This window comes from Gordonia sp. NPDC003376, assembly GCF_053589235.1.
The window spans coordinates 57,546-102,549 of record NZ_JBSFRM010000005.1; the positions used below are offsets into that span (position 1 = coordinate 57,546).

At 69.0% G+C, this 45,004-nt stretch carries 35 protein-coding genes (1 of these 35 running past the window's edge); 16 read left to right on the forward strand and 19 right to left on the reverse strand.

All coding sequences use genetic code 11. From position 1 onward, the window contains the following. Positions 1–333 carry the 3' end of a THUMP-like domain-containing protein gene (locus ACWDUA_RS07525; RefSeq protein WP_449750392.1) on the forward strand. The gene continues 936 nt to the left of window position 1, outside the view, so only the last 333 of its 1,269 coding nucleotides appear in the window; its start codon lies beyond the left edge, outside the window; it ends in the stop codon at positions 331–333. Here ACWDUA_RS07525 and ACWDUA_RS07530 read toward each other — a convergent pair. Beyond that, entirely contained in the window at positions 220–1,590 is a 1,371-nt protein-coding gene (locus ACWDUA_RS07530; protein WP_449750393.1) for an MFS transporter, read from the reverse strand. The two genes, ACWDUA_RS07525 and ACWDUA_RS07530, sit on opposite strands and share 114 nt — an antisense overlap. A gap of 107 nt (positions 1,591–1,697) precedes the next feature. Between ACWDUA_RS07530 and ACWDUA_RS07535 the strand changes: the two genes are divergently transcribed. Beyond that, positions 1,698–2,705: a GlxA family transcriptional regulator gene (locus ACWDUA_RS07535; RefSeq protein WP_449750535.1), complete on the forward strand. Its 1,008-nt coding sequence runs from the start codon at positions 1,698–1,700 to the stop codon at positions 2,703–2,705. A 10-nt stretch (positions 2,706–2,715) separates the two neighbouring features. Here the strand turns inward: ACWDUA_RS07535 and ACWDUA_RS07540 are convergent, their stop codons facing one another. Continuing rightward, positions 2,716–4,050 carry an outer membrane protein assembly factor BamB family protein gene (locus ACWDUA_RS07540; RefSeq protein WP_449750394.1) on the reverse strand — a complete coding sequence of 445 codons (1,335 nt, stop codon included), beginning with the start codon at positions 4,048–4,050 and terminating at the stop codon, positions 2,716–2,718. A gap of 109 nt (positions 4,051–4,159) precedes the next feature. Here ACWDUA_RS07540 and ACWDUA_RS07545 point away from each other — a divergent pair, with 109 nt between their 5' ends. Continuing rightward, positions 4,160–4,915, forward strand: a complete 756-nt coding sequence (locus ACWDUA_RS07545) for an acyltransferase (RefSeq protein WP_449750395.1) — start codon at positions 4,160–4,162, stop codon at positions 4,913–4,915. A 571-nt stretch (positions 4,916–5,486) separates the two neighbouring features. Here the strand turns inward: ACWDUA_RS07545 and ACWDUA_RS07550 are convergent. The 3 genes from ACWDUA_RS07550 to ACWDUA_RS07560 are packed head-to-tail and all read right to left on the reverse strand — an operon-like array spanning position 5,487 to position 9,129. Continuing rightward, the gene (locus ACWDUA_RS07550) at positions 5,487–6,752 is read right to left on the reverse strand and encodes a glycosyltransferase family 4 protein (protein WP_449750396.1); all 1,266 of its coding nucleotides are present in this window, start codon (positions 6,750–6,752) and stop codon (positions 5,487–5,489) included. Further along, positions 6,749–8,317, reverse strand: a complete 1,569-nt coding sequence (locus tag ACWDUA_RS07555) for a 1,4-alpha-glucan branching protein domain-containing protein (protein ID WP_449750397.1) — start codon at positions 8,315–8,317, stop codon at positions 6,749–6,751. The genes ACWDUA_RS07550 and ACWDUA_RS07555 overlap by 4 nt, the downstream gene beginning before the upstream one ends. Beyond that, entirely contained in the window at positions 8,314–9,129 is an 816-nt protein-coding gene (locus ACWDUA_RS07560; protein WP_449750398.1) for a class I SAM-dependent methyltransferase, read from the reverse strand. Before ACWDUA_RS07560 ends, ACWDUA_RS07555 begins: the two co-directional genes overlap by 4 nt. A gap of 138 nt (positions 9,130–9,267) precedes the next feature. Between ACWDUA_RS07560 and ACWDUA_RS07565 the strand changes: the two genes are divergently transcribed. Together ACWDUA_RS07565 and ACWDUA_RS07570 are read left to right on the forward strand one after the other, a co-directional pair. Next, the gene (locus tag ACWDUA_RS07565; protein ID WP_449750399.1) at positions 9,268–10,053 is read left to right on the forward strand and encodes an electron transfer flavoprotein subunit beta/FixA family protein; all 786 of its coding nucleotides are present in this window, start codon (positions 9,268–9,270) and stop codon (positions 10,051–10,053) included. 92 nt (positions 10,054–10,145) lie between these two features. Beyond that, a complete protein-coding gene (locus ACWDUA_RS07570) occupies positions 10,146–11,102 on the forward strand; it encodes an electron transfer flavoprotein subunit alpha/FixB family protein (protein ID WP_449750400.1) in 957 nt (318 codons plus the stop codon). A gap of 95 nt (positions 11,103–11,197) precedes the next feature. Here ACWDUA_RS07570 and ACWDUA_RS07575 read toward each other — a convergent pair whose 3' ends face one another. The 12 genes from ACWDUA_RS07575 to ACWDUA_RS07630 all read right to left on the reverse strand — a co-directional run bounded on the left by ACWDUA_RS07575 (position 11,198) and on the right by ACWDUA_RS07630 (position 26,029). Next, positions 11,198–12,544: an NtaA/DmoA family FMN-dependent monooxygenase gene (locus ACWDUA_RS07575; protein ID WP_449750401.1), complete on the reverse strand. Its 1,347-nt coding sequence runs from the start codon at positions 12,542–12,544 to the stop codon at positions 11,198–11,200. Beyond that, the gene (locus ACWDUA_RS07580) at positions 12,541–13,581 is read right to left on the reverse strand and encodes an LLM class flavin-dependent oxidoreductase (RefSeq protein WP_449750402.1); all 1,041 of its coding nucleotides are present in this window, start codon (positions 13,579–13,581) and stop codon (positions 12,541–12,543) included. Before ACWDUA_RS07580 ends, ACWDUA_RS07575 begins: the two co-directional genes overlap by 4 nt. A 1-nt stretch (position 13,582) precedes the next feature. Next, entirely contained in the window at positions 13,583–14,617 is a 1,035-nt protein-coding gene (locus ACWDUA_RS07585) for an aldo/keto reductase (RefSeq protein WP_449750403.1), read from the reverse strand. Between the two features lie 95 nt (positions 14,618–14,712). Next, positions 14,713–15,750, reverse strand: coding sequence for an aldo/keto reductase (locus ACWDUA_RS07590; protein ID WP_449750404.1), 1,038 nt, complete (start codon positions 15,748–15,750; stop codon positions 14,713–14,715). An 84-nt stretch (positions 15,751–15,834) separates the two neighbouring features. Beyond that, positions 15,835–17,085, reverse strand: a complete 1,251-nt coding sequence (locus ACWDUA_RS07595; RefSeq protein WP_449750405.1) for an acyl-CoA dehydrogenase family protein — start codon at positions 17,083–17,085, stop codon at positions 15,835–15,837. Further along, a complete protein-coding gene (locus ACWDUA_RS07600; RefSeq protein WP_449750406.1) occupies positions 17,082–18,023 on the reverse strand; it encodes an LLM class flavin-dependent oxidoreductase in 942 nt (313 codons plus the stop codon). Before ACWDUA_RS07600 ends, ACWDUA_RS07595 begins: the two co-directional genes overlap by 4 nt. Before the next feature lie 23 nt (positions 18,024–18,046). Next, on the reverse strand, positions 18,047–19,285 hold the full coding sequence (locus ACWDUA_RS07605) for an LLM class flavin-dependent oxidoreductase (RefSeq protein WP_449750407.1): 1,239 nt from the start codon (positions 19,283–19,285) through the stop codon (positions 18,047–18,049). Further along, entirely contained in the window at positions 19,282–20,619 is a 1,338-nt protein-coding gene (locus ACWDUA_RS07610) for an acyl-CoA dehydrogenase family protein (RefSeq protein WP_449750408.1), read from the reverse strand. The genes ACWDUA_RS07605 and ACWDUA_RS07610 overlap by 4 nt, the downstream gene beginning before the upstream one ends. After that, the gene (locus ACWDUA_RS07615) at positions 20,616–22,376 is read right to left on the reverse strand and encodes a dipeptide ABC transporter ATP-binding protein (RefSeq protein ID WP_449750409.1); all 1,761 of its coding nucleotides are present in this window, start codon (positions 22,374–22,376) and stop codon (positions 20,616–20,618) included. The genes ACWDUA_RS07610 and ACWDUA_RS07615 overlap by 4 nt, the downstream gene beginning before the upstream one ends. Then, the gene (locus ACWDUA_RS07620) at positions 22,373–23,326 is read right to left on the reverse strand and encodes an ABC transporter permease (RefSeq protein WP_449750410.1); all 954 of its coding nucleotides are present in this window, start codon (positions 23,324–23,326) and stop codon (positions 22,373–22,375) included. The genes ACWDUA_RS07615 and ACWDUA_RS07620 overlap by 4 nt, the downstream gene beginning before the upstream one ends. Continuing rightward, complete coding sequence (locus ACWDUA_RS07625; RefSeq protein ID WP_449750411.1) at positions 23,323–24,378, reverse strand: ABC transporter permease; 1,056 nt, start codon at positions 24,376–24,378, stop codon at positions 23,323–23,325. Before ACWDUA_RS07625 ends, ACWDUA_RS07620 begins: the two co-directional genes overlap by 4 nt. 13 nt (positions 24,379–24,391) lie before the next feature. Then, positions 24,392–26,029 (reverse strand): ABC transporter substrate-binding protein, encoded by a 1,638-nt coding sequence (locus ACWDUA_RS07630; protein ID WP_449750412.1) that lies wholly within the window; start codon positions 26,027–26,029, stop codon positions 24,392–24,394. 175 nt (positions 26,030–26,204) lie between these two features. Between ACWDUA_RS07630 and ACWDUA_RS07635 the strand changes: the two genes are divergently transcribed. The 5 genes from ACWDUA_RS07635 to ACWDUA_RS07655 all read left to right on the forward strand — a co-directional run bounded on the left by ACWDUA_RS07635 (position 26,205) and on the right by ACWDUA_RS07655 (position 31,565). Next, positions 26,205–27,365 carry an acyl-CoA dehydrogenase family protein gene (locus tag ACWDUA_RS07635; protein ID WP_449750413.1) on the forward strand — a complete coding sequence of 387 codons (1,161 nt, stop codon included), beginning with the start codon at positions 26,205–26,207 and terminating at the stop codon, positions 27,363–27,365. Next, the gene (locus ACWDUA_RS07640) at positions 27,362–28,420 is read left to right on the forward strand and encodes an LLM class flavin-dependent oxidoreductase (RefSeq protein WP_449750414.1); all 1,059 of its coding nucleotides are present in this window, start codon (positions 27,362–27,364) and stop codon (positions 28,418–28,420) included. Before ACWDUA_RS07635 ends, ACWDUA_RS07640 begins: the two co-directional genes overlap by 4 nt. Then, positions 28,417–29,634: an MFS transporter gene (locus ACWDUA_RS07645; RefSeq protein ID WP_449750415.1), complete on the forward strand. Its 1,218-nt coding sequence runs from the start codon at positions 28,417–28,419 to the stop codon at positions 29,632–29,634. Before ACWDUA_RS07640 ends, ACWDUA_RS07645 begins: the two co-directional genes overlap by 4 nt. A gap of 165 nt (positions 29,635–29,799) precedes the next feature. After that, a complete protein-coding gene (locus tag ACWDUA_RS07650) occupies positions 29,800–30,624 on the forward strand; it encodes a GNAT family N-acetyltransferase (RefSeq protein WP_449750416.1) in 825 nt (274 codons plus the stop codon). Continuing rightward, positions 30,621–31,565: a lysophospholipid acyltransferase family protein gene (locus tag ACWDUA_RS07655; RefSeq protein ID WP_449750417.1), complete on the forward strand. Its 945-nt coding sequence runs from the start codon at positions 30,621–30,623 to the stop codon at positions 31,563–31,565. The genes ACWDUA_RS07650 and ACWDUA_RS07655 overlap by 4 nt, the downstream gene beginning before the upstream one ends. A 285-nt stretch (positions 31,566–31,850) precedes the next feature. Here ACWDUA_RS07655 and ACWDUA_RS07660 read toward each other — a convergent pair whose 3' ends face one another. Further along, positions 31,851–31,973, reverse strand: a complete 123-nt coding sequence (locus tag ACWDUA_RS07660) for a hypothetical protein (protein WP_449750418.1) — start codon at positions 31,971–31,973, stop codon at positions 31,851–31,853. Positions 31,974–32,043: 70 nt separating this feature from the next. Between ACWDUA_RS07660 and ACWDUA_RS07665 the strand changes: the two genes are divergently transcribed. From ACWDUA_RS07665 to ACWDUA_RS07690, 6 genes are all read left to right on the forward strand, one after another. Then, positions 32,044–33,546: an MFS transporter gene (locus tag ACWDUA_RS07665; protein ID WP_449750419.1), complete on the forward strand. Its 1,503-nt coding sequence runs from the start codon at positions 32,044–32,046 to the stop codon at positions 33,544–33,546. Between the two features lie 128 nt (positions 33,547–33,674). Beyond that, positions 33,675–37,181 (forward strand): BTAD domain-containing putative transcriptional regulator, encoded by a 3,507-nt coding sequence (locus tag ACWDUA_RS07670; protein ID WP_449750420.1) that lies wholly within the window; start codon positions 33,675–33,677, stop codon positions 37,179–37,181. Between the two features lie 152 nt (positions 37,182–37,333). Continuing rightward, positions 37,334–38,707: an FAD-binding oxidoreductase gene (locus ACWDUA_RS07675; RefSeq protein ID WP_449750421.1), complete on the forward strand. Its 1,374-nt coding sequence runs from the start codon at positions 37,334–37,336 to the stop codon at positions 38,705–38,707. 96 nt (positions 38,708–38,803) lie between these two features. After that, positions 38,804–39,997, forward strand: coding sequence for a cysteine desulfurase family protein (locus tag ACWDUA_RS07680; RefSeq protein WP_449750422.1), 1,194 nt, complete (start codon positions 38,804–38,806; stop codon positions 39,995–39,997). Next, entirely contained in the window at positions 39,997–41,121 is a 1,125-nt protein-coding gene (gene mnmA, locus ACWDUA_RS07685; protein ID WP_449750423.1) for a tRNA 2-thiouridine(34) synthase MnmA, read from the forward strand. Before ACWDUA_RS07680 ends, mnmA begins: the two co-directional genes overlap by 1 nt. A gap of 21 nt (positions 41,122–41,142) precedes the next feature. Then, positions 41,143–42,162, forward strand: a complete 1,020-nt coding sequence (locus ACWDUA_RS07690; protein WP_449750424.1) for a vitamin-B12 independent methionine synthase — start codon at positions 41,143–41,145, stop codon at positions 42,160–42,162. 954 nt (positions 42,163–43,116) lie between these two features. Here the strand turns inward: ACWDUA_RS07690 and ACWDUA_RS07695 are convergent. Next, positions 43,117–44,799 (reverse strand): HNH endonuclease, encoded by a 1,683-nt coding sequence (locus tag ACWDUA_RS07695; protein WP_449750425.1) that lies wholly within the window; start codon positions 44,797–44,799, stop codon positions 43,117–43,119. Between the last annotated feature and the right edge of the window lie 205 nt (positions 44,800–45,004).

Genomic DNA, 45,004 nt, shown 5'->3' on the forward strand with positions numbered 1-45,004 from the left:
CACCGTCTGTGGCAGCTCGACCCCCAGATCGCGTATCTCACCGGGGACGAGATCCCGCTCGGCGCACGGGGTTTCCACATCCTCGAACGGCTCGACTCGACCGGCGACAAGGTACTGCGCAAAGCGGTCGCAGCACATGACTGTGGCAGCCTCGAGATCCTGGTGCGCGGTGTCGACGTCGACCCGGATGCGCTGCGTAAGCGGCTCAAACCGCGGGGATCACGACCCCTCGCGCTGGTACTCACCCGGATCGGACGCAAGGGCGTCGCCTTCATCTGCGAGGCCGGGGTCCGGAACGTCGGATTCGATGATGCCGCGCCGCAAACGGATTGACGCGCAACACACTGCGGCGACACCGCACAGCCCGGCGGCGACGTGGAAGGTGATGTCGTAGGACCCCTGCGTGTCCCGCAGGTAGCCCGCGCCGAATGCCGCGATCGCCGCACCGATCTGATGGGAGGCGAACACCCAGCCGAACACCACCGGGGTGTCGGCGCCGAAGTAGTGCCGGCAGATCGCGATGGTCGGCGGCACCGTGGCCACCCAGTCCAGACCGTAGAAGACGATGAACACCCAGGTACTCGGTTCGGCATGTGGACTCAGCAGCACCGGCAATGCCATCAACGACGCCCCGCGCCCGAGGTAGTAGATCACCAGCAGCAGTCGCGGGTCGACACGGTCGGTGAGCCACCCCGACAGGACGGTCCCGGCGACGTCGAAGATACCGACCGTCGCCAGCAACGACGCGGCGACGGTGGTGGGCATACCGTGATCGTTGGCCGCAGGGATGAAGTGGGTACCGATCAGACCATTGGTGGTCATCCCGCAGATCGCGAAGCTCGCGGCCAGCAGCCAGAAGGCCGGTACGCGCACGCCTCGGATCAATCCCGATATCGCAGAACCGAATCCGCGGTCGGCGATCTCGGGGTCGGTGGTGTCCGGCGGTGCACCGTAGGCCGTGGTGCCCACGTCGCGCGGATGATCGCGGATGAACAGCAGCACCAGTGGGACCACGGCCAATGCCGACACGGTGACCACCACCGACGCCCATCGCCAGCCGTAGGTCTCGGTGAGATGGGCGACCACGGGCAGGAAGATCAACTGTCCGGTCGCCGACGCCGCCGTGAGCACGCCGGTGACCAGGCCACGCCGGGCGACAAACCAGCGCGTGGAGATGGTCGCGACGAAGCCCATCGAGATCGATCCGGTGCCCAGGCCGACCAGTACGCCCCAGAGGATCAGCAGTTGCCAGCTGGCGGTCATGAACACGCCCAGACCGGTGCCCGCGGCGATCAGCAGCAGTGCGATGGCGAGGATCGGGCGGACGCCGAAGCGATCCATGAGCGCGGCCGCGAACGGTGCGGTGACACCGAACAACACCATGTTGATCGACATCGCGGCGCCGACGGTGGCGTGTGACCACCCGAACTCCATGTGCAGCGGATCCATCATCACGCTCGGGACCGCACGGAAACCGGCGGCGCCCAGCAGTGCGATGAAGCTGACGCCTGCGACGATCCACGCCCAGTGCACACGGACGGGGCGAGGGCGGGGAACGAGGGCTGAGGAACTCACCGAATCATGGTCCATCTCCTGGTGCCACGGGGACCAGTGGCATGATTGACAATATGTCGGAAGATTCTGCCACTGCGCCGACCGGTCGTGTACCGGCGGGACCGGTCACGGTGGGTCCGGACATGGTCGCCGGCCACCGGGCGCTGGATACGGATGCGGAACGTACCGGCGGTAGGCATTCGGTCGTCGTCGTGCTCCTGCCGCCGATCGTCGGATTCGACGCCTCCATTCCCCCGTTGGTCTTCGGCGAGGCATGTGACGACATCGGCGAACCGCTCTATGACGTGACCACCGTCAGCCTCACCCCCGGACCGGTGCCCACCACCAGCGGCTACGCCTGGGTCGCCGAGGCCGGACTCGAGGCGATCGCCACCGCGGACACCGTGATCGTCCCCGGCACCCGATTCGAGCCGGCGCGGTACGAGGGCACCCTGCCCGACGACGTGGCCCGGGCACTCGCCACACGGCGACCCGACGCCCGCCTCGTGTCGATCTGCACCGGTGCCTTCGTCCTCGGGGCCGCGGGCGTGCTCGACGGACACCGGATCACCACCCACTGGCGTTACGCCGACGACTTCCGCCGGCTCTACCCCGACGTCGACCTCGACGAGTCGGTCCTGTTCGTCGACGACGGCGACCTGCTCACCTCGGCGGGGCTGGCCGCGGGAATCGATCTGTGCCTGCACATCATTCGCCGCGATCACGGCGCGGCGGTGGCCAACCGCGTGGCCCGGCACTGCGTGGTACCACCGTGGCGTGAGGGCGGGCAGGCACAGTTCATCGAACACCGCATGCCGGTGGAGGCCGATCGGAGCACCGCCGCGACCCAGCAGTGGGCGCTGTCGTGTCTGGACGAGCCGCTGACCGTCGACCGCCTCGCCGCCCACGCCCGGATGAGTTCCCGCACCTTCATCCGCCGGTTCCGGGCCGAGACCGGTCGCGCCCCGGGGGCGTGGCTGCGTGAACGCCGTCTCGACGTGGCCCGTCAGTTGCTGGAGACCACCGATCTGTCGGTGGAGGCGATCGCCGCGCGGTCGGGGCTCGGGTCCGCCGACAACCTGCGTCATCACCTGCGTATCGAGCTCGGGATGGCGCCGTCGGCGTACCGTCGCACCTTCCGCGGGGTCTGAGCGGGTCGGCTCAGGCGCCGGGGATGTTGCCCTTGGCGTCGAAGTAGTAGACCTCGCCGAGATTGGTGGCGGTGGCGATCTGCCCGGCCGCCGACACCGCGATACCGGTGGTGAAACCCGCCGACTCCGGCATCTCGATGCTGCGTAGGGTCTTGCCGTCGGTCGCCGACACCTCGGTCAGTGCCAGTGTGTCCTTGCCCGGTTCGCGGACCACCGTCCATGCGGTACCCGCGGCGGTCAGTGTGGACAGGCTCACGGCGGCGAGATCGGTGCGCTGCCACACCCGTTCGGCGCGGTCACCGCGGTCCCGGATCAGGGTCAGCGGGGCGCCGATCACCCCGGTGGGGATGATCAGGCCGTCGGGGGAGACGGTCATCGTGGCGAAGCCGTAGCCGCCGTTGTCGTAGGTCCACCGGGTCGATCCGGTGGCGGCGTCGAGGGCGACGATCTGCCCGAGTCGGCTGAACGCGTACACCGTCGTGCCGTCGGCGGAGACCGTCGTCGGGCCGACGACACCACCGGGAACCTGCGCCGTCCACAGCTCGCGTACCGTGCGGGCACCGGTGGTCTCGTCGTAGGCGAAGCCGCGCACCTCGGCGGCGATCGCGCCGCTCGGCCAGACGTTCAGGAAGAACCGCTCATGGGCGGCGTCGACGGCGGGCGGGGCGGGGACCACACACCGTGGACCGTTGGAGATACAGTCCCCGAATCCGTACAGCGGGTCTGCCGGATCGGCGTCCGGCCGCAACCGCACCTCGGGGGCCATGAACTCGTCGGACTGGGCGTTCAGCAACAGGATCTGGCCCTGCGTGGTGACCGTGAGCACCATCCCCGGGCCGGCGAATTTCGCCGACAAGGGCACCCCGATCATCGGCATCCGCCATCGGATCGCGCCACCGGCGTTGAATGCCAGGAACATTCCCTGTTCGCCGATGTAGGGCTGGTCGTACTGGTCGGTGAGCATCGCATTCGACGACACACCGTCTCGCATGTTCTTGCAGAAGTTCTTGCGGCCGCCGCGCGGGTCGAGGACCAGGAGATCGCAGCCGGCGGAGTTGGAGGTGACGCCCACGTTGCCACTGCCGGAGATCGTCACCGGAGCGGTCACGGTTCCGCCCGTCGGGCGGGTCCAGCTCACTGCGAGATCGTCGGGAACCGACGCATACGCGAAGTTGGAATTGGCGGCGTTGCCTCCGTAACTCGACCACCCGGCGCCGGCGATCGAGCGGACGTCGATGTGGCCGTCCGAGCAGGAACTCATGAGCAGGGCGGTCACCAGACCGAGCACCACGGCCACGGCTGCCGGAAGTCGACGCGCCCGGTGCGGTCGGAGGGCAGCCGCCATCGATGCTCCTTGTCCTCGAGCCGCCGGTCGGAACCCGGCAGCACCATCGGTAGAGCCTAGCGTGTGGGCTCGGCGGTGCCTGCGACCGCGACGCGTAGGGTTGCTGCCCATGACGACGATGTGGAATGCCAGCTACCGTTCCCGGTGGCGGGCCGGGCGGCGTCGCGACCCCGCGCAGGTGCGATTCCTGACGCGTGATTCGCTGCGCTGGGTGCTGCGCAACAAGGCCTACACCCCCTGGTACCTGGTGCGCTACTACCGCCTGGCGAAGTTCCGGATGGCCAACCCGCACATCGTGCTGCGCGGCATGGTGTTCCTGGGGCGCAACGTCGAGATCCATGCCACGCCCGAGATGGCACGCATGGAGATCGGGCGCTGGGTGCACATCGGCGACGGCAATTCCATCCGCTGCCATGAGGGTTCGTTGCGGATCGGCGACAAGACCGTGTTCGGTTGCAACAACGTGGTGAATGCGTACCTGGATATGGAGATCGGCGGGTCGACCCTGGTCGCCGACTGGTGCTACCTCGTCGACTTCGACCACAAGATGGAAGACATCACCATGCCGATCAAGGACCAGGGCATCGTGAAGGGCCCGGTGCGGATCGGTCCCGACACGTGGGTGGCCGCCAAGGTCACCGTCCTGCGCAACACCATCGTCGGCCGCGGTTGCGTCCTGGGTGCGCACTCGGTGGTCAAGGGCGAGATCCCGGACTACTCGATCGCCGTCGGCGCTCCGGCCCGTGTCGTCAAGAACCGGCAGGATGCCTGGGCTGCGGGTGCCGAACAGCGCGCCGAACTCGAACGCGCACTCGCCGACATCGAACGCAAGAAGGCAGCGGCCGCCGCCCGATCGGAGAAGTGACCGGTCTGTGAGGACCCGGTCGGTGGTGGTTGCGTCCCGAGCTCGGCGGCAGAGGTTTCGACTCGACTTGTCGCTTCGCTCCTCGTCGGCTCAACCATCAACGGCCAGTGGATGGTTGAGCCGGGACCGAGCCGTTAGGCGAGGACCCGTGTCGAAACCTGGTGAGGTGGTCGCTTCGGCGAGGTCGGCTGTCTGAGGTTTCGACTCGACTTGTCGCTTCGCTCCTCGTCGGCTCAACCATCAACGGCCAGTGGATGGTTGAGCCGGGACCGGTACGCTCGTTGTCGGCTGAGCCATCAATTGTCAACTGCGGCTTGGTGGTTGAGCCGGGACCGGTACGCTCGTTGTCGGCTGAGCCATCAATTGTCAACTGCGGCTTGGTGGTTGAGCCGGGACCGAGCCGCTAGGCGAGGACCCGTGTCGAAACCTGGTGAGGTGGTCGCTTCGGCGAGGTCGGGCGGTGGAGGTTTCGACTCGACTTGTCGCTTCGCTCCTCGTCGGCTCAACCATCGTTTGTAGCACGGTGATTGAGCCGGGACCGAGCCTGACGGGCGAGGGCCCGTGTGCGGTCCTAAGGGTTCCCCGGGTCGCGTTCCGGTAGGGGACGCTCGACGATGGTGGGCCGTCCCTGCGGCTGGCGTACCCGTCGCTTGACCGCGGTGTAGACCGAGACGGTGCGCTCGGCCACCTCGGTCCAGGAGAAGTCGGCGCCCAACCGTGCGCGGGCCCGGCGGGCACGAACCGCCGCGGCGTCCGGGTCCGACAGCGTGCGGCGGACCGCGGCGGTGAGTCCGGCAACGTCGGCGGGCGCGAAACACAGGCCCGTCTCCGGCTGACGTACGGCCTCGCCCAGCCCGCCTGCGGTGGACACCACCAGCGGGATGCCGGTGGCGGCGGCCTCCAGCGCGACGATCCCGAACGGCTCGTACCGGCTCGGCAGGACGATCGCATCGCAGCGGTGCATCAGCTCGACGAGCCGGCGATGGTCGACGGCCCCGACGAATGTCACGGCCCGGCTCAACCGGTACTTGGTGACCAACTCGGTCAGCCAGTCCAGCTGGGTGCCGGTCCCGGCGATCGTCAGGGTGGTGCCCGGGTGGGTGCGTCGGATCCGGGGGAGCGCGGCGAGGAGGTCCTGCAGACCCTTCTCGTATTCCAGGCGCCCGGCGAACAGCAGCTCGGGCGGCCCCGAGTGCTTCGTCCTCGGGGCGAAAGGCCATGCACCCGCATCGATTCCGTTGTGGATCACCTGCACCTCGCAGGGTGGGGAGAACAGGCGCGTGACCTCGTCGCGCATCGATTCCGAGCACGTGATCACCGCGTCGGACTCGGCGACCAGCCACCACTCGACGGAGTGCACCTGGCGGTTGATCGCGCCGCTGACCCAGCCGCTGTGCCGTCCGGCCTCGGTGGCGTGGATCGTCGAGACCAACGGCACGTCGAAGATCTCGGCGAGCGCGATCGCCGGATGCGCGACGATCCAGTCGTGGGCATGCACCACATCGGGGGTCCAACTGGTCGCGGTGGACCCGCGCTCACCGGCCAGGACGGTCAGCCCCGCTCGGATGAAACCGTGTCCCATCGCCAGTGTCCAGGCCATCATGTCGGTGCCGAAGTCGAACTCCGGTGGGTCCTCGGCCACCGCGATGATCCGTACGCCGTCGGTGCGGGTGTCGGTGGTCGGGTGGGTCACCGCGTCGGAGCCCGACGCCCGGCGGGTCAGTACCACGACGTCATGCCCGACGTCGGCGAGTTCGGTGGCCAGGTGATGGACATGCCGACCCAGCCCACCGACCACCACCGGCGGATACTCCCAGGACACCAGCAAGATCTTCATCGGTTCCCCCCACGCAGTGTGTGCGACCCGTCTCCCACGCGACGGGCATCGAGATCTGCGAACAGATTGTCCGCGGCAGACCAGTTCCCGGCCAATCGTCGCGCCTCGTCGTCCTGCCCGCGCAACGCGGCGTCGGCGATCTCGCGTGTGGCGTGCGCGTGGGTGTGCGCACGGTTGACCGCATAGGCGGCGGCGGTGTCCTTGGACACCATGAACGGCCAGTCCGACGACACGGTCATCAGCGCCTCACGCACGATCTGGTCGGCCACCCGGTTGCGGCCGGCTCCTGGTTCGAGGAGCTTGTCCACCGCGTCGAGGGCGGTCTGGGTGACCTCGGCGTTCAGCTGCACCAGATGCGACACCTGCGGGCCGTTCCACACCCGCCAGTCCTTGCCCGAGCCCCATGACGAGGCGGGCAGATCCATCGGTGCACCGACAAAGCCGGCGTCGGCGGCCCCGGCGAGAGTCCCGACGGTGACCCCCATCTCGGGCAGTCGGCGCAGCACCCGCTCCAGCCAGATCGGGCCCTCGTACCACCAGTGCCCGAACAGTTCGGTGTCGAAGGCGGCGACGACCAGTGCGGGTCGGCCGATCCGCGCCGACTCGTCGATCAGACGTCGGCGCACATGCTCCACGAAGTCCTCGACATGGCGGTCGATGACCGCGTCCACACGGGCGGGGTCGTACGGCTTCTTGTCCGGACCCGCCACCGACTTCCCGGTCACCCGGGCCGGTTTCAGCCCGGTCTCGTGGTCGTAGGTGTGGAAGTCGCGGTAGGCCGCATGGCCGGGATACCCGGACTTGGGCGACCACACCCGGTAACTGACGGTGAGGTCGCGCCCGAAGGCGAGTACCCCGGTGTCGCCGACCGGACGGCCCAGCGTCGTGTCACCGCGCAACGTCGGACCGTCGACCATGAAGTGCTCGACGCCGGCCGCGGCGTACTCGTCCTGCATTCCCGGCGCGAACGCGCACTCCGGTGCCCAGATCCCGCGCGGGGTGTGTCCCCAGCGGCCCTGTGCGTCGGCGAGACCCTCACCGAGCGAGAGCTGCCGCAATCGCGGGTCGAGCAGCGGGGCGAACGGATGTGCGAGTGGGCCGCCGAGGATCTCGGCCACGCCGGTCTCGGCGATCGCCCGGATCGTCGGCGCCCCACCGTGACGCCAATGGCGCTCGAACTCGGTGATCGCGTCGGCGGCCGTTCGGTACTCGCGATGACCCAGGGTGCGGCGGTCGGCGTCGTCGGAGACCGCGGCCTCGGTGGCGCGCAGCTGCCAGTCGGCCAGCCACTCGTACATCGACCTCGTGCAGTGCGGGTCGTCGAGCTGGGCGGCCAGTACCGGGGTGATACCCAGCGACATCAGATCCCGGTATCCGTCGGCGGCGAGCCGGCGCAGCATCGCGAACACGGGGAGATACGAGGCGGCCCACGATTGATACAGCCACTCCTCGCCGACCGGCCACCGTCCATGGTTGGCCAGCCACGGCAGATGGGAGTGCAGGACCAGCGTGAACTGTCCCGGTACGGGTTCGACGCCGGGAGTCGTCTGTGGAGGAGTCGTCACGATGGGCGACGCACCGCGATCGCGAGCAGGTCCAGGCTGTCGTCGATCGCGACACCGGCCGCGGCCGGATCGAGCACCGCGAAATCGGCGGCCTGCACCCCGGCGACGTCGTCGACGAGCTCGGTCGGCCAGTCCTCACCGGCCAGCGCCCGCTCGATCTGGGCGTCGATCAGCGAACCACCCCACTTGCGGTCGAGGGTCGCGAGCGGTGCGCCGTGGTAGACACCGAGCATCGTCGTCACGTCGAAGCCACCGTCGACGAGCAGCTCACGGAGTTCGCCGGCGTTCAGCTCCCGCGTGTGGAACGGGTTGAGCGGGGTGTCGCGGCCGGGAGAGAAGGTGATGCGGTTGGGGGTGGCGATCAGCAGCTCGCCGCCCGGACGCAGTACCCGGGCGCATTCGGTGATGAACGCGGGCTGATCCCACAGGTGTTCGATCACCTGGAAGTTGACCACGATGTCCACCGAGGCGTCCGCCAGGGGGAGGTCGACCAGATTGCCCTGCTGGATCGTCACCTGCGGGTACCGGCGGCGGGTGTGGGCGACGGCGGACTCGTCGTAGTCGACGCAGCTCACTCGGGCTCCGGCGTCGGCGAGCATCGCCGCACCATATCCCTCCCCGGACCCGGCCTCGAGGACCTGCCGACCGGCACACCGCTCGAGAATGTGCTGGTAGGCGATCTCGTGGCGGCGGAACCAATAGTTCTCCGCGGGGATACCGGGAACGGTTCGCTCTCCGGTCAGGGCGAGCTGGTCATCTGCCGAAAGTGCCTGGTATGCGCCGGGCGAGGGCACCCGGTGTACGTCGGTCATCCCCACCACACTAGTCGCCCGGCGTACTGTGAGGTAGTCGATGTTCTACCGCTGGATATGACGGGTTAAAGTGGGGGGACCGATGGCCTTACCCGCCGGTAAGTTGCCGAACCCGACGCAGGAGGTCGACGCAGACCCATGACCAACATTGTCGTTCTGATCAAGCAGGTCCCGGACACCTGGTCTGAGCGCAAGCTCTCCGACGACGACTTCACTCTCGACCGTGAGGCCGCCGACGCCGTGCTCGACGAGATCAATGAGCGCGCGGTGGAAGAAGCACTGCAGATCAAGGAAGCCAACGGCGGCGAGGTGACCGTGCTGACCGCGGGCCCGGAGCGGGCGACCGAGGCGATCCGTAAGGCCCTGTCGATGGGTGCCGACAAGGCGATCCACATCAAGGACGATCTGCTCGCCGGTTCGGATGCGGTGCAGACCGCGTATGTGCTGGCCCGCGCGCTGGGCACCGTCGAGGGTGTGGAGCTGGTCATCGCCGGTAACGAGGCCACCGACGGACGTGTCGGTGCGATCCCGGCCATGATCGCCGAGTACCTCGAACTGCCGCACCTGACGCACCTGCGCAAGCTGACCCTCGAGGGTGAGACGCTGACCGGTGAGCGGGAGACCGACGATGGCATCTACCACATCACCGCGGAACTGCCGGCGATCGTGTCGGTGAACGAGAAGATCAACGAGCCGCGCTTCCCCTCCTTCAAGGGCATCATGGCCGCGAAGAAGAAGGAAGTCGCCGTCGTCACGCTCGCCGAGATCGACGTCGAGCCGACCGACGTGGGCCTCGCCAACGCCGGGTCGACGGTCACCAGCTCCACCCCGAAGCCCCCGAAGACCGCCGGTGAGCGCGTTGCCGATGAGGGTGACGGTGGCGTGAAGGTCGCCGAGTACCTGGTCTCGCAGAAGATCATCTAGGTAGACCGGCAGATCCCACCATCACAGCCCGCGCCGACCGGTTTCGACGGTGTGGCGCAGGGCATCTCAGAAGACATTCAGGAGTAGAGGAAATGGCAGAAGTTCTCGTTCTGGTCGAGCAGGACGCCGAGGGCGCCCTGAAGAAGGTGACCAGTGAGCTGATCACCGCCGCACGTGCGCTGGGCACCCCGTCGGCGGTGGTCGTCGGCAAGCCCGGTTCGGCCGACGGCGTGATCGACGGTCTCAAGGAGGCCGGTGCGGAGAAGATCTACGTCGCGGAGTCCGACGACGCCGCAACCTATCTGATCAGCCCGCAGGTCGACGTGCTGTCGTCGATCGCGGAGTCGGCCGCCCCGGCCGGCATCCTGGTCGCGGCGACCGCCGACGGCAAAGAGATCGCGGGCCGGTTGGCCGTCCGCCTGGGCTCGGGTGTGCTCGCCGACGTCATCGACGTCAAGGAAGGTGCGGTGGGTGTGCACTCGATCTTCGGTGGCGCGTTCACCGTCGAGGCGCAGGCCAAGGGCGACACCCCGGTGTTCTCGGTGCGTCCGGGTGGTGTGGAGGCGGCTCCGCAGGCCGGTGCCGGTGAGCGTGTCGACGTCGAGGTTCCCGCCGCTGCGGAGAACGCCGTCAAGATCACCAAGGTCGAGGCTAACGTGGGCGGTGACCGTCCGGAGCTGACCGAGGCCTCGATCGTGGTGTCGGGTGGTCGTGGCGTCGGTTCGGCCGACAAGTTCTCGGTGGTCGAGGCACTGGCCGACTCGTTGGGTGCGGCCGTGGGAGCGTCGCGTGCAGCGGTCGACTCGGGCTACTACCCGGGTCAGTTCCAGGTCGGTCAGACCGGCAAGACTGTGTCGCCGCAGCTGTACATCGCCCTGGGTATCTCGGGCGCCATCCAGCACCGTGCGGGTATGCAGACCTCGAAGACCATCGTCGCGGTCAACAAGGACGAAGAGGCCCCGATCTTCGAGATCGCCGATTTCGGCATCGTGGGCGACCTGTTCAACGTCGCACCGCAGCTGACCGAAGAGGTCACCAAGCGCAAGTGATGTGACACCGCAGAAGCCCCGCCACACGTGATGTGGCGGGGCTTCTGCGGTGTCCGGGCGCCCATCACGCGTGGGATGGTCTGCCGTGCAATAACCTATGCCGATGCGGCCGAGGCATTCTCGCCCGTTCCCCGAACATGCGGAAACGGAAGGCCGAACCGCTCACGCAGCGTCCTGGCCGGGTAGTCGCGATGAAACAGCCCGCGCTCCTGCAGGATCGGGACCACCAGCCTGGCGAAGTTCTCCAGGTCCACCGAGGTATCGGCGGGCATGATGGTGAACCCGTCGGCGGTGCCCGCCTCGAACCACGACTGCAGGTCGTCGGCGACCTGCACGGCCGAGCCGACCACCAGGCGGTGGCCGGATCCGCCCGCCCCGGCTTGGACGAGTTCGCGTGGTGTACGCGGTGATTGCGCGATCAGCGCGCGCGTCGACACGCTGAAGCCGGTGGAGAACGCGGCACCCGGAATGGCATCGGGGAGATCGTCGACGGTGATCAGATCGTCGAGACCGAACGAACCGGGCGGCAGACCGAGATTCGCGAGGAGGTCGGCACCGAGCCGATCGATGGGCAGCGTGGCATACAGTGCCTGCGCGCGGGCGGCCGCATCCTCCGGGGAGGTCCCGACCAGGACGACGACGCCGAGCGACACCTTGACCGCGTCCGGGTGACGACCCGCGGCCGCAGCGCGCGAACGGATCTCGTCGCGGAACGCGATCGCCTTGGCCTGCGTCTGGGCAACGGTGAAGACGACGTCGGCGTGGTCACCGGCGAGCTTCAGCCCACCCTCCGAACCACCGGCCTGCACGACGACGGGTCGGCCCTGGGGTCCGGGGGCGACGGGCAATGGGCCCGCCACGGAGAAGAACTCACCCTCGTGGTCGATCGCCCCGATCCGCGACGGATCGGCGTAGCGACCCGATTCCTTGTCGGCGACAAGCCAATCCGGCTGCCAGCTGTCCCACAGGCCGGTGACCACCTCGAGGAACTCCCATGCCCGCCGATACCGCGACTCCTTGTCGGGGTGCGCCGGAAGCCCGAAGTTGGCTGCGGCCGCAGGAGTTCCGGTGGTCACGATGTTGACCGCCGCCCGTCCCCTGGTCACGTGATCGAGTGCCTGGAAGCGGCGGGCAAGGTTGTACGGCGAGTTGTAGGTGGTGGAGGCGGTCACCACGATGCCGAGGTTCTCGGTGATCGCGGCCAGATGCCCCAGCAGCACAGCCGGATCCAGGCCGGTGCCGGGAGCCTCCTCGATCTCACCGCGCAGCGCCGGCCCGTCGCCGAGGAACACCGCGTCGATCGTCGCCTCCTCGGCGATCAGGGCGAGTCGCCGGAAGTGGTCGATGTCGAGGTAGGCGAGCGGATCGACGTGCGGCAGCCGCCACGCCTGCCGGAAGTGACCCGGCGTCATCAGAGAGATGGTGAGGTGGAATCCGGTCATGGACGGCCTCTTTCGGACGGAGCCCACCCCAGCCGTGGCGCCAGGTCACGGGCGGTGGACTCGAGTAGACGGATGTGTTCGTCACGGTCGGGCACCCCGGGGACGAAGCTGACGAGCAGGTCGGTGGCCAACGCCACCGCCGGGTCGGCCGCGAGCTCGTCGGCGAGTGTCGCGGCCGGACCCAACAGCGCGTGGTCGGCGGCGAGATACTCGTCGACGCCCTGGGCGTGCTTCGGTCCGCCGGAGGTGCTCCAGCTGCGCCATCGGTGCACACCGGGGGTCACCAGCCGTACCGCTTCGGCATGGTCCGGGTGGGGGTAGACCGCCCGCGAGACCTGTACCCGCGGTGGGTGATCGGGGTCTGCCCACGCGGACAGATAGGACCGGATCCACGAGGCCTGCGCGGCCTGCGCCTCGGCCACCGTCCCACCGCTCCATGTGTTGGCCCGCGACAGTTGCAGGCCGTCGCCGGCGAGAGCGGCGGCCGCGGCCGAGGCGTGCGCGTAGTCGGGATGGCTGGTGGTGGCCTGCCAGAGCCGGTGACGCACTCCGGCACCCGGCGGATACAGGGATTCTCCGGCGGCGTTCACCGGTGAGCCCTCGAGTACCTCGTGCAGGCGGGTCACCGACTCCCCGAAGATCCGTTGCCGGTCGGCCAGATCCCTGCCGAACGCTTCCCATGCCCCCGGGAACGGTCCGGACCCGACCCCCAGCTCCAGTCGGCCGTCGCTGAACGCATCGACCGTCGCGGCGTCCTCGGCGACCCGGAGCGGGTCCTCCAGGGGGAGCACGAGGACTCCGGTGCCCAGGCCGATCCGGGTGGTGTGCTGGGCGATCGCGCCGAGCGCCACCAGCGGCGAGGAGATCTGTTCCCTGCCCTGCCGGAAGTGACGCTGGATCACCCACCCGGAGTCGTATCCCAGTTCCTCTGCCGCGACGAAGATCTCGATCGCCTCGCGATAGGCCTGCGCCACCGGGAGGTCGTTGTCGAGGTGGAGCAGGAAGGCGAGCCGCAACGGCCGGTCCGGACCGCTCATGTCAGAGGTTCAGTCCGGTGCCATGCACACCGTGCTCGTCGATGATCGCCAGTTCCTCGTCGGTGAGATCCGGGAACTCCAGGGCCTTCAAGTTGTGGTCGAGCTGCCAGGTGGAGCTCGCACCCACCAGTGCCGAGGCCACCGCGGGCCGACGCAGCACCCACTGCAAGGCCAACTGCGCCAACGACTGTCCGCGTGCCTCGGCCAGTTTGTTGAGCTCGTTGACGCGGCGGCGGTAGGTCTCGTCGATCACGTCCGGACTCAGGAAGGTGCTGTTGAGGGCACGAGCACCCTCGGGGATCGACTCGAGGTACTTGTCGGTGAGCAGCCCCTGGGCCAGCGGCGAGTACACGATGAGTCCGAAGCCGTCCTGCTCGGCCAACTCGAGCAGCCCGTTCTGCTCGATGCGTCGATCGAAGATCGAGTACCGCGGCTGGTGGATCAGCAGGTCGATGCCGGCTTCCCGGAGCAGTACGGCGATCTGGTGTGCGCGGTCGGGCTGATAGTTCGAGACCCCGACGTAGAGCGCCTTGCCCTGCTGGACGGCCGAGACCAGTCCACTGACGGTCTCCTCCAGCGGTGTCGACTCGTCGGGGCTGTGGTGATAGAAGATGTCGACGTAGTCGGTGCCGAGGTCCCGCAGACTGTGGTCCAGGGAGGCCAACAGCGACTTCCGTGAGCCGCCCCGCTGGTAGGGACTCGGTCCGATGGCATTGCCCGCCTTGGTCGACAGGATGATCTCGTCGCGGTACGGCGCGAGATCCTTGGCCAGGACCCGACCGAAGTTCTGCTGTGCGGCGCGGTGCGGTGGGCCGTACCGGTCGGCGTTGTCGAAGTGGGTCACGCCCAGATCGAAGGCGTGCAGGATGATCTCGCGCTGGGTCTCGAAGGGGTAGTCGGTACCGAACTTCTGCCACAGACCGAACGAGAACGACGGCAGGTCGAGCCCGGAACGTCCGGTCCGACGGTAGGGGATCTTCTCGTATCGGGTCGGATCGGCGGTGTAGGTGAGTTCGGTCGGTCCAAAGGTGGCCATGTGTGGCAGAGCCTTTCGATTGTGGCGAGACGGGTGTGGTGGAGGGCGCGCCGGCCGCGGAGATGCCGGCGGCAGGGTTGTCGGTGGCGGAGCCGTCAGCGGCCCGGTTGTGATCGGCGCAGGGCGGCCGGTTGCAACGACGGGGTGTCCCGGCCGGTGTCGCGGTCGTGGAATTGGGTTCCGGGCTCGACGATCTCGTCGATCCGATCCAGCGTGTCGTCGGTCAGTCGGACGTTCACGGCCTTGAGGTAGGCCTCGAGATGATCCTGGGTACGTGGTCCGATGATCACGCTGCTGACCGCGGGGTGGTTGAGCGCGAAGGCGATCGACAGTTCCACCGACGAGAGCCCGTTCTCCTCGGCGAGAGCCGCGAGGGCGTCGGCGGCCTCGAGCTTGCGCCGATTCTGCGGCAACGCGACGTCGAACCGCCCGGGGATGAGATCGGCACGAGCCGATTCCGGCTGTGCGACACCGAGTCGGTACTTCCCCGACAGCCATCCCGCGGCGAGCGGCCCATACGACAGCACGCCGACCCCGTACTTGCGGACCACGGGGAAGACCTCACGTTCGGCACCGCGCACCAGCAGCGAGTAGGGGAGCTGCTCGGTGTGTGGGGCGATCAGCCCGTGCTTCTCGGCCAGCCAGTGCGCCTCGACCTGGAGGTGTGCCGGGAACACCGATGTGCCGTAGTAGAGGATCTTGCCCTGACGGATCAGCCCGTCGAGGGTCTGGATCGTCTCGAGCAGGGAGGTGGCGGGATCGGGGCGATGCGCCTGGTACAGGTCGATCCGGTCGGTGCCGAGCCGGCGCAGACTGTCCTCGACGGCCTGGGTGATCCAGCGTCGGGAGTTGCCCGACCGGCGCGGGTCGTCGCCGATCTGGCCGTGGAACTTGGTGGCCACGAACAGGGAGTCGCGTCGGCCGGCGATGGCCTTGCCGACGATCTCCTCCGAGACGCCCTGGGCGTAGACGTCGGCGGTGTCGACCGACGTGATCCCCGCATCGAGGGCGGCGTGGATGATCCGGATGCTCTCGTCCTCCTCCTGCCAGCGTCCGAAGGCCATGGTGCCGAGCGTGAGTGGGGAGACCGGGACACCGGTGCGTCCCAGCGGTCGGGTGACCTCGATGGTCATGTGTTTCCTTTCGATGGGAAAGAGGTGTGTGGATCAGAGCGCTGCGTCGATCAGAGCGCTGTGTGGATCAGAGCGCTGTGTGGATCAGAACAGGCCGGTGGTGGGCGGTTCCTCGCCGGTCAGATGCCAGGCACCGGCCACCGCCGCCTTCCATTGCCGCGGATTGTGATTGGCGGCGGTACGGGAATTGCGCCAGTGCCGGTCGAGGCCGAGGCCCCGGTCGGTGATCGAGGCGCCACCGACATCGAAGAGCAGTTCCGTTGCACGCAAGGTGGATTCGATGGCCACCACACCGGTCTGGGCCACCACGACCGAGGCCTGCGCCCCGGCCCGGCGGGCGTCGTCGCCGGTCCGGCCGCGGGTGTCGTCGATGGCATCGGCGCCGAGCAGGACGACGGCGCGGGCGGCCTGCGCGCGGGCGGCGATCTCACCGACCGTCTGACGCACGTACGGGTCGTCGACGCTGGCGTCGGCGCTGCTGTGTTTGATCGGTCGGGCCTTCTCGCGGACGAACCAAGTGGCGTCGTCGAGGGCACGAGCGGCGATACCCGCCTGCACCGCAGCGAGGTACAGCTGGGCGAATGCGCCCTGCCATGGGTTGTCGGGGGTGTGCTCGGCGGTCAGCACGACCTCGTCGTCGGTGACGCGGACGTCGTCGAGCCGGGTGGTCCCGCTCTGGGTGAGTCGCTGACCGACGGCATCGAAGTCGTCGACGCGTTCCACGCCGGCCCGGTCGGTCGGCACCGTGAACCGCACGACGGTGCCATCGGAGGTGACGGCCTGCGCGGAGAAGTACGACGCGTAGAGTCCGCCGGTCGAGTAGTACTTGCGGCCGTTGATCACATAGCCGCCGTCGGTGCGCGTGGCGGTGGTGGCGATGCTTCCGCCGGCGCCGCCGTTGCGCTCGTTGCCGGTTCCGGCGAAGAGTGCACCGGCACGGAGCCGGGCCAGGTTGATCTCCCGCAACGGCAGATCCTCGCGGCCCGCGACCTGATTCGCCAGCAGGAACGTGGCCCGGAGTGCCTGGGCCACATTGGAGTCGGCGCGGGCGATGTCGATGATCACCTCGGCGACGTCGCGGACCGTGCCACCGGCGCCGCCGTCCTCCCGGGCGATCCCGGTGAGCGCGACCCCGTGTTCGCCCAGGGCACGGACATCGTCGAACGGGTAGTCGCGGGTCTCCTCACGAGCCCGGGCGGACTCCGCGAGGCGGGCCAGGGTCGGCGTGATGGTGGAACGGATACTGTTGGGGCTCAGCGGTTGTCGTGCGTCGAGAGCGTGGGTGTCGGGGGTTCGCGCGTCGGGGGTTCTGGGTCCGGCGTCGAGAGTGGTCATCGGAGGGTGTCCTGTCGGTGGGGGAGACCGAGTGCATCTCGCAGGTGCCGGGGTTCGGAAGACGTGGATCGCCGGGTGATCGAGCCGATCACGTCGATGGTCGCGTCGATGTCGTCGCGATGGATCACCACCACGCCGTCGACCGCGGCGGACGCCGACACCCGGCGGACGAGATCGGCAGTGGCGATATCGGCCCTCGCGAGGTCCACGCGGGCCAGGAGGGCGACATCACGCCGGGATCGGTCGATCCGCTCGAGTGCGGTGGTGAGGGCGAGCTCGGCGGCATCGACCTCGGTGTGATCGACGATCACCGCGTCGGCGACGTCGACGACCCGGTCCCAGCCCAGCCGGCCGGTGTCGGCGGCGACCAGCACGGGACGACCCTGCGGCGACGACGGTCCGTCGAGTGGCCCGGCAACCCGGTAGAAGGCACCGTCATGGTCGATGGGTCTGATCAGCGAGTCATCGGCCACGATCCCGGCGGCCTGGTCACCGAGCAGGGCGGTGGCGGGAAACGACTCCCACAGCGCGGTCACGATCTGTGCGTACTCCGCCCACCGCGCTGCCCGATCGGCGGCAGGGCCGGACGTGTGCGGCTCGGGTGCGGCGGCATCGCTGACCTCGTCACCGTCGCCGGGGTGCAGGACCAGACCGACCCGGCCGCCGGTCGCGCGGTCGACCGACAGCACACGGCGGGCGAGGTTGTACGGGGCATTGTGCGTGGTGGCCGCGTCGATGAGGTAGCCGATCCGCGGGTACTCGCCGGCGAGATAGGCCCCGATCACCGACGGATCCAGGGCCGCTATGCCGTCGGCCTCACCGACCAGCCGGATCGCGGTGGTCGCGGCGTCCTGTGCGGCCGCGACGAGCTTCTCGGCGTCTGCGGGAGAGGTCTGACCCGCGGCATCGCCGACCGCCAGTTCCAGGATGACACTCACGTCGTTCTCCTTGTCGGGCCTGCTCACAGCGCGCTCACCAGCGTCCGGGGTGGTTGACGAAGAATCGCCGGTGCGGGGAGACCGAGATGGCCGCGCAGGGTGTCGGATTCGTAGTCGGTGCGGAAGAGCCCCCGGCGCTGCAGCTCCGGGACCAGTTGCTCGGCGAAGTCGTCGAAGCCGGAGGGGAGGACGTCGGGCATGACGTTGAAACCGTCGGCCGCGCCCGCACGGAACCAGCGTTCGATGTCGTCGGCCACCTGCTCGGGGGTACCCACGACGATGCGGTGACCACCGCCGCCGGACAGCTTCTTGAGAAGTTCCCCCAGGGTGGGGTTCTCGCGGTCGATGATCTCGCGCACCACCCGGTAGAAGGTTTGTGACCCACCGGCCGCGTCCGGATCGACCAGCAGGTCCCGAGGAATGGGCCGATCGTCGTCGAGCCCCTCGATGCTGAACCCGAGCTGGCCGGAGAGTCGTTGCCGCGCATAGGCGTCGGGGAGAAGAGCGTCGAGGGTCTCGCGTCGCTCCCACGCCGTCGCCTCGGTATCGCCCAGCACGGTCGACAGACCGGGCAAGACCACGATCTCGTCCGGATCGCGGCCGAACGACGCTGCGCCTTCGCGCAACTCGGTGCGGAAGGCGCGGGCGGAGTCGAGGTCTTGATCGGCGGAGAAGATCACCTCACCCACCCGGGCGGCGAGCCGCTTTCCGTCGCTGGAGCCACCGGCCTGGACCACCACGGGCCGACCCTGCGGGCTCACCAGGCGCGTACGGGTCGACCAGGTGTCGACCACCCGGTCGACGAAGTCGGCCGCACGCCGGTAGCGCAGACCGTGCTCGGGCTCGGCGTCGCGTCCGAAGTTGCGGGCCGCGATCGGCCCGGCGGTGGTGACCACGTTCCAGCCGAGCCGCCCGCCACTGAGGTAGTCGAGATCGCCCAGGCGACGGGCCAATTCGTCGGGATCGTTGTACGACGACGACAGCGTACCGATCAGTCCGACGTGCTCGGTCTGGGCCGCGATCCGGGCCAGGACCGACGACGGCTCGAGATTGTTGCCGGTGCGATGCCGGATGGCGGGATCGAGCAGGGGGCCGTCGGCGAGGAACACCGCGTCGAGACGCGCCTGTTCGGCCTTGCGGGCGATCGAGGTGTAGTGCTCGATGCGATAGGCGGAGAGCCCGTCGGTGTCGGGGAATCGCCACGATCCGCCGAACACGCCCGCATTGAGGATGTTGACGTTGAGGTGCAGTTGCCGGGTCATCGGGCGATCCTCTCCGTGTCGGTCTTCGTGGCGGTGCGCGCTGTGCCGGATGCCGCCGGTTCCGGGGGCGACCCGGGGTGCGCGTCGCGACCCGCGTAGTAGCCCGAGACCGGTGCGATCCCGTTGACGCGGTAGTCGCCCACCACGCGTGGCTTGTAGATCACCGGGTTGTGCGAGGCCAGGGTGCGTGCGTTACGCCAGTGCCGGTCGAGATGGACGCCGTTGCGGGCCGTCGACGAGCCACCGGCGTCGAATGCGCGGGTGGCGGCGTCGAGAACGGCCTCGATCACCGCGACCTGCGCGGTGGAGGTGATGATGTAGGCATCGGCGAAGGCCTCCTCGGTACCCGCGACATGTGCCGACTCCAGGGCCTCTGCGGCGGTTCGCAACAGCGATGCCGACGTCAGCGCATGCGCGTCGAGCCGGCCGATCACGGCCAGGACATCGGGGTCGGTGGTCGCGTCCTGGGTCAGCGCATGACGACTCGTCCGGGTCCGGCGCGTGACCACGTCGGTGGTCTCGGCGACGATGCTGCGCGCGATCCCCGCCAGATTGGCCAGATGCACGATCTGGACGAACGAATCGAGTCCACGCAACGAATCCCGATAGCGGCCGATGTCGCCGTGTGGCTCCACCGGTACATCGGTGAGGACCGTCGTCCCGCTGCCGGTCTGGCGTTGCCCGATGCCATCCCAGTCGTCGACGTGCTCGACACCGGGGTGACGTGCGTCGACCACCACGAAACCGCGCGTGCCGTCGTCGTCGAGGACCGCGGTGCGGACGTAGTCGGCGAAGCGTGCTCCGGTGGAATAGAACTTGGTGCCCGAGACCAGTCGCTCGCCCGCGTCGGTCCGCCGCACCCGGCTGGTGATCACACCCCAGCCCTCGCCGTCTGCCACGCCGGCGACCTGCGCCGACGGCTCCGACTGGGCGTTGCCGAACACCGCCCCCTCGCCGACCCTGGTCAGCCAGTACCGCCGGACGTCCGGATCGGCTTCGGCGCGCAGGATCTCGGTCGTCGTGAAGTGACCACGCCAGATCTGCGGAACGTTCGAGTCGGCCTCGCCCGCCTCGGCGAGGAGCGTGAACAACGTGGGCAGGTCGACGTCGAAGCCACCGAACTCGCGGGGCACGCGCAGCCGCCCGAAGCCGGCGTCCGCCAGTTCCCGGATCAGCGTGTACGGATGCTCGTGCCGCAGGTCGCGATCGCCGGCGTCGACGGCGAGTTCGGCGAGGACGGTACGAATCCGGACGAGGGACTCCTCGAGCGAGCCGGGTGCCGGCGTGACCGTCGCCGCCGTGCCGCCCGGTGCGGTGTCGACATGGGATGTCATACGTGATGCCCTTCCGTGTGGGAGGCGAATCGTTGTGTCGTGCTGGTGAGGTCGCCCCCGGCGGGGCTGATGAGGTCGCCTCCGGCGGGGCTGGTGAGGTCGCCTCCGGCGGGGCTGGTGAGGTCGCCTCCGGCGGGGCGCGTCAGACCGCCACCGGCGATCGCTGCGAGCAGCCGCGCGGTGTAGTCGTCGGCGGGGAAGCGGAACACCTGATCGGTCGTTCCCTGCTCGACGATCTCGCCGTTGCGCATCACCACCACCCGGTCGGAGATGGCGGCGACGGCGGCCAGATCGTGCGAGATGAACACATAGGTGAGACCGCGTTCACGTTGCAGACGATCGAGCAACTCGAGGATCTGCGCGGCCACCGAGACGTCGAGCGCGGAGATCGGCTCGTCGAGCACCAGCACCCGCGGTTCGAGTACCAGGGCCCGGGCGATCGCCACCCGCTGACGTTGCCCACCCGAGAGCTCGCGGGGATGCCGGTCGATGAAATCGGCGGGGAGCGCTGCTGATTCGAGCGCGGCGGCCACCCGATCGCCGAACAGCCGACGTCTGCCGCGTGCGGTGTGGCGTGCCCACCGGGCGTCGGTGCCCGCGAAGGCCACCAGTGGCTCGGCCACCACGTCGAAGACGTCGAACCGTGGATCGAAGGAGGAGTACGGATTCTGGTAGACGATCTGGATGTCGCGTCGCAGGGGCCGGAAGTGGCGGCGTCCCACCCCGGTGATCTCGGTGCCGAGTACCGACACCCGGCCCGCGGTGGCGGAGGTGAGTCCGGTCAGGATTCGGGCGGTGGTGGTCTTTCCACTGCCGGATTCGCCGACGATCGAAACCGTCTCGCCGGCACGCACCGAGAACGAGATGCCGTTGATCGCCGGGAAGTCGCCGAACTCCTTGCGTAGGTCGCGGACGTCGATGACGGTCTCGGCGGTGGCCGGTGCCGGGGAACGCCGGTCGCGCAGGGTCGACCGTGAGGGGACACTGGCGAGCAGGCGACGGGTGTAGGCGTGCTGGGGATCGGCGATCACCTCGGCGGTGCGGCCGAACTCCACGATCCGGCCCTGCTGCATCACCCCGATGACGTCGGATCGGTCGGCTGCCACACCCAGGTCATGGGTGACCAGGACGATGCTCGTCGAGGAACGTTCGCGCAGTGTGTCGATCAGGTCGAGCACCTGCTTCTGCACCGTCACATCGAGACCGGATGTCGGTTCGTCAGCGATGATCAGGTCCGGATCGCTCGCCACCGCGGCCGCGATCAGCACACGCTGGCGCATGCCACCGGACAGCTCGTGGGGGTACTGCCCGTAGCGTCGCTCCACCTCGGTGAAGCCGACGAGTTCGAACAACTCGTGAACCCGCTCACGCCGGCCCTCGGCGTCGAGGTCGGTGTGTAGGCGCAGCACGTCCTCCACCTGATGGCCCACGCGTCGAACCGGATCCAGCGACACCGTGGGGTCCTGGGGAATCAGCGACACCGAACGGCCACGCAGGTCGCGCCACTGCCTGGCGGTGAACGTGGTGAGATCCTGGCCCCGGAACGTGATCGAGCCGCCGGTGATCTCGCCGTTGTCCGGCAGCAGTCCCAGGATGGCGTGGCCCGTGGTGGTCTTGCCGGAACCGGATTCGCCGACGAGTGCCAGCACCTGGCCGGGTCCGACATCGAAGCCGATGTCGTGGACCACGGTGCGCAGATCGCGCCCCACCCGGTAGCCGACCGTCAGTCCCTGCACCGAGAGCACGGGAGTGGTCATGAGGCGCTCCGTTTCGTGAGGTGACGAGAGATGTGATTGGTGGACAGGACCACCGCCACGATGGTCAGGGCGGGGAACAGGGTGAGCCAGCCCCGGGTGGCGATGTACTTGCGGCCGTCGGCGACCAGCAGTCCCCACTCGGGGGCGGGTGGTTGCTGGCCGAGGCCGAGGAAGCTCAGCGACGCGATCCAGATGATCGCGATCCCCAACTGCACGGTGATCAGCGAGACGGTCGGGGCCAGCGAGTTCGGCAGCACGTGGCGGACCAGGATCGACGACGACCTCGCACCGCTGGTGAGAGCCGCCTCGACGTAGTTGCTCGTGCGGACCTTGAGCACCTCCGCGCGGATGAGCCGGGCGAAGGTGGCCGCGGAGGTGAGACCCACTGCGAGAGCGGCGGGTACCAGGCCGGTGTGCCCGACCTGGGCGGTGTAGACCACGACGATGGTGATGGCGAGGAGGAATCCGGGGATCGACAGCACCACGTCGATCGCACGCATCACGGTGGAGTCGACGAGTCCGCCGAACCAGCCTGCGACGGCACCGAGCACCGAACCGACGAGTACCGCCACCGCCACCGCCAGGCTTGCACCCAACAGTGATGCGCGGGACCCGTACACGGTGCGGGCGTAGAGATCCCGGCCCAGTAGGTCGGTTCCGAACCAATGCGCCGCCGACGGGGGCTGCAACTTCGCGGTGTTGTCGATGGCGATCGGGTCGTACCCGGTGAACAACCCGGGAACGATCGCCCAGGCGACAGCGAGCGCGAAGACGATGACCGCGAGAACCAGACCCCAGTGTTTGGCGATCCACCGCAGGGCGTTGCCCAGATGTGGACGGGGTCGACCGGTGGCGGTGGTCGACGCCGCACCGGTGCCGGTGGTGTCGTCGGGCGTGTCGGGGCTCTGTGTGGAGGGTGTCGGGGCGTTGCCCTGTCCGAGGATCGTCATGGCATTGCCACCTCGACCGGCAGCGATCGACGCGGCGCCGCCGGAACGTCCTTCGCGCCGACGCCCCTCGTGGTCGACGGTGCCGGGGCCTTGACGCGTGTCGTGGCCGTCCGTTTGGCCGATGTGGTCACGAGGATGCGCGGATCGAGGAACGGATAGGCGACATCGACGAGGAGATTGGTCACCACATAGATGAAGGCGGCGATCACGACGACGCCCGACACCACCGGCAGGTCCTGGGTGTTCACCGCCACCATCACGAGCTGCCCGAGACCGGCGCGGGCAAAGACGGCCTCGGTGACCACCGACCCGGCGATCAGCTCGCCGCAGGCCAGACCCAGCAGCGTGAGCACCGGCAGCGACGAGTTCCGTAGGATCCCGCGTCGGAAGATGTAGCCCTCCCCGGCGCCGCGCGCGGCCAGCACGTGCACGAACGGCTGACGGCGCGTGGCCGCGATGGAGGAGGCCAGCACCTGCGACAGTGGCGCGGCCACAAGGATTCCCAACGTCAGAGCCGGAGCGATCAGCGCGGTCAGGCTGCCGTCGTCGGAGGCCGGGATGAGGTGGAACCGGAACGAGAACACCTGCAGCACCAGGATGCCGACGACGAACGTCGGCACCGAGGCGAACAGCGGCGGTAGACCCTCGAGGGAGCTGCGCAGCCACGACCAGGGGGCGTAATTGATCGCCACCGCGACGGCGGCGGCGACCACCAGACCGAAGACCAATGCCAGCGCGGTCAGCTGCAGTGTGGGAACCAGTGCGCTCGCCAGCATCTCGCGGACCGGCGTGCCGGTGGTCAGGGAATAGCCGAAGTCACCGTGCAGTACGGCCGTCAGGTTGCCCAGGTACTGCTGCCAGAGCGGCCGATCGGTCCCGTAGTACTCCAGGAGCGTGCGGGCTGCCTCGGGGGTCAGTTGGGCCTCCGGGTCGGCGATGCGGTTGTGGACCGCATCGCCGGGAAGTGCACTGAGCAGGAGGAATGCGAGCGTGTAGGCGGCGAACAGGACCACGATGGCCTGTCCTGCCCTTCTCAGGATGTAGTGGCGCATGATGACCTCGTCGCTATTGGTTGAGCCAGGTGTTGTAGAACCAGGACCGGCCGGTGGACTCGGTGCCGAACCCGTGAACGGTGGGTGCGAGGCCGAAGACCTGGGTCTCGTCGTAGAGCGGGATGGAGTAGCCCTCACCGAAGATGCGGTCCTCGATCGCCTGGATGGCCGCCTGGCGCTTGGCCGGGTCGAATTGGGTGGCCTGTGCATCGAGCAACTGGTTCAGGGTCTGGTCGGGACGGTAGTTGCCGGTGACGTTCTGCCGGTCGGTCTCATAGGCGGTCCGCAGCACCCCGGGGTCGGCGGTCGACGTCTGACCCTGGCTGAAGTACCAGTTCTTCCCCGACGCCAGCTGTGCCTCGTAGTCGGTGACCGACGGGCTGGTGAGGGTGATCTCGACGCCGGCCTTCTTCCACTGTGACTGGACGACCTCCAGTACCGACTGCGACACCTGGTAGTAGGGTGCGATGCGGATCGGGAAGCTCAGACGCTGGCCGTTCTTGACCCGGATGCCGTCGGCGCCAGGCGTCCACCCGGCGTCGTCGAGCAACTTCTTCGCCTTGTCGAGGTCGTAGCCGAGGTACTGGGAGGCGTTGCCACGCAACGGCGTTCCCTGGACCAATGCACTCGTCGGGATCGGGTAGCTCGGCGACAGTGCCGTCTTGTTGATCTCCTCGCGATCGGTGGCCGCCTGCAGCGCCAGACGCACGTTCTTGTCCTGGGTGGGTGCCGTGGGGTCGGCGAGGTAGACCGTCAGGTCATTGGTCTCGCCCTGCACCGGGACGGCGATGAGCTGACCGCCGCCGGTGGTGACGGTCTCCTCGTCGTAGGGGGCGATGTTGCGTGCGATCTGCGCTTCGCCGGACTGGAGTGCGCCGACGCGAGTGCCTGCCTCGGGGACGGTCTTGAACACGATCTTCTCGAGGTAGGCCTTGCCGGTGTGGCCCGACCCCTCCGGTGCCCAGTTGTAGTCGTCTCGACGTTTGAGGGTGATGCCGGTGGTGCCGTTCACATCGTCTACCACGAACGGCCCCGTGCCGACGATGTTGTGGGCATCGCTCTGCCCGTTGAGGTCTCGTTCGAGATAGGACTGCCCGAGGATCGAACTGGCCCGGTAGTTGGACAGGATCTGCAGGAAGCCGGCATTGGGTTTGGACAGCTTCACCACGACGGTGTGGGGGTCGACGACGTCGGTACCGGCATAGTCGGCCCAGAAGGGGTCCTTGGTGATACCGAGCCGCTCGTCTCCGATGCCGTGCTGGTCGAAGTTGGCCTTGACGACCGTGGCGTCGAACGGGGTGCCGTCGCTGAAGGTCACGCCGTCGCGCAGGTGGAATGTGTAGGACAGGTGATCGTCACTGACCTCCCACGACTTCGCGAGCCACGGCTTGAAGTCGCCGGTCTCGGGGTCCTGCCAGACGAGGCGTTCGGTGAGGTTGTCGGTGACCTGGCTGTTGGACCAGATGGAGTTGGTCGACTTCCATGCGGTGTACTGCACCGGGTCGTAGAACGTGAGCGTGCCGCCGTACACCGGTGTGCCGGCGGAATCCGAGTTCGTCGACGACCCGCTGCCGCAGGCGGCCAGCGCCGTCACTGCCGCTGTCGCCACTGCCGACGCCGCGAGGAGACGTCGAAAACGCTTGGTGCTCACTGAGTGCGGTCCTCTCGAGACATGTCTGAAGACATGAGGGGATGGTGGGATGTCCTCGGCAAGAAAACCACTCGGGGGTGTACGGCGTCACCGGTTCGGTTCAGCCTGAGCACAAGGAGATCATCGACCATGTGGCGCAGTACTTTTCGAGAGTGAATAGTCGAGAGGGAACCTCATGGCAATAACCGTCGCCGCGAATACGGATGTCACGCAGGCGCATCTGACCGCGGCCCGGCAGGTGGACGACGCCGATCGAATCCCCTTCGTGGCAAGGGTTGCGGACTACGCGGGAGCCGTGCTCCGGCCCGGTGCCGTCCGGGCCGACACCGACGGCGTGCCCGCCGAACGGGCCCGGGAGTTCGCCGACATCGGTCTCTTGAATCATCTTGCTCCGAAAGAACTCGGTGGTCAGGCGCTCGACCGTGCCGGTGATCGTCGGGTCCACGAGATCATCTCCGGCGCCTGCTTCAACACCTGGCTGATCTGGGCGCAGCATGCCCCGGTCGTCGGTCGGCTGGCCAAGGAACGGGCACGCGGGGTCGAACTCTCGTCACGTGCGCACGAGGTCTTGACGGGACGAGTGCTGGTGGGTGCTGCGATCAGTGACGTCCGTCGGTTCCCCGACCACTTCGTCGAGGCGACCCGGGTGACGGGTGGCTGGCGACTGAACGGCACCGTGTCGTGGTTCAGTGGCTGGGGTCTGAACTCGGCGGTGTTCGTGGCGGCCGTCGAACCGTCGACCCGTACGGTGGTCACCTCCCTGGTGCCGATCGATGACAGCATCAGCGCGACCCGCCTGGGTCTGAGCGCACTCGGTGGCAGTCACACACTGCGCGTACATCTCCGGGACGTGCAGGTCGACGACGCCGACGTGGTCTCCCGGCAGTCCGTCGACGACTGGCTTCAGGAGGACGTCGACACCGTCAGCGATGCCCGGTCACAGCATTTCGGGCTCGCGCACCGGGTACTCGACGAGCTCCGGGCCGAGCACGAGCCGTCGGCCCGTGAGGTCGCGGCCCGGTGGGCGCCACGCGTCGCGCAGATCCGCGCCGACGCCTACGGGCTGTCGGACGAGGCGATCGCCGCGGGGACGGGACCGTACCGCACCGCCGATCGGCTGGCGGTGAAGGTCGCCAGTGGTGAAGCGCTCTCCGCCCTGACCAGGGCACTCGTCATCGCGCGATCCGGGCACGGCATCGGGCTCGACGACACCGCCCAACTTCACGCGCGATCGGCGCTGTTCGTGCTCGTCCAGGGGCAGAACGTCGATGTGCGCAGAGCGCAACTGGCGCATCTCATCCACAGCCCTGCAGCGACGAATCCGGAAGGCTCATGAGCGAATTCCTCTGGTACATACCCAATCAGATCGATCCCGGGCATCGGGGCGACGACACGGTGACCGATCACAACACGCTCGACACCCTGACCCGCCACGCCGAGGCACTCGAACGGCATGGTTGGCAGGGGGCGCTCATCGGGACCGGGTGGGGACGACCCGACACCTTCACCGTCGCATCCGCGCTGGCGGCCCGGACGACGACCTTCGAACCCCTCATCGCGGTCCGGCCCGGATACTGGCGGCCGGCGAACTTCGCCACGGCGGCGGCGACCCTCGACCATCTGACCGGGGGCCGGGTCCGGATCAACATCGTCTCCGGTAAGGATCATCTGGCGGCCTACGGTGACTCCGACGGCGATCAGGCCGCCCGCTACGCCCGGACACGGGAGTTCATCGAGCTCGTGCGCAAGCTGTGGACCGAGGAGAACGTGACCTATCGCGGCGAGTACTTCGGCGTGGAGAACTCCACGGTGGTGCCGAGGATCGAGGCACGGCCCGATCGTCGGCATCCCCGGATCTACTTCGGTGGTGCGTCCGAGGCGGCCGAACGGGTGGCGGCCGCCCAGGCCGACGTCCAACTGTTCTGGGGTGAGCCCCTCGACGGGGTCGCCGAACGGATCGACCGTCTCCGCCGACTGAGCGAGGAGGTCGGACGCGAACACGCCCCGCTCGAGTTCGGGCTGCGCGTGACGACCTTTGTCCGGGACACCACCGAACAGGCGTGGGCCGACGCCGAGGAGAAGGTCAAGAACTTCGCCGGTGGCGCCACCCACGGCGAGAATCCGCACCGGAGGGTGGCCGTCGGGCAGCAGCGGCTGTTCGAACTGGCCTCGCGCGGTGAGGTTCTCGACGACAACCTCTACACCACTCCCGGCCGGTTCGGTGCCGGCGGGGCGGGGACCACCTGGCTGGTGGGGTCGGCCGACGACGTGGCGAAGTCGCTGCGGAAGTACCAGGACCTCGGCATCACCCATTTCGTGCTGTCGGACACGCCGTACCTGCGTGAGATCGAACGTCAGGGCACCGAGCTCCTGCCGCTGCTCCGAGGATGACCGCGGAGGCACTCACCCCGAACACCGAATCCACTCCCATCGTCGATCGGCGCCTGCTGATCGCGGTGTTCGCCGTGTCCAACACGGTGGCCTACGTGGTGTTGATCCAGATCCTGCCGGTCATCATCGACGACATGGCGACCGACCTCGGCGTCTCCCGGACCGCCGTGGCCGGGGCGTCGACCGTGTCGACCCTGATGGGTGCACTCGCGGCATACCCGATCGGCCGTCTGATGGATCGGCACGGTGGGCGGATCATGATGACCGCGGGCTCGCTGATCGGCGTCGGCGCGGCGGTGATGTGGTCGCAGGCCACATCGTTGCCGATGTTGTACGCGGCCTTTGTGTTCGTGGGCCTGGCCATCGCCATGTCGACCTACGAGGCCGCGTTCGCGGTGATCGTGGTGTCCACCGATGGCGCGCACCGGGACCGGACCATCTTGGCGGTCACCATGATCGCGGGGTTGTCCACCTACCTGGTGTACCCCCTCCTCGGCTGGATGAACGACGAATGGGGTTGGCGGACAACGCTGCTGATTCTGAGCGCGATCCTGTTGGCGACCGCGGTACCGGGTCACCTGCTGGTGATCCCGTCGGGGAGTGCGCATCGGGGTCGGGTCGGGAACCGGACGGGCGTACCGATCGGCGCGGCGCTTCGTCAGCGGCGGTTCTGGTATCTGCTCATCGCGTTCGTGGGGCAGGCCGGGTCGGTGGCGGCGTTCCTGTTGTTGGTGATCTCGTATCTGTTGTCGGTGGGCCACTCCATGTGGATCGCCACCTCGATCCCGATCTCGATCGGAGCGATGCAGATCCTGTCGAGGTTGGCGCTGGTCACGGTGCTACGCGGGGTGTCGCTGGCTCCCGTGACCTGCGGGGCCTTCGCGATCCAGGGCGTGGGACTGCTGATGTTGCCGCTGGCCGGGCTCTCGATCCCGGCGACCCTGCTCTGTGTCTCGGCGGTCGGGATCGGGCAGGGCGTCGGGGTGATCGCGAGGCCGTCGATCGTCGCCGACACCTTCGGTGTGGTCCACTTCGCCACTGTGCTGGCGGTCATCACCGTCCCGATGGCCGTCGCGCGGGCGGCGTCGCCGTTGATGGGTGCGTGGTTGGGGGACTGGCGCTTCCTGGTGATCTGCGGCGCCGGGGCGCTGGTGGCGTCGGTGGCGCTGCTCCCGCTGTCATGGACCGCGAACGGAGGTGCGGCGTCGGGGTGATCGGGCTGCGGCGCCGATCGTGATCCACCACCGATGGCGCGGCACCGGTGTTGTGGCAGGTGTTCATCGGCAGGCGAAACAGGCCGCCGACCTGTTCACCGCACCGGTACCGACACGACATACCGGGGTCGCCGTCGCGACGTCCGATCTCGTTTTCATCTGGGTATGACATCTGTGCAGGTGACCGCCCTTCCCCAACTGTCGCGCACGTTGGTGGACGCGGGCGCGTTGCGGATCGTGCTCACCGACGACCCGGCCGCCGTCGTCGCGGCCCAGCGTCTGCGGTACGAGGTCTTCGCCGCCGAACCCGGCTTCTCCGACTCCATCGGTGACGCCTCCACCCGGTGCGACGCCGACCGGTTCGACGAGTTCTGTGAGCATCTGCTGGCCTGGCACGACGACCACGGCGTCATCGGTTGTGCCCGTCTGCTCCCGCCGCCGCGGGCGATCGCGGCGGGTGGGTGGTACTCGGCCACCGAGTTCGACCTCTCCGAACTCGACGAGATCGGTGCGTCGACCGTGGAGATGGGCCGTGCCTGTGTGCTCGGCGGCCATCGCACTGGAGCGGTGACCGCGCTGCTGTGGGCGGCAGTGTTCCGGTACCTCGAGGAGTCGGGGTACCGCCAGGTGATCGGGTCGGTGTCGGTGCCGCTCGCGGGCCCCGGGGTGCTCGCCCGCGGCGCCACCCTGCGCGGTGCGCGTGACCTCCTCCGCGATCGGCACGCCGCGCCGTGGCAGGTGTATCCGCACGTCAGGGGCCGGGTGGACGGCGTGCTGCTCGACGACATCACCCCACCCGCGAGCGTCTCCCTGCCGCCGTTGATGCGTGCCTACCTGCGGCTCGGCGCGCAGGTCTGCGGTGAACCGGCGGTCGACGAGGTCTTCGACGTCGGCGACTTCCTCACGGTGCTCGACCGGCGACACGCCAACGCCCGCTATCTCGGTCGGCTCCGTGACACCGTGGCGCGATTGGGCGGTGAGCCGGCATGAGCATCGTCGCCTCCCACGAGGTCACCATCGCTCCGGTCGATGCCACCGCAGTGGTCCGGCTGTCCGCCACCGCCGACGTCGAAAGCTCTGTGTCACGGTCGGAGTCGCGACATGTGCACGCGTGGTATCCGTCCAGCCCCTGCGGTGACGGGTGTCTGAACGGTGTCGGCGCGAGCGCGGCCGGGGCGGTGCTGGTGGCGGCGCGGACGGTGAAACTCGTGCTGGCGGTGATGGCGATCGCCGTCGCCGGGGTGCTGGTGACGCCGCTCCCTCGGTTGGTACGGCGCGCATTCCTGCGTGCATCGGCGCAGACCATGTTGCGGGCCATCGGGATTCGCATCGTCATCGACGACCGGCGGCCGTTCGGGTCACGGACCCGGGGGCTGGTGGTGTCCAATCACATCTCGTATCTGGACATCCTGGCGATCGCAGTGGTCCAGCCGTCCCGGTTCGTCGCGAAATCGGATGTGGCGGCGATGCCGGTGGTGTCGGTACTCGCCCGTCGGTTCGGGGTGATCACCATCGACCGCGGATCGTTGCGGGGCCTGCCCGGTGTGGTCGGCGTCGCCACCGCGGGACTCGAGTCCGACGCCTCGGTCGCCGTGTTCCCCGAGGGCACCACGTGGTGCGGTGGAGCGCAGGGCCGGTTCGCCCCGGCGTTCTTCCAGTCGGCGCTCGATGCCGGTGTGCCGATCCTGCCGGTGGGGATCGGGTTCACCGCCGACGGCCGCCACACCACCGAGCCGGGCTTCATCGGCGAGGACGGTCCGGCCGACACCCTGCGTCGGGTGCTGCGGTTGCGCCGGGTGGTGGTGCACGTCTGCCTGCACGAGCCGCAACTGCCCCACGGTGATCGTCGGGAACTCGCCGCACGCTGTGAGCTGCTCGTCCGTTCGGTCCACGGCGAACGCGAAGCGGTCACGGTCGCGCGCCATAGGTGACGACCCGCCACCCCGTAGGGGCTGCGCGGTGGCGAGTTCACCGCCGGCCGCCGCCGACGGGATGCCGGCAACGACGGGCCGGTGCGGGAAGACCGTCGTCGCCTGCGACGGCGTGCCGCCGCCGGTGTGCCCGTGACGCCGCCGGCGTGCGGTACTCGAACACCGACCCCGGCAGGGCAAGACGAGGCGGTGGACCATCGAGTTCCGGGCGGCGAGGTCACCGCGTCCATGGTTCATGACGGCAGGCCGGGCATCGACCACTCGAACGAGTGGATGACACGCCCGTCACGGGCACGCGAACGGCGAGGCGGGCATGTCGACGGCCGCCACCAGTACTTCCACCTCCACCGCGACCGAGCAGAACCCGTTGCCGAGCGTCGGTGCGCCGATGCACCAAGCACGAGGCAAGGAGACTCCAAGCGGCACTTCGGAGGGTGGCTCCCGAACGTTTCACACGACCGCTCGGAGGAGCTCCCCAATGGCCGACGCCCAGACCTCACCGCCCGGTGCCGTAGCACCCGGTACCACCCGATCACAGTGGATCACCCTCGCGGTGGCCTGCGCGGCCACCGCGATGCTCATGCTCGACATCGCCGTGGTCAACACCGCACTCCCGTCCATCGCACGTGAGTTCACCGCCGACTTCAGCGCCATCAAATGGGTGATCGACGGCTACACCCTCGCGCTGGCCACAGTGGTGCTGTCGGCCGGTGCGTGGGCCGACCGGGCGGGCCGCCGGTTCGCCTTCACGATCGGTGCGGTGATCTTCACCGCGGCGTCGGCGATCTGCGCCGTCGCCGGGGACATGGTGCTGCTGAACGCGGCCCGCGTGGTCCAGGGTCTCGGTGCCGCAGTGCTGTTCGCCACCTCGCTGGCGTTGCTCGCGCACGCCTTCCCCGGCCGCACCGAACGCACCAAGGCCCTGGCCGCCTACGGTGCGACGATCGGCGCCTCCTTCGCGATCGGTCCGCTGCTCGGTGGCGTCCTGACCGAACTCATCGATTGGCGTGCGATCTTCGTGATCAACATCCCGGTGGGCATCGCGATGCTGGCCGGTACCCGTTGGGTCGTCGAATCCCGCAGTGCCGCACCGCGTCGCGGTGACTGGTCCGGCCAGCTGACCTCGATGGTGGCCCTCGCCGCCCTCACCTACGGGCTGTTCGCGGCCAACGAGCGCGGCTGGACCGACACCGTGACGCTCGGCGCGCTCATCGTCGCGGTGGTGGCCGTGATCGCCTTCCTGGTGGTGGAGAGCCTGGTGGCCGAACCGATGCTGCCGCTGTCGATGTTCGCCAATGCCGGTTTCGCGGGTGCACAGGTGGCCACCTTTGCGATCTCGGCGTCGATGTTCGCGGTGTTCGTCTACGTCACCGTGTATCTACAGGGCGTGGTGGGGATGTCGGCGATCGGCGCCGGCCTGGTCTATCTGCCCGGCACCGTACTGATGCTCGTCGCCGCCGGACTCACCGACAAGATCCTCGACCGGGTGTCGCCGTGGGTGCTGCTCGCCGCGGGCCTGACCGCCGTCGCGGGCGGAATGGCGTGGATGACCGTCGCAGGTCGCGACAGCAGTGGCTGGGACCTGGTGGGTGGCTTCATGATCGCCTCGATCGGTGCCGGCGTGTTCAACCCGGTGATGAGCGGGGTGGTGCTGGCCGAGAGCGAGCACGACGATGCGGGTCTCGCCGCAGGCGTCAACGACGTCTTCCGGCAGTCGGGGATCGCGCTGGGCGTCGCCGCACTCGGCGCGTTCTTCCCGGCCCAGTCGGTGCTGCACGGGGGCTCGCCGGACGAGTACGTCTCCGGACTGCACACCGCACTGTGGGTGAGCTTCGGGATCGCCCTGGCCGGAGCCCTCGTGGTGGTGGCGACGATGCGCCGGGCCCGCGCGACCACCGAGGATCCGGCCCGTCCCGCCGAGGTCGATCCGACCGTCGACACCGAGGTCGACCCCGATGGTGCTGCGGCGGTCGGCAGGTGAGTGCGCAGGCCCTTCCGGCCTCGCACCACCCGACATCCCGTTCTTCACGCCCGGTTGCTCGTCACGGTGACGTCTCCGGCCTTACACTCTCAGAGCAACAGGGCGGCCGGGCGAGTGGGGAATCGAGCGTGCGACAGTATCTGGTTCTCGGCCCTCTCGAGGTGCATCGCGGCGGTGAGCCGATCGACCTGGGATCGCCCAAGCAGCGTTCGGTGCTCGCGGCGCTGCTTCTGGCCCGCGGCGCGGTGGTCCCGGTCCACCGGCTGATCGACACCGTCTGGGGCGCTGACCCGCCTGCCGCGGCCACCACCAGCCTGCAGGCCTATGTCTCCAATCTGCGTCGCGCGTTGCGCGGCGACAGCGGTGACGCCTCACCGATCCAGCGGGTGGCCTCGGGCTACCGACTCGAACTCGGCGACGACCGTCTGGACGTCGCCGAGTTCGCGGCGCTCGCCCGCAGTGCGCGCGTCGCCCGTGACGAGGGGCAGTGGACGCGGGCTCTCGCCGACGCCGAGACCGCCCTCCGGCTGTGGCGAGGCGAGTTGCTGGCCGGTGAACTGGACGGCATCGACTGGGTGGTGGCCGAGGCGGCCGCCCTCACCGAAGGACGCCTGGCGGTCCAAGAGGTCCACATCACCGCACTGCTCGCCGACGGCGACACCGGTGGCGCACTCGCCGACATCGTCGCGCTACGTGCGCGGGATCCGTTGCGCGACCGGGCGGTGTGGCTGCACATGGTGGCGCTGTACCGGGCCGGGCGGGCCACCGAGGCCCTCGACGTCTACACCGAGCACACGCGGGTTCTCGACGAGGAGCTCGGTCTGGAACCCGGCGCGGAACTGGTGGAGTTGCAGGGCGCCGTCCTGCGCCACGATCCGGTGATCGCCGCGTGGCCTCGCCCGCCGCACTGGTCGGGTGCGGTCGAGGTGACCGCACCCCACCCGGTGGTCACCGACACCGATGCCGGCGACGAGCCGGTGGTGGCGGGGCCGCCGTCGGACACCATTCCCCTCGTCGGCCGTGAGATCCAGATCGACCGTGTCCGTGCACTTCTCGCCTCGACCGGCGAACCCACCCGGTGGCTGTTGATCAGCGGCCCGGCCGGGATCGGGAAGACCCGCCTGGCCGAGGAGGTCTCGCGGATGGCCGTGGGAGGCGGGGGTCGGGTGGTCTGGGTGCGTTGTCCGGACGCGGAGGGCATCCCGGCCTGGTGGCCGCTTCGCCAGCTGTGTCGGGCGCTCGACGCGGAGCCGGAAGCGGTGTTGTCGGTGCCGCCCGGTGTCGACGCCGACACCGCCCGATTCGCGGTCTACGAGCGGGTGCAGACCATGTTGGAGACCGCATTGGGCGCCGGGCCGCTGACCGTCGTCGTCGACGACGCACAGTGGGCGGATTCGATGACCCTCGCCCTGCTGATCTACCTGAGCACCGTGATGCGCACCGCGGACCTGAGCGTGGTGGTCACCGTGCGTGATGCCGAGGGGGGCGCCGACGTCGACCGACTGCGGTCGGCGTTGTCGCGCGCGTCCGGGGCGCAGCTGGTGTTGCCGCATCTGGTGCGCGACGAGGTGATCGCGCTCGTGCGAGCGGTCGCGGGCGACGAGTTGACGCCGGAGGACGCCGATACACTGACCCGCCGGACCGGCGGAATCCCTTTGTTCGTCGCAGAATTCGCCCGCCTGCCGGCAGAGGAACGACGCCGCGAGATGGTGCCCGCCGCGGTGCGCTCGGTCCTCGACCGGCGCCTCAGCTCGCTGGACCCGGCGGTCCTCGAGGTGATCACCTTTGCCGCCGTCCTCGGTGACGAGGTGGACGTCACCCTGCTCGCCGAGGTCATGGACCGGGGGGTGGCCGAGGTCGCCGACTGTCTCGACGACGCCATCGACGAGCGGATCCTGGTGTCCACCGATCGGGGCGGCACAACACGGTTCGCCCACGCACTGCTACGGGAGGAGGCCCTCGCCGCGATCCGGCCACTGCGGCGTTGCCGCATGCACCTGCGCGTCGCCGACGTCGTCGCCACCCGGCAGGGGCCGGGCTGGGTGCTGCGTCGCGCGCTGCACCTGCTGGAGGCGACCCCGGTGGCCGACGCCCGCGACGTGGTGGACGCCTGCCGAGCGGTGGCCGAGGACGCCGCCGCACGCTGGGATTCGGAGAACGCCGCGCACTGGCTCGGAATGGCCTTGCGCACACACGAATCCGCCGGTCTCAGTGAACACGACACCACCGACCGCGACGATCTGCTGATCGCGATGCTGGCTGCACAGGCCCGGGCCGGGCAGGTCCAGATGGTCCTCGAGGCGGTGGAGTCCCGCCTGTACGAAGCGATCCGGTTCGGTGCCCCGACCACTGCGGGCAGCCTCGCGGGAAGTCTCATCCGTGCGTGCGGGGCGTGGCCGTGGATCGGTCCGGACATGGAGAATCCCACCATGCACGCGGCGCTCGACGCGGCCGCTGACCACCTCAGCGGCCGCTTCGAGTCCGGTGACGCGAAACCCGGTGTGGCCGCGAGCCTTGCGCGGGTCCTCGCCGCATCGGCGATCGGTCATTGCTATCACCGAGACGGTCGTGTCCCGGCGGGGCTGCTGAGCCGCGCCGAGCAGATCGCCGCCGATCTCGCCGACGATCGGGTGACCGGCGACGTCCTGCTGGCGCGGATCATCACCTATTCGGGTGTTGCCGACCATGCCCGCGACTGCCTCGTCCAGGCGGAGCAGCTGCGTCGGCTGCGTCCCGGCGACGATGTCGACGAGGTGATCCTGGACACCGTCGCGACGATGGCCACCATGACCCTCGGTGACGTGTCGAGAACCGAACAGCTCGTCCGCCGGGGCATCTCCGGCAGCGAACGACTGCGGCTGCCGGTGCTGCGCGCGCAGCTCCGCTGGATGGAGGCGGCGATCGCGGTGTGGCGCGGACGATTCGACCTCGCCGAGGAGCACTTCCGTACCGCGGTCGCGGTGCACGAACAGACCGAGCTGTATGTCGCGGGGAGCGGGGCTATCGCGATGATGGCGCTGGCCGTCGAACGTGAACGGCTCGACGACGTCCTCGAGGGACGCGACGTCGACCCGGTTGTGTGGGCGCGGACGGCACCCGATCAGTTCGGCGAGAACCAGGTGGTGATCCTGTTGGCCGCCGGGGTGGCCCGGATCGCCGGCGCAGAGGGCGACACCGAACTGGTGCGGTCGATGATCACCGCCTGGATCTCCGACTCCGACCGGTCGATGATCTGGACGTCGCTCGGGCAGGCGGTCCTGCTGGCCCAGACCATCACCGAGCTCGGGATGGTGGAGTACGCACAGCAGTTCGTCGACTACCTGTTGCCGTACCGCGGGTGTATCGCCACGGTCGGGCATGTCGGGAACGTCGGACCGGTGGCCCTGGTGTTGGCCGAGCTGTGTTTCCTCCTCGGACAGTCGGAGCTCGGTGACGATCTGCTCGGCCAGGCCGCCGCCATCGCGGAGGTCGGCGAGGGCCTCCCGGCACTGCTGCGCGCGCGTCTGATCTCGGCCGGCCGGCAGGCCCCGTCGGCGCACCGGCAGTCGGCGCTCGCCGACGTCGAGACCCGTGCAAGAGGGATCGGGCTCACCCGGGTGGCAGACGGTGCACGTGCCCTGCTCGAAGAGTCCTGACCTGCGCCGACAGCCCTCCAAGTGGCTTCCAAGGTCGACGCAAGTGACCTGACCCAGTCTGGGTGCACGGCCGGTTGACATGCCGTCCCATCACATGAGCGGCCCGCACCGCCGGTGCGCGAGAAGCCATCACCCAGACCCGAGGAGAACCCATGACCACCAGCAGTGCCATCGACCGCGCCGACATCGACGCCCTGCGTCGGGCCGTCCGCGGTGCGGTGCATCGTCCGACCGATCCCGGGTATGTGGTGGAGGGATTCAACGTCGCCGCCTCCTGGCAGCCCTGGGCCGTGGTCGACGTCGCCGGTGCCGACGACGTCGCGGCGGTGGTGAACTTCGCCGCCGCCCACGGGATGACGGTCGCGCCCTTCGCCACCGGGCACGGCGGGATACCGATCGGTCCCAACTCGATCCTGGTGCGCACCAACGGCCTCGATGTGTGCGAGGTCGACCCGGGCACCCGCACCGCGCGACTGGGAGCCGGGGTCCGTTGGCAGACGGTGCTCGATGCCGCGGCGCCACTCGGTCTGGCACCGCTGTGCGGGTCGTCGCCGGGGGTGAGTGTCGGAGGGTTCCTGAGCGGAGGCGGAATCGGTCCGCTGGTCCGAACGTTCGGTGCGTCCGGCGACCATGTCCGGTCGATCACCGTGGTCACCGGCACCGGAGTGGTCAAACAGGCCACCGCCGAGGTCAATCCGGAGCTGTTCTGGGGACTGCGCGGCGGCAAAGGAACACTCGGGATCATCACCGAGGTGGTGATCGACCTGCTTCCGATCTCGGAGATCTACGGCGGGGCAATCTATTTCGACGGCGCGGATGCCCATCGGGTGCTGCGGGTGTGGCGCGACTGGGCCGAGGCGCTGCCGCGGGAGGCCAACACGTCGGTGGCCGTCCTCAATCTGCCGGACATGCCGGGGGTGCCGCCGATGCTCGCCGGTCGGCAGACCGTCGCGGTGCGTTTCGCCGGGCTCGGGGACTTCGGTGCCGCCGCCGACCTCGTCGCGCCGATCCGGGCGGTGGCCACCCCGGTGCTCGACACCGTCGGACCGATGCCGTACGCCGCGATCGCGGCCATCCACGCCGACCCGGTGGACCCGATGCCGGTGCACGAGGGAAGCACCCTGCTGCGTGCGCTGCCCGACGACGCCCTGACCGCGCTGCTCGAGGTGGTGGGCCCGGATGCGCCCCCGTTCCTGACGATCACCGAACTGCGTCTGCTCGGCGGTGCGTTCGCCGACGAGCCGCCCGTCCGCAGCGCACTGTGTCACCGGCATGCCGCCTTCACCTTCCACACCGTCGGCGTGTTGGCCCCGCCGATCGCCGAACACGTGGTGGGTGCCACCGCACGCGCCGCGCAGGCGATCGCGCCGTGGTCGCTCGGCACCACACTGCCCAACTTCATCGCCTTCAACGATCTCGCCAACGTCCGGACCAGCTACGACGACGACACCTACGCCTGGCTGTCGGCGCTGGGCGCCCAACTCGACCCGCACGGCGTGCTCAACGTCGGTCACGTGGTCCGGTAGCGACCCGTCGGTGCGTCCGACGGCGATCCGCGGATTCCGGTGGTGCGGGAATTGGACGGGACCGGCAGCGCGTTTATCCTTGTCAACGTCATGTCCATGCCCGCACGCATCCCCGTCTACCTCGACAACGCCGCATCGACCGCCCTGCGGCCCGAAGCACTCGAGGCGATGACCGCCGTCTGGACCGAGCCGGGCAACGCGTCGTCGTTGCACGGATCCGGACGCCGGTCGCGCCGACTGCTGGAAGAGGCCCGGGAGGCATTCGCCGCCGCCGTCGGCGCCCGGCCCTCCGAGGTGATCTTCACCGGGGGCGGCACCGAGGCCGACAACCTCGCCGTCAAGGGCATCTACTGGTCACGGCGGCAGGCCGATGACCGGCGGCGACGCATCGTGATCACGGGGATCGAGCACCATGCCGTCCTCGATCCCGCACAGTGGCTGGAAGGCCAGGGCGCCGAGGTCGTGATCCTCGACGTCGACGCCGACGGCCTCGTCTCGCCCGCCGCCCTGCGTGCCGAACTCGCCGCCCACGCCGAACACACCGCACTGGTGTCGGTGATGTGGGCGAACAACGAGGTCGGCACCATCGAGCCGATCGCCGAGCTCGCCGCCGTCGCGGCCGAGTTCGGGGTGCCGATGCACTCCGATGCCATCCAGGCCGTCGGACACATACCGGTGGACTTCGCATCGAGCGGACTGTCGGCGATGAGTGTCGCGGCTCACAAGTTCGGTGGGCCGACCGGGGTCGGGGCGCTGATCCTGGGCCGTGAGGTGGGCTGCGTGCCGGTGCTGCACGGCGGGGGACACGAGCGCGACGTGCGGTCGGGGACCCCCGACGTCGCCGCCGCGGTCGGCATGGCCGCCGCCGCGACGCCGGCCGTCGCCGAGCTGCCGGACACGATGGTGTCGGTGGCCAGGTTGCGGGACCGGCTCTTCGACATCCTGCTCGACATTCCCGGCACCCGGGTGAACGGCCCGCGGGACGCGCGTCGGCTGCCCGGCAACGTCCACGTCAGTTTCGAGGGCTGCGAGGGCGACTCCCTGCTGATGCTGCTCGACGCCAACGGGGTGGAGTGCTCCACCGGATCGGCCTGCACCGCCGGCGTCGCCCAGGCCAGTCACGTCCTGCTCGCGATGGGCCTCGACATGGCCACCGCGCGGGGATCGCTGCGATTCACCTTGTCGCCGAGCACCACCGACGCCGACATCGACACCGTCGGTGACGTGATCGGCGAGGTGGTCGAGCGCGCCCGGATGGCCGGTCTGGTCTCGTCGGGAAGGGCACGCTGATGCGGGTACTGGCAGCGATGAGCGGTGGCGTGGACTCGGCGGTGGCGGCTGCCCGTGCGGTCGACGCCGGTCACGAGGTGGTCGGCGTGCACCTTGCGCTGTCGACAGCACCCGGGGCACTGCGCACCGGCTCGCGCGGCTGCTGCTCGCGTGAGGATGCCGGCGATGCGCGCCGCGCCGCCGACGTGCTCGGGATCCCGTTCTACATCTGGGATTTCGCCGACCGGTTCAAAGACGATGTGATCGACGAGTTCGTCGAGGCCTATGCCGCCGGACACACTCCCAATCCGTGTCTGACCTGCAATGAGAAGATCAAGTTCGCCGCGCTCGCCGACCGGGCCGTGGCCCTCGGCTTCGACGCGCTGGCCACCGGCCACTACGCGCGGCTCGTCGACGGCGAACTACGCCGCGCCGTCGACCACGACAAGGATCAGTCGTACGTGTTGGCCGTGCTCACCCGCGAACAGCTGGACCGGGCGATGTTCCCGGTCGGCGACACCCCGAAGCCCGAGATCCGCGCGGAGGCGGCCCGGCGCGGGCTGTCGGTGGCCGACAAACCCGACTCGCACGACATCTGCTTCATCCCGTCCGGCGACACCAGGGCGTTCCTCGGTGCACGGATCGGTATCCGGCCCGGTGCCGTGGTCGACGCCGACACCGGTGAGCGTCTCGCCGAGCACGAGGGGGTGCACGGGTTCACCATCGGGCAGCGCAAGGGTCTGGGGATCGACGCGCCGGCCGCCGACGGTCGTCCCCGCTACGTGACCGACATCGATCCGGCCACCGGCACCGTCGCGGTGGGATCGAGCGAACATCTGCAGGTGTGGTCGATCACCGCGTCGAAGGCCGTGTGGACCTCCGGGCAGACCCCGGACGGCCCGGTCGAGTGCGTGGTGCAGGTGCGCGCCCATGGTGGTCTGGCGGCGGCGGTTGCCACTCCGGTCGAGACCGCCGACGGCCCCGGGATCGCGATCAGCCTCGGCGAGCCGCTCACCGGTGTCGCCCGCGGGCAGGCAGCGGTGCTGTATCTGCCCGACACCGAACATGGCGACCTGGTGATCGGGTCCGGCCGGATCGTGGCCACCTCGTCGGTGCGGCCGGTGTCGTTGTCGGCGGCCGAGTAGTCGGACGGCGAGCACCCCCGGATGAACACCCTGCCCACCGGCATCGGCACCGGTGTCGGTTCGATGCCCGGCACCGATCCCGCCCAGGCGGCGGCCGTGATCAACGGCGAGCTCGACTTCGCCCATCTCGCCGAACTGCCGGCGCGGGGCATCGGAGCGGACATGATCGGCCGGATGGCCGCGTTGCTCGTCGACATCCCGATCGATGCGTCCACCTGGGGCTACCGGCTCGGATCGAAGGGGTCGTCGGTGGTGCGCCGCGCTCGCGGATTCCTCAGCGCCGACCTGGACGTGCTCGAAGAACTCTGGGACACCGCCGGATTCATCGGTACCGGCCGCGCCGTCAAGGTGCAGGTGACCGGCCCGTACACGCTCGCCGCGTCCATCGAGCTGGCCAACGGGCACAAGGCGATCCGTGATCGGGGTGCGGTCCGGGATCTGGCGGATTCCGGTGCGGAAGGGCTCGCCGAACACGTCGCCGAGGTCCGACGCCGGCTCGGCGCCGAGGTGGTCGTGCAGTTCGACGAACCGATGATCGGTGCGGTGATCGACGGCGCGCTCAAACCGCTGACCCGTCTGGACGTCATCCCCGCCGTCCCGGTGGCGGAGGTCGCCGATACGCTCGGCGCGGTGATCGAGCGTGTCGGGCGACCGGCGATCCTGCACAACTGCGGTGCGCCGCGCTGGGATCTGATCAGCCGCATGACCGGCGTCGCACACGGGGTGGACGTCACCAAGGGCCCGTCGCTGCCCGCCGAGACCCTCGACGGCATCGGCGAGCTCATCGACCGTGGCGACGTACTGGTCGCCGGCGTGCTCCCGGGCGATCGTGCGGTACGCACCGCGACCGCCGACTCCGTCGCCGTCGGCATGGCTGAGCTGACCGATCGCATCGGCCTGAACCGCAAGGTGCTGGCCGGCAACGTGATCGTCACCCCGACCTGTGGTCTGGCCGGCGCCACCCCCGAGTGGGCCCGTCGGGCACTCGAGATCTGCGCGAAGACAGGGGAGTTGCTCGCCACCGACCCGGAAGCACTGTAGCGACTCCGGCCCAGTCGTCGACCTGACCTGGTCGGTGGTTGAGCAGGACGTCCTCGCGAAGCGAGGCCGACCGGCCGTCGACACCCGGTGGGATGCGCGCGTCGGCGACCACAGCCGAAGTGGTCACCCGCCGACGTCGGCCGGCCGAGGTTTCGACACGACGCCTCGCTACGCTCGGTGTCGGCTCAACCATCGTGGACGATGCGACTCCGGCCCAGTCGTCGACCTGACCTGGTCGGTGGTTGAGCAGGACGTCCTCGCGAAGCGAGGCCGACCGGCCGTCGACACCCGGTGGGATGCGCGTGTCGGCGACCACAGCCGAAGTGGTCACCCGCCGACGTCGGCCGGCGGAGGTTTCGACACGACGCCTCGCTACGCTCGGTGTCGGCTCAACCATCGTGGACGATGCGACACCGGCCCGCCCGTCGAAACCCGGTGACCCGGTTGGTGGTTGAGCAGGACGTCCTCGCGAAGCGAGGCCGACCGGCCGTCGACACCCGGTGAGATCCGCGTGTCGGCGACCACAGCCGAAGTAGTCACCCGCCGACGTCGGCCGGCCGAGGTTTCGACACGACTCCTCGCTACGCTCGGTGTCGGCTCAACCATCGTGGACGATGCGACACCGGCCCGCCCGTCGAAACCCGGTGACCCGGTTGGTGGTTGAGCAGGACGTCCTCGCGAAGCGAGGCCGACCGGCCGTCGAAACCTGGTGGGATGCGCGTGTCGGCGACCACAGCCGAAGTGGTCACCCGCCGACGTCGGCCGGCGGAGGTTTCGACACGCGTCGTCGCTGCGCTCCTTCGCGGCTCAACCACCGGCTGGGCGTGGCTGATTGAGCTGGGAGCGGGCTTCTTTCTGGTGATTGAGCCGGGACCGAGCCCATGGGCGAGGACCCGTGTCGAAACCCGGCGAGATGCGCGTGTCCGCAACCAGGCCGGGGGCTACCCGCACCCCCTACCCACGGAAGGTGGTGATGGTCTTCCCGGTGACCGGATTACGCCAGGCGACGGCGCGGTCGGCGAGCATGGTCGGTATCCACAACCCCAGATGTTTGCGGTGATGATCAGCGCGACACAACGGGATCAGGTTGTATTCCACGGTCCAGCCACCGGCACGGGGGTCGGCGTGGTCGAACTTGACGAGGTGGTCGAGGTCACAGTCGGCGGCATCACGTCCGCAGCCGGGATATCGGCAGATCCCGTCCCAGGCGATGATCTTCTGGCGTAACCAGTCTCGGGGCTTGTACCAGAGTGCCCAGCGGGGCGGGTTCACATAACCGCCGTGGCCGGTGGGGTCGACCGGCGGCGTCGGCCCCCGTTCGGTGATCGCCGTGACGGTTTGCCAGGCGGCGAGGTTACGGCCGATCGCGGCGACGTCGATTCCCGGGTCGTCGAGTTCGGGCAGTTCCAGTTCGGGGAGGTCCATCCGGGTGACGAGGTGCCCGGCGGCGATGTCGTGCCAATGCTGTGGGTCGATCGCGCCATAGCCGACGAGGCGGGGTGCGGCCACACCGGTGGGATCGGTGATCACGGTCAACGACGACTGGACGGGCATCAACGCGGACGGACGCCGCGGTGCGTGTGCGGGTTCCAGCAGTTCCGGAGCGGATTGTGACTCTGCCGGGGTGTCCGACCCCGCCGGTGTGCCAGGCCCCACCGGTGTGTCAGGCCCCACCGGTGTGTCAGGCCCCACCGGGGTGTCCGGCCCGGTGTCTGCGCCCGATTCGGCGGGTGGGTTGCCGGCCACCGGTTCAGGTGCTGGTGCGGGTTCGGGGGTGTAGTCGAGGTCGAGTTCGGGATCGGGGTCCGGTACCGGGGGCAGTGGGATGCTGCGGCTGCAGTGGTCGTCACCGCAGGCACAGGTCAGGACGGCATCGGGCATGCCGTGAAGCTCTTTGAGTGCCTCGACACGTAACCGGCCGATCGGGCGGGGGTCGCGGGGGCAGATGCGTTCGGTGAGCAGGTTCCGGATGCGGGTGGCCAGGAACACTGCGACGTCGGCGGGGACGGTCGCGCGGATCCGCATGTGGCCGTGGGTGTCGTCGGTGATGGTGACGTTCTGTTCGGTGTCGGCGAATTCGTCACGCCGGTCGGCGGCCGCATCAGGGTCGAGCGCGATGACCATTTCGGCGATCTGGTTGCGCAGGGTGCGGTCGGCGGTGGGTCGGTCGGCCAGGGCGAGGGCACACGTTTCGGCGTAGGCGCGGACGTCGGGGTCGGTGAGGTGGGCGAGTTCGGTGAGGAGGTAGCGGGTGCGGGTGAAACTCCAGTGGCCGTCGAGGAATGCCTCACGCAGGCGGTCCCAACCGGTGAGTAGGCCGGCGATCCAGATCCAGTCGGCAGCGACTGTGGGTGAGGTTCGCAGTGCGATCGCGACCTGGGAGGTGGCGGCCTTGTCGGCGGCGCGGGCGATGCGGGCGGTGGTGGAGGTGTCGGTGACGAGCATGTGGTCGAGGGTGTGGTGGGCGATCTGTCGGGCGGTGAGGACTTTACGGGCCATCAACCGGTATTCGTCGCGTTGCAGGGTTTCGGCGACGGCGTCGACCTCGGTGGAGGAAAGATGTTGGATGCGGGCGTAATCGGTGACCGGGTCGGCGAGGGTGACCATGGACAGAACATCGACGGTGTCGGTGGTCATGTCGTCGCCTCCCCCCGGATGGTGTTCGATCCTGTGTCCCATTGTAGTCGGGGGGTGTGACAGAAATCGGTGTGTGACCGGGGGTGTGGGCGTGGTTGTGTGGCGTCGTCGGCCGGCGGAGATTTCGACACGACTTGTCGCTTCGCTCCTCGTCGGCTCAATCATCGTGCACGCGTGGGCTTTCGACATCAGGGGGTCGGTCTAA

Bases quoted from the DNA above. Each gene is read 5' to 3' on its own strand.
- ACWDUA_RS07565 (WP_449750399.1), top strand. From the start codon at position 9,268: ATGACCAACATTGTCGTTCTGATCAAGCAGGTCCCGGACACCTGGTCT.
- ACWDUA_RS07625 (WP_449750411.1), bottom strand. From the start codon at position 24,378: ATGCGCCACTACATCCTGAGAAGGGCAGGACAGGCCATCGTGGTCCTG.
- ACWDUA_RS07635 (WP_449750413.1), top strand. From the start codon at position 26,205: ATGGCAATAACCGTCGCCGCGAATACGGATGTCACGCAGGCGCATCTG.
- ACWDUA_RS07650 (WP_449750416.1), top strand. From the start codon at position 29,800: ATGACATCTGTGCAGGTGACCGCCCTTCCCCAACTGTCGCGCACGTTG.
- ACWDUA_RS07550 (WP_449750396.1), bottom strand. From the start codon at position 6,752: ATGAAGATCTTGCTGGTGTCCTGGGAGTATCCGCCGGTGGTGGTCGGT.
- ACWDUA_RS07605 (WP_449750407.1), bottom strand. From the start codon at position 19,285: ATGACCCGGCAACTGCACCTCAACGTCAACATCCTCAATGCGGGCGTG.
- ACWDUA_RS07570 (WP_449750400.1), top strand. From the start codon at position 10,146: ATGGCAGAAGTTCTCGTTCTGGTCGAGCAGGACGCCGAGGGCGCCCTG.
- ACWDUA_RS07540 (WP_449750394.1), bottom strand. From the start codon at position 4,050: ATGGCGGCTGCCCTCCGACCGCACCGGGCGCGTCGACTTCCGGCAGCC.
- ACWDUA_RS07560 (WP_449750398.1), bottom strand. From the start codon at position 9,129: ATGACCGACGTACACCGGGTGCCCTCGCCCGGCGCATACCAGGCACTT.
- ACWDUA_RS07640 (WP_449750414.1), top strand. From the start codon at position 27,362: ATGAGCGAATTCCTCTGGTACATACCCAATCAGATCGATCCCGGGCAT.
- ACWDUA_RS07595 (WP_449750405.1), bottom strand. From the start codon at position 17,085: ATGACCACTCTCGACGCCGGACCCAGAACCCCCGACGCGCGAACCCCC.
- ACWDUA_RS07620 (WP_449750410.1), bottom strand. From the start codon at position 23,326: ATGACGATCCTCGGACAGGGCAACGCCCCGACACCCTCCACACAGAGC.
- ACWDUA_RS07590 (WP_449750404.1), bottom strand. From the start codon at position 15,750: ATGACCATCGAGGTCACCCGACCGCTGGGACGCACCGGTGTCCCGGTC.
- ACWDUA_RS07535 (WP_449750535.1), top strand. From the start codon at position 1,698: ATGGTCGCCGGCCACCGGGCGCTGGATACGGATGCGGAACGTACCGGC.
- ACWDUA_RS07680 (WP_449750422.1), top strand. From the start codon at position 38,804: ATGCCCGCACGCATCCCCGTCTACCTCGACAACGCCGCATCGACCGCC.
- ACWDUA_RS07690 (WP_449750424.1), top strand. From the start codon at position 41,143: ATGAACACCCTGCCCACCGGCATCGGCACCGGTGTCGGTTCGATGCCC.
- ACWDUA_RS07655 (WP_449750417.1), top strand. From the start codon at position 30,621: ATGAGCATCGTCGCCTCCCACGAGGTCACCATCGCTCCGGTCGATGCC.
- ACWDUA_RS07645 (WP_449750415.1), top strand. From the start codon at position 28,417: ATGACCGCGGAGGCACTCACCCCGAACACCGAATCCACTCCCATCGTC.
- ACWDUA_RS07665 (WP_449750419.1), top strand. From the start codon at position 32,044: ATGGCCGACGCCCAGACCTCACCGCCCGGTGCCGTAGCACCCGGTACC.
- ACWDUA_RS07585 (WP_449750403.1), bottom strand. From the start codon at position 14,617: ATGGCCACCTTTGGACCGACCGAACTCACCTACACCGCCGATCCGACC.
- ACWDUA_RS07580 (WP_449750402.1), bottom strand. From the start codon at position 13,581: ATGAGCGGTCCGGACCGGCCGTTGCGGCTCGCCTTCCTGCTCCACCTC.
- ACWDUA_RS07615 (WP_449750409.1), bottom strand. From the start codon at position 22,376: ATGACCACTCCCGTGCTCTCGGTGCAGGGACTGACGGTCGGCTACCGG.
- ACWDUA_RS07545 (WP_449750395.1), top strand. From the start codon at position 4,160: ATGACGACGATGTGGAATGCCAGCTACCGTTCCCGGTGGCGGGCCGGG.
- ACWDUA_RS07575 (WP_449750401.1), bottom strand. From the start codon at position 12,544: ATGACCGGATTCCACCTCACCATCTCTCTGATGACGCCGGGTCACTTC.
- ACWDUA_RS07675 (WP_449750421.1), top strand. From the start codon at position 37,334: ATGACCACCAGCAGTGCCATCGACCGCGCCGACATCGACGCCCTGCGT.
- ACWDUA_RS07610 (WP_449750408.1), bottom strand. From the start codon at position 20,619: ATGACATCCCATGTCGACACCGCACCGGGCGGCACGGCGGCGACGGTC.
- ACWDUA_RS07695 (WP_449750425.1), bottom strand. From the start codon at position 44,799: ATGACCACCGACACCGTCGATGTTCTGTCCATGGTCACCCTCGCCGAC.
- mnmA (WP_449750423.1), top strand. From the start codon at position 39,997: ATGCGGGTACTGGCAGCGATGAGCGGTGGCGTGGACTCGGCGGTGGCG.
- ACWDUA_RS07530 (WP_449750393.1), bottom strand. From the start codon at position 1,590: ATGGACCATGATTCGGTGAGTTCCTCAGCCCTCGTTCCCCGCCCTCGC.